The sequence below is a fragment of the Bradyrhizobium sp. 132 genome, from assembly GCF_023074185.1.
GTDB lineage: Bacteria > Pseudomonadota > Alphaproteobacteria > Rhizobiales > Xanthobacteraceae > Bradyrhizobium.
This window is the reverse complement of sequence record NZ_JADPKY010000106.1, coordinates 1-56,776: the sequence shown is the minus strand read 5'-3', so window position 1 is coordinate 56,776 and position 56,776 is coordinate 1. Positions and strand designations below refer to the sequence as shown.

Annotated in this window: 52 protein-coding genes and 1 pseudogene (1 of these 53 cut by a window edge); 15 read left to right on the top strand and 38 right to left on the bottom strand. The window is 61.5% G+C overall.

Annotation, left to right across the window (positions count from 1 at the left end; genetic code table 11):
• The 5 genes in view from IVA74_RS21835 to IVA74_RS21815 are tightly spaced (at most 31 nt apart) and all read right to left on the bottom strand, a layout consistent with a single transcriptional unit that may run on beyond the window.
• Nucleotides 1–1,056, bottom strand: the 5' portion of a protein-coding gene (locus tag IVA74_RS21835; RefSeq protein WP_247347957.1) for a form I ribulose bisphosphate carboxylase large subunit. The gene continues 405 nt to the left of window position 1, outside the view; 1,056 of the gene's 1,461 nt are visible here — the first part of the coding sequence; the start codon lies at nt 1,054–1,056; its stop codon lies beyond the left edge, outside the window.
• 31 nt (nt 1,057–1,087) lie between these two features.
• On the bottom strand, nt 1,088–2,173 hold the full coding sequence (fba, locus tag IVA74_RS21830) for a class II fructose-bisphosphate aldolase (RefSeq protein ID WP_247347955.1): 1,086 nt from the start codon (nt 2,171–2,173) through the stop codon (nt 1,088–1,090).
• Between the two features lie 14 nt (nt 2,174–2,187).
• Nucleotides 2,188–4,209, bottom strand: coding sequence for a transketolase (gene tkt / locus IVA74_RS21825; RefSeq protein ID WP_247347953.1), 2,022 nt, complete (start codon nt 4,207–4,209; stop codon nt 2,188–2,190).
• Between the two features lie 16 nt (nt 4,210–4,225).
• Nucleotides 4,226–5,101 (bottom strand): phosphoribulokinase, encoded by an 876-nt coding sequence (locus IVA74_RS21820; protein ID WP_247347952.1) that lies wholly within the window; start codon nt 5,099–5,101, stop codon nt 4,226–4,228.
• Nucleotides 5,102–5,113: 12 nt separating this feature from the next.
• Nucleotides 5,114–6,151: a class 1 fructose-bisphosphatase gene (locus IVA74_RS21815; protein ID WP_247347950.1), complete on the bottom strand. Its 1,038-nt coding sequence runs from the start codon at nt 6,149–6,151 to the stop codon at nt 5,114–5,116.
• 119 nt (nt 6,152–6,270) lie between these two features.
• Between IVA74_RS21815 and IVA74_RS21810 the strand changes: the two genes are divergently transcribed.
• The gene (locus IVA74_RS21810; protein WP_247347948.1) at nt 6,271–7,242 is read left to right on the top strand and encodes a LysR family transcriptional regulator; all 972 of its coding nucleotides are present in this window, start codon (nt 6,271–6,273) and stop codon (nt 7,240–7,242) included.
• A gap of 248 nt (nt 7,243–7,490) precedes the next feature.
• Here IVA74_RS21810 and IVA74_RS21805 read toward each other — a convergent pair whose 3' ends face one another.
• From IVA74_RS21805 to IVA74_RS21790, 4 genes are all read right to left on the bottom strand, one after another.
• Complete coding sequence (locus IVA74_RS21805) at nt 7,491–7,700, bottom strand: hypothetical protein (protein ID WP_247347946.1); 210 nt, start codon at nt 7,698–7,700, stop codon at nt 7,491–7,493.
• Nucleotides 7,701–7,838: 138 nt separating this feature from the next.
• Nucleotides 7,839–8,258, bottom strand: coding sequence for a DUF4118 domain-containing protein (locus IVA74_RS21800; protein WP_346730966.1), 420 nt, complete (start codon nt 8,256–8,258; stop codon nt 7,839–7,841).
• A gap of 151 nt (nt 8,259–8,409) precedes the next feature.
• Nucleotides 8,410–9,603: an MFS transporter gene (locus IVA74_RS21795; protein ID WP_247347943.1), complete on the bottom strand. Its 1,194-nt coding sequence runs from the start codon at nt 9,601–9,603 to the stop codon at nt 8,410–8,412.
• Between the two features lie 52 nt (nt 9,604–9,655).
• Nucleotides 9,656–10,210, bottom strand: coding sequence for a TetR/AcrR family transcriptional regulator (locus IVA74_RS21790; protein WP_247347941.1), 555 nt, complete (start codon nt 10,208–10,210; stop codon nt 9,656–9,658).
• 1,243 nt (nt 10,211–11,453) lie between these two features.
• On the opposite strand from IVA74_RS21790, the gene IVA74_RS21785 reads away from it, so the two are divergent.
• Both IVA74_RS21785 and IVA74_RS21780 read left to right on the top strand, forming a co-directional pair.
• Nucleotides 11,454–11,678, top strand: a complete 225-nt coding sequence (locus IVA74_RS21785; protein ID WP_247347940.1) for a hypothetical protein — start codon at nt 11,454–11,456, stop codon at nt 11,676–11,678.
• 221 nt (nt 11,679–11,899) lie between these two features.
• Nucleotides 11,900–12,226, top strand: coding sequence for a hypothetical protein (locus IVA74_RS21780; RefSeq protein WP_247347937.1), 327 nt, complete (start codon nt 11,900–11,902; stop codon nt 12,224–12,226).
• A 21-nt stretch (nt 12,227–12,247) separates the two neighbouring features.
• On the opposite strand, the gene IVA74_RS21775 is transcribed toward IVA74_RS21780, so the two are convergent.
• Nucleotides 12,248–12,988, bottom strand: a complete 741-nt coding sequence (locus tag IVA74_RS21775) for a tripartite tricarboxylate transporter substrate-binding protein (protein WP_247347935.1) — start codon at nt 12,986–12,988, stop codon at nt 12,248–12,250.
• 255 nt (nt 12,989–13,243) lie between these two features.
• On the opposite strand from IVA74_RS21775, the gene IVA74_RS21770 reads away from it, so the two are divergent.
• On the top strand, nt 13,244–13,642 hold the full coding sequence (locus IVA74_RS21770) for a hypothetical protein (RefSeq protein WP_247347933.1): 399 nt from the start codon (nt 13,244–13,246) through the stop codon (nt 13,640–13,642).
• 868 nt (nt 13,643–14,510) lie between these two features.
• Here the strand turns inward: IVA74_RS21770 and IVA74_RS41005 are convergent.
• The 5 genes from IVA74_RS41005 to IVA74_RS21750 form a co-directional block, all read right to left on the bottom strand.
• Nucleotides 14,511–14,639: a hypothetical protein gene (locus IVA74_RS41005; protein WP_256467653.1), complete on the bottom strand. Its 129-nt coding sequence runs from the start codon at nt 14,637–14,639 to the stop codon at nt 14,511–14,513.
• A 115-nt stretch (nt 14,640–14,754) separates the two neighbouring features.
• Nucleotides 14,755–16,104, bottom strand: a complete 1,350-nt coding sequence (fahA, locus tag IVA74_RS21765; protein WP_247341851.1) for a fumarylacetoacetase — start codon at nt 16,102–16,104, stop codon at nt 14,755–14,757.
• On the bottom strand, nt 16,101–17,792 hold the full coding sequence (gene actP / locus IVA74_RS21760; RefSeq protein ID WP_346348225.1) for a cation/acetate symporter ActP: 1,692 nt from the start codon (nt 17,790–17,792) through the stop codon (nt 16,101–16,103). Before actP ends, fahA begins: the two co-directional genes overlap by 4 nt.
• Nucleotides 17,793–18,148: 356 nt before the next feature.
• On the bottom strand, nt 18,149–19,441 hold the full coding sequence (locus IVA74_RS21755) for a CaiB/BaiF CoA-transferase family protein (RefSeq protein ID WP_247341842.1): 1,293 nt from the start codon (nt 19,439–19,441) through the stop codon (nt 18,149–18,151).
• Nucleotides 19,442–19,452: 11 nt separating this feature from the next.
• Complete coding sequence (locus IVA74_RS21750) at nt 19,453–20,229, bottom strand: enoyl-CoA hydratase/isomerase family protein (protein WP_247341838.1); 777 nt, start codon at nt 20,227–20,229, stop codon at nt 19,453–19,455.
• 138 nt (nt 20,230–20,367) lie between these two features.
• Here IVA74_RS21750 and IVA74_RS21745 point away from each other — a divergent pair, with 138 nt between their 5' ends.
• Entirely contained in the window at nt 20,368–21,039 is a 672-nt protein-coding gene (locus tag IVA74_RS21745) for a GntR family transcriptional regulator (protein WP_247341835.1), read from the top strand.
• Nucleotides 21,040–21,084: 45 nt separating this feature from the next.
• Here the strand turns inward: IVA74_RS21745 and IVA74_RS21740 are convergent, their stop codons facing one another.
• Both IVA74_RS21740 and IVA74_RS21735 read right to left on the bottom strand, forming a co-directional pair.
• Nucleotides 21,085–22,647 carry a fatty acid--CoA ligase gene (locus IVA74_RS21740; RefSeq protein ID WP_247347920.1) on the bottom strand — a complete coding sequence of 521 codons (1,563 nt, stop codon included), beginning with the start codon at nt 22,645–22,647 and terminating at the stop codon, nt 21,085–21,087.
• A gap of 163 nt (nt 22,648–22,810) precedes the next feature.
• Nucleotides 22,811–23,758, bottom strand: a complete 948-nt coding sequence (locus IVA74_RS21735) for a LysR family transcriptional regulator (RefSeq protein WP_247341829.1) — start codon at nt 23,756–23,758, stop codon at nt 22,811–22,813.
• Nucleotides 23,759–23,955: 197 nt separating this feature from the next.
• On the opposite strand from IVA74_RS21735, the gene IVA74_RS21730 reads away from it, so the two are divergent.
• On the top strand, nt 23,956–24,414 hold the full coding sequence (locus IVA74_RS21730; RefSeq protein ID WP_247347918.1) for a MaoC family dehydratase: 459 nt from the start codon (nt 23,956–23,958) through the stop codon (nt 24,412–24,414).
• A 57-nt stretch (nt 24,415–24,471) separates the two neighbouring features.
• On the opposite strand, the gene IVA74_RS21725 is transcribed toward IVA74_RS21730, so the two are convergent.
• The 8 genes from IVA74_RS21725 to IVA74_RS21690 all read right to left on the bottom strand — a co-directional run bounded on the left by IVA74_RS21725 (nt 24,472) and on the right by IVA74_RS21690 (nt 33,321).
• Nucleotides 24,472–25,263 (bottom strand): SDR family oxidoreductase, encoded by a 792-nt coding sequence (locus IVA74_RS21725; RefSeq protein WP_247341823.1) that lies wholly within the window; start codon nt 25,261–25,263, stop codon nt 24,472–24,474.
• Nucleotides 25,264–25,314: 51 nt separating this feature from the next.
• Nucleotides 25,315–26,106: a crotonase/enoyl-CoA hydratase family protein gene (locus IVA74_RS21720; RefSeq protein WP_247341820.1), complete on the bottom strand. Its 792-nt coding sequence runs from the start codon at nt 26,104–26,106 to the stop codon at nt 25,315–25,317.
• A gap of 191 nt (nt 26,107–26,297) precedes the next feature.
• A complete protein-coding gene (locus IVA74_RS21715; RefSeq protein ID WP_247347917.1) occupies nt 26,298–27,398 on the bottom strand; it encodes an NADH:flavin oxidoreductase in 1,101 nt (366 codons plus the stop codon).
• Nucleotides 27,399–27,465: 67 nt separating this feature from the next.
• Complete coding sequence (locus IVA74_RS21710; RefSeq protein ID WP_247347916.1) at nt 27,466–28,659, bottom strand: ABC transporter substrate-binding protein; 1,194 nt, start codon at nt 28,657–28,659, stop codon at nt 27,466–27,468.
• Nucleotides 28,660–28,742: 83 nt separating this feature from the next.
• Nucleotides 28,743–30,338 (bottom strand): AMP-binding protein, encoded by a 1,596-nt coding sequence (locus IVA74_RS21705; protein WP_247347915.1) that lies wholly within the window; start codon nt 30,336–30,338, stop codon nt 28,743–28,745.
• 231 nt (nt 30,339–30,569) lie between these two features.
• Complete coding sequence (locus IVA74_RS21700) at nt 30,570–31,349, bottom strand: SDR family oxidoreductase (RefSeq protein ID WP_247347914.1); 780 nt, start codon at nt 31,347–31,349, stop codon at nt 30,570–30,572.
• 68 nt (nt 31,350–31,417) lie between these two features.
• Complete coding sequence (locus IVA74_RS21695; RefSeq protein ID WP_247341806.1) at nt 31,418–32,422, bottom strand: NADP-dependent oxidoreductase; 1,005 nt, start codon at nt 32,420–32,422, stop codon at nt 31,418–31,420.
• Nucleotides 32,423–32,457: 35 nt separating this feature from the next.
• Nucleotides 32,458–33,321, bottom strand: coding sequence for an alpha/beta hydrolase (locus IVA74_RS21690; protein ID WP_247347913.1), 864 nt, complete (start codon nt 33,319–33,321; stop codon nt 32,458–32,460).
• Between the two features lie 269 nt (nt 33,322–33,590).
• On the opposite strand from IVA74_RS21690, the gene IVA74_RS21685 reads away from it, so the two are divergent.
• Together IVA74_RS21685 and IVA74_RS21680 are read left to right on the top strand one after the other, a co-directional pair.
• Complete coding sequence (locus IVA74_RS21685) at nt 33,591–34,022, top strand: helix-turn-helix domain-containing protein (protein WP_247341799.1); 432 nt, start codon at nt 33,591–33,593, stop codon at nt 34,020–34,022.
• Between the two features lie 98 nt (nt 34,023–34,120).
• Nucleotides 34,121–35,069 (top strand): IS630 family transposase gene (locus IVA74_RS21680; protein ID WP_247341796.1). Its coding sequence is split into 2 segments (ribosomal slippage): nt 34,121–34,609 and nt 34,611–35,069, totalling 948 coding nucleotides; the frame shifts between segments, so codons are not numbered across the junction.
• Between the two features lie 81 nt (nt 35,070–35,150).
• Here the strand turns inward: IVA74_RS21680 and IVA74_RS21675 are convergent.
• The 4 genes from IVA74_RS21675 to IVA74_RS21660 form a co-directional block, all read right to left on the bottom strand.
• Complete coding sequence (locus IVA74_RS21675; RefSeq protein ID WP_247341793.1) at nt 35,151–35,972, bottom strand: enoyl-CoA hydratase-related protein; 822 nt, start codon at nt 35,970–35,972, stop codon at nt 35,151–35,153.
• 70 nt (nt 35,973–36,042) lie between these two features.
• Nucleotides 36,043–36,747: an SDR family NAD(P)-dependent oxidoreductase gene (locus IVA74_RS21670; RefSeq protein ID WP_247341791.1), complete on the bottom strand. Its 705-nt coding sequence runs from the start codon at nt 36,745–36,747 to the stop codon at nt 36,043–36,045.
• 17 nt (nt 36,748–36,764) lie between these two features.
• Nucleotides 36,765–39,086, bottom strand: coding sequence for a molybdopterin-dependent oxidoreductase (locus IVA74_RS21665; protein WP_247347912.1), 2,322 nt, complete (start codon nt 39,084–39,086; stop codon nt 36,765–36,767).
• Nucleotides 39,087–39,100: 14 nt separating this feature from the next.
• Nucleotides 39,101–39,724 carry a TetR/AcrR family transcriptional regulator gene (locus tag IVA74_RS21660; protein WP_247341785.1) on the bottom strand — a complete coding sequence of 208 codons (624 nt, stop codon included), beginning with the start codon at nt 39,722–39,724 and terminating at the stop codon, nt 39,101–39,103.
• 162 nt (nt 39,725–39,886) lie between these two features.
• Here IVA74_RS21660 and IVA74_RS21655 point away from each other — a divergent pair, with 162 nt between their 5' ends.
• Both IVA74_RS21655 and IVA74_RS21650 read left to right on the top strand, forming a co-directional pair.
• A complete protein-coding gene (locus tag IVA74_RS21655) occupies nt 39,887–41,077 on the top strand; it encodes an acetyl-CoA C-acyltransferase (RefSeq protein ID WP_247347911.1) in 1,191 nt (396 codons plus the stop codon).
• Nucleotides 41,078–41,172: 95 nt separating this feature from the next.
• On the top strand, nt 41,173–42,375 hold the full coding sequence (locus IVA74_RS21650; RefSeq protein WP_247347910.1) for a multidrug effflux MFS transporter: 1,203 nt from the start codon (nt 41,173–41,175) through the stop codon (nt 42,373–42,375).
• Between the two features lie 127 nt (nt 42,376–42,502).
• Here the strand turns inward: IVA74_RS21650 and IVA74_RS21645 are convergent, their stop codons facing one another.
• From IVA74_RS21645 to IVA74_RS21615, 7 genes are all read right to left on the bottom strand, one after another.
• Nucleotides 42,503–43,156, bottom strand: coding sequence for a flavin reductase family protein (locus IVA74_RS21645; protein WP_018322613.1), 654 nt, complete (start codon nt 43,154–43,156; stop codon nt 42,503–42,505).
• Nucleotides 43,157–43,283: 127 nt separating this feature from the next.
• Entirely contained in the window at nt 43,284–44,297 is a 1,014-nt protein-coding gene (locus IVA74_RS21640) for a nitronate monooxygenase family protein (protein ID WP_247341777.1), read from the bottom strand.
• Between the two features lie 22 nt (nt 44,298–44,319).
• Nucleotides 44,320–45,507 (bottom strand): acetyl-CoA C-acyltransferase, encoded by a 1,188-nt coding sequence (locus IVA74_RS21635; RefSeq protein WP_247341774.1) that lies wholly within the window; start codon nt 45,505–45,507, stop codon nt 44,320–44,322.
• A gap of 14 nt (nt 45,508–45,521) precedes the next feature.
• On the bottom strand, nt 45,522–46,652 hold the full coding sequence (locus IVA74_RS21630; protein WP_247341771.1) for an acyl-CoA dehydrogenase family protein: 1,131 nt from the start codon (nt 46,650–46,652) through the stop codon (nt 45,522–45,524).
• A 23-nt stretch (nt 46,653–46,675) separates the two neighbouring features.
• On the bottom strand, nt 46,676–47,857 hold the full coding sequence (locus IVA74_RS21625; protein WP_247347906.1) for an acyl-CoA dehydrogenase family protein: 1,182 nt from the start codon (nt 47,855–47,857) through the stop codon (nt 46,676–46,678).
• A gap of 13 nt (nt 47,858–47,870) precedes the next feature.
• Nucleotides 47,871–48,608, bottom strand: a complete 738-nt coding sequence (locus IVA74_RS21620) for an SDR family oxidoreductase (RefSeq protein ID WP_247341765.1) — start codon at nt 48,606–48,608, stop codon at nt 47,871–47,873.
• Nucleotides 48,609–48,625: 17 nt separating this feature from the next.
• A complete protein-coding gene (locus IVA74_RS21615) occupies nt 48,626–50,230 on the bottom strand; it encodes an AMP-binding protein (protein WP_247347905.1) in 1,605 nt (534 codons plus the stop codon).
• Nucleotides 50,231–50,466: 236 nt separating this feature from the next.
• On the opposite strand from IVA74_RS21615, the gene IVA74_RS21610 reads away from it, so the two are divergent.
• Both IVA74_RS21610 and IVA74_RS21605 read left to right on the top strand, forming a co-directional pair.
• Nucleotides 50,467–51,210, top strand: a complete 744-nt coding sequence (locus tag IVA74_RS21610) for an SDR family NAD(P)-dependent oxidoreductase (RefSeq protein ID WP_247341757.1) — start codon at nt 50,467–50,469, stop codon at nt 51,208–51,210.
• 1 nt (nt 51,211) lies between these two features.
• Nucleotides 51,212–51,889, top strand: a complete 678-nt coding sequence (locus tag IVA74_RS21605) for a glutathione S-transferase family protein (protein ID WP_247341754.1) — start codon at nt 51,212–51,214, stop codon at nt 51,887–51,889.
• Nucleotides 51,890–51,913: 24 nt separating this feature from the next.
• Here the strand turns inward: IVA74_RS21605 and IVA74_RS21600 are convergent, their stop codons facing one another.
• Both IVA74_RS21600 and IVA74_RS21595 read right to left on the bottom strand, forming a co-directional pair.
• Nucleotides 51,914–53,113 carry a CoA transferase gene (locus tag IVA74_RS21600; RefSeq protein WP_247347904.1) on the bottom strand — a complete coding sequence of 400 codons (1,200 nt, stop codon included), beginning with the start codon at nt 53,111–53,113 and terminating at the stop codon, nt 51,914–51,916.
• 100 nt (nt 53,114–53,213) lie between these two features.
• Nucleotides 53,214–53,846 (bottom strand): 2-hydroxychromene-2-carboxylate isomerase, encoded by a 633-nt coding sequence (locus IVA74_RS21595; protein WP_247341747.1) that lies wholly within the window; start codon nt 53,844–53,846, stop codon nt 53,214–53,216.
• A gap of 242 nt (nt 53,847–54,088) precedes the next feature.
• Between IVA74_RS21595 and IVA74_RS21590 the strand changes: the two genes are divergently transcribed.
• The 3 genes and pseudogenes from IVA74_RS21590 to IVA74_RS21585 all read left to right on the top strand — a co-directional run.
• Nucleotides 54,089–54,604, top strand: coding sequence for a helix-turn-helix domain-containing protein (locus IVA74_RS21590; protein ID WP_194406779.1), 516 nt, complete (start codon nt 54,089–54,091; stop codon nt 54,602–54,604).
• Nucleotides 54,605–55,384: 780 nt separating this feature from the next.
• On the top strand, nt 55,385–55,516 hold the full coding sequence (locus tag IVA74_RS41000) for a hypothetical protein (protein ID WP_256469204.1): 132 nt from the start codon (nt 55,385–55,387) through the stop codon (nt 55,514–55,516).
• A gap of 1,167 nt (nt 55,517–56,683) precedes the next feature.
• Nucleotides 56,684–56,776, top strand: a pseudogene (locus IVA74_RS21585) (NYN domain-containing protein); the annotation flags it as partial.

Below are 56,776 nucleotides of genomic sequence, written 5' to 3'. Positions count from 1 at the left end.
TTCGCGGCAGACATCGTAATAGCCACGTGTGGTGTTGGGATCGCCTTCGAGCTTGCCGACCACGGTGCCGGCATGGATGTGGTCGACGCCGGCAAGGCGCATCCACTTGGCGATGACGCGGAACGACACGCCGTGGCTCTTCTGCCGCGTATAGGTCGAGTGACCGGCGCGGTGCAGATGCAGGATCATGTCATTGCGCCGCGCCCATTTCGCCATGGACTGGATCGCGGTGTAGCCGATCACGAGATCGATCATGACGATGCACGACCCGAGCTCCTTCGCGAACTCGGCGCGCTCGTACATGTCCTCCATCGTTCCCGCCGTGATGTTCAGATAGGTGCCCTTCGCCTCACCGGAGGCCGCCTGCGCCCGGTTCACCGCTTCCATGCAGTAGAGGAAACGGTCGCGCCAGTGCATGAAGGGCTGCGAGTTGATGTTCTCGTCATCCTTGGTGAAGTCGAGCCCGCCCTTCAGCGCCTCATAGACGACGCGGCCGTAATTGCGACCGGAAAGCCCGAGCTTCGGCTTCACCGTGGCGCCTAGCAGCGGCCTGCCGAACTTGTCGAGCCGCTCGCGCTCGACCACGATGCCGGTGGCCGGTCCCTGGAACGTCTTCACATAAGCGACCGGGAAACGCATGTCCTCCAGCCGCAACGCCTTCAGCGGCTTGAAGCCGAACACATTGCCGATGATCGAGGCCGAGAGGTTGGCGATCGAGCCCGGCTCGAACAGGTCGAGGTCATAGGCGATGTAGGCGAAATACGAGCCCGGCGTGCCCGGCACCGGATCGACGCGGTAACATTTTGCGCGATACTTTTCGGCGGCGGTCAGGCGATCGGTCCACACCACTGTCCAGGTCGCGGTCGAGGATTCACCGGCGACTGCGGCCGAAGCCTCGATCGGGTCGACGCCCTCCTGCGGCGTGACGCGGAACAGCGCGATGACATCGGTGTCCTTCGGCACATAGTCGGGCTCCCAATAGCCCATGCGCTTGTATTCCATCACGCCAGAGCGATATCTTTCCTTGCCGCGGACGGTTCCTGCGTGTGCATTCATGGCTCTCTCCTGCTCTTCTCTCTTTGAATGATTAGGCCGCGACGGGCTCGCGGGCGTCGACACTCGGATCGAGTTCGCCGGCGCGGTAGCGCCGCGCCATCTCGCTCAAGGGAATGACCTTGATCTGGCTCGCGTGTCCCGCGGTGCCGAACTGCTCGAAGCGCTCGCGGCAGAGCTCGCGCATCGCGCCCATCGCGGGCTTGAGGAATTTGCGTGGATCGAACTCGGATCGTGTTTGCGCGGCGACTTTGCGGAACACCGCGGTCATCGCCAACCGGCAGTCGGTGTCGATATTGACCTTGCGCACGCCGCTCTTGATGCCGCGGACGATCTCCTCGACCGGCACGCCCCAGGTCTGCGGCATCTCGCCGCCGAACTCGTTGAACATGTCCTGGAGCGGCTGCGGCACCGAGGAAGAGCCGTGCATCACGAGATGCGTGTTCGGCAGCCGGCGATGAATCTCCTCGACCACCCGCATCGCCAGGATGTCGCGGTCCGGCTTGCGGCTGAATTTGTAGGCGCCGTGCGAGGTGCCCATCGCGATCGCGAGCGCATCGACCTTGGTGGCGCGGACGAAGTCGACCGCCTGGTCGGGATCGGTCAACAGCTGGTCGTGGCTGACTTTGCCCTCGACGCCGTGACCATCCTCCTGCTCGCCACCGCCTTGCTCGAGCGAGCCGAGCACGCCGAGCTCGCCTTCGACGGAGGCACCGACCCAATGGGCGAGATCGACGACGCGGCGAGTGATCGCGACGTTGTAGTCGTAATCGGCCGCGGTCTTGGCGTCGGCCTCGAGCGAGCCGTCCATCATCACCGAGGTGAAACCATGGGCGATCGCGGATGCACAGGTCGCCTCGTCGTTGCCATGGTCCTGGTGCATGCAGAGCGGGATGTCTGGATAGGTTCGCTCCAGCGCGTCGATCATGTGCGAGAGCATGATGTCGCCGGCATAGCTGCGCGCGCCGCGCGAAGCCTGGATGATGACGGGCGCATCGACCTCGGCCGCCGCCTGCATGATCGCGATGCCCTGCTCCATGTTGTTGATGTTGAACGCCGGTACCGCGTAGCCGTGACTGGCGGCGTGATCGAGCAGCTGACGAAGGGTGATACGGGCCACGACAATTCCTCCTGTTATTGCTTGCCGGCACGGGCAATCGCCCGCCGGGCCGCTTCCGCAACGCTTTGCGGCGTGATGCCGAACTCGCGGTAGAGCACCGGGGCCGGCGCCGAAGCACCGAAGCCGCGCATGCCGACGAATTCGCCGTCAGTGCCGATCCATCGATGCCAATCGCCGGCGACTGCCGCCTCGATGCCCACCCGTGGCACAGTGCCGAGCACGGCAGCGCGGTAGTCCTCCGGCTGCTCCTCGAACAACGCGAAGCAGGGAGCGGAGACCACGGCCGCGCGGACGTGCTCGGTGGCCAGCAGGCGAGCCGCTTCCAGCGCGATGGACACTTCCGACCCTGTTGCGATGAGCGTCACGTCGCGGCCGCCGTCGGGCGAAACGATGAGATAGGCGCCCCGTGCGACGCGGTTTCTACCGCGGACATCGCTGCGGAAGGTCGGCAGCGCCTGACGCGACAGGCACAGCACAGAGGGGCGATTTTCGGATCCGAGCGCGCAATCCCACGCTTCCAGCGTCTCCACCGCGTCGGCCGGTCGGAACACGAGCAAGTTCGGAATGACGCGGAGCGCTGTGAGATGCTCGACCGGTTGGTGCGTGGGGCCGTCCTCACCCAGGCCGATGGAGTCGTGGGTCATCACATGAATGACGCGGATCCGCATCAAGGCCGCAAGGCGGATCGCCGGACGGCTGTAGTCGGAGAAGGCGAGGAAGGTGCCGCCATAGGGAATGAAGCCGCCGTGCAGCGCGAGGCCGTTCATTGCGGCCGCCATGGCATGCTCGCGAATGCCGTAATGGATGTAATCGCCGGCGAACGCATCGCGCTTCACCGGAGCCTGCGCCTTGGCATGCGTCAGGTTCGAATGCGTCAGGTCTGCGGAGCCGCCGACCAGCCCGGGGATCGTCCCGGCGATGCCGTCAAGCACTTGTTGCGAAGCCTGCCGCGTCGCGAGCTTGGGACGCTCGGTGGCAAAGCGTTCGCGTAATTTCGCCAAGGCCTGGGCATAGGCGTTCGGCAGGGCAACCGCCTTGCCCTCGACAAACAGGTCGCGCTGCTCGGGCGTCGCGCGTTCATAGCGATCGAGCCAGGCAAGACGCTCGACCTGCCCGCGCTGCCCGATCATCCGCCATGCTTTCATGATCGTGACAGGCACCACGAACGGTTGATAGTCCCAGCCGAGCGTTCGCCGTGCTGCCGCCGTCTGTTCAGCACCGAGCGGAGCGCCATGCGCCTTCTCAGTGCCCTGACGATCCGGCGCGCCATAGCCGATGATGGTGCGGCAGGCGATCAGCGAAGGCTTTGCGCTCTCACGCTCCTCCGCAATCGCCTGCGCAACTGCTTCGGGATCGTGCCCCTCAACACGGCGCACCGACCAGCCGGAGGCGGCGAAGCGCGCGAGCTGGTCGTCGGAGGTCGCGAGCGAGGTCGGGCCGTCAATGGATATGCCGTTGTCGTCGAACAGCACGATCAGGCGCGCAAGCTGGAGATGGCCCGCGAGCGAGATCGCCTCCTGGCTAATGCCTTCCATCAGACAGCCGTCGCCGACGATCACATAAGTGAAATGATCGACAAGGCCTTCGCCGTGCCGCGCATTGCCCATTCGCTCGGCGAGTGCCATGCCGACCGCGGTCGCAATCCCCTGGCCCAGCGGACCAGTCGTCGTCTCGACCCCCGGCGTGTGGCCATATTCGGGATGGCCCGGCGTCTTGGAGCCCCATTGCCGGAACGCCTTGATGTCGTCGAGGCTGACATTGCCGCCGGTGAGATGGAGCAGTGCATAGAGCAGCATCGAGCCATGGCCCGCCGACAGCACGAAGCGATCGCGGTCCGGCCAATTGGGGTGAGCCGAGTCGAATTTCAGGAATCGCGAGAACAGCACGGTCGCGACATCGGCCATGCCCATGGGCAGGCCGGGATGGCCGGACTGCGAGGTCTCGATGGCGTCGACCGCAAGGAAGCGAACCGCGTTGGCGAGATCGTTGTGCGCGACCGCCGAGAGGTCGGCTTCGGCGTGGACGGAGATGTTCATCGGATACTCCCCTTGTTCACTTCAGGTTTCGCTTGCGCTCGATGAGCTGCATGATCAGCGGCGTCAGGATCAGCTGCATCGCGAGGTCGAGCTTCGCGCCGGGGCACACGATCGAATTGGCGCGAGACATCCAGCTTTGCGGCAGCATCGAGAGCAGATAGGGGAAGTCGATGCCGCGCGGGTTCTTGAAGCGGATCACGACCATCGATTCGTCCGGCGTCGGGATCCAGCGCGCGATGAACGGATTGGAGGTGTCCACCGTCGGCACGCGCTGGAAGTTGATGTCGGTCTCGGAAAATTGCGGGCAGATATAGTGGATGTAGTCAGGCATCCGCCGCAGAACGGTGTCGGTGACGGCCTCGGTCGAATAGCCTCGCGCACTACGGTCGCGGTGCAGCTTCTGGATCCATTCGAGATTGATGACGGGCACGACACCGATCTTGAGGTCGGCATAACGCGCGACATTGACCTTGTCGGTGACGACGGCGCCATGCAGGCCCTCGTAGAACAGCAGATCGGAGCTCTCCGGCAGCCGTTTCCATTCGGTGAAGGTGCCTGGTGCGGCGCCATGCAGCGCGGATTCCTCGGCGTCGTGGACATAGTGCCGCGTCGTCGCCGTGCCGGTCTCGCCATAGTCGCGGAACGCCCGCTCCAGCTCCTCGAACAGATTGGTCTCGGGACTGAAATGGCTGAAATGCCTGTTGCCGCGATCGGCCTCCTTCGCCATCTGCGTGCGCATCTCCGCGCGATCGTAGCGATGGAAGGCGTCGCCTTCGATGTAGGCGGCGTTGACCTTATCGCGGAAGAATATCTGTTCGAAGGTCTTCTTGACCGAGGTTGTGCCGGCGCCGGAGGAGCCGGTGATGGAGATGATCGGATGCTTCCTGGACATGGGATGCCTCGCTCACAGTCGGAAGAAGCCGCGCCGCGCGAACAGCGGTGCGGAGACGCTGGCGACCAGCAACGGATCGCAATGCAGTTCCTCGACGCGCTGCACCTCGTTGCTCGAGCCCATGATCAGCGGCACGCGCTGGTGCAGGCTCTGTGCTGAGAGCTCGAGGATGCGCTCGCGCCCGGTCGAAGCAGAGCCGCCGGCCTGCTCGATGATGTAAGCCATCGGGTGCGCCTCGTAGACGAGGCGCAGGCGGCCGTCGCCATAGCCGGGCCGTGCATCGGAGGGATAGAGGAACACGCCGCCGCGGGTGAGGATACGGTAGGCCTCGGCGACCAGCGAACCGATCCAGCGCATGTTGAAATTGTGGTTGGCCGGCCCTTCCACACCGGCGAGGCATTCGTCGACGAAGGCGCGCACCGGCTGTTCCCAATGCCGGCGGTTCGAGGCGTTGATCGCGAACTCCTCGCACGTCTCGGAAATCTGCACGGCGCTGCGCGCGAGACGGAAGCAACCGGACTTGCGGTCGAGCGTGAAGATCTCGACGCCGTCGCCGAGTGTCAGCACCAGCGAGGTCTGCGGACCGTAGGTGACGAACCCCGCCGCAAGCTGCGCCGAACCGCGCTGATGGAAGGCGAGCGCGAGATCGTCGGGCGCGGGCAGGATCGAGAAGATCGTGCCGACGGTCATGTTGACGTCGATATTGGAGGAGCCGTCGAGCGGATCGATCGCGACGCAGATCTTGGCCTCGCGATCGCCGATCTGCGGTTCGCGCATCTCTTCCGACGCCAGTGCCGCGATCGGCAGCTTGCCGAGGCAGCGGCGCAGGATCGCGTCGGCCTGGACGTCGAGATCGCGCTGGACATCACCGTCGCTGTTGCGGCCGGTGGTCAGGCCCGAGGCGTCTGCAAGGTCTCCGGTCGCGATGAGATCGGCGATCTCGATCGCGGCCGCGGCAATGGCATCGACTGCGGCCGCCACGGCCAGCGCATGGGGTGCGGTCTCGGAGTACCGTTGAAGGTGGTCGTCCAGCCTGAGTTGCCCTGTCATCTGCGTCCATCCCTTTGCTGGTGCCGCATCCAGTCCCTCCCCGCTGGAGGTTGGTGCAGTCAGTCCCAACAATGAGGAGATTGACAGGGGCGGCTTAATAAGGAAAATTTCTATTCATAATGAGCGCCAAAGAATTATCTTATAATGCCCATTCGGCAGCGCAGCTCCGGCATCTGACGATCCGGCAGCTCCGCTCGCTTGCGGCGCTCTCTGCCAAGGGCAGCGTGACGGCAGCCTCGAGCCAGCTCGGACTGACCCAGCCGGCGGTGACCCAGCAGCTGCGCCAGCTTCAGGATCTCGCCGGCCTGCCGCTGGTGCAGCGGACCGGCGAAGGCATGCTGCTGACGGAGGCGGGCATGGAGGTGCTGACGCTCGCCGAGCGCGTCGACGCCGCGATCGCCGACTGCCAGGGCGCGCTCGACCTGCTTGCGGGGCGAACCGGCGGCACCGTCCATCTGGGCGCTGTCTCGACCGCCAAATATTTCGTGCCGCATGCGATCGCGGCGTTCTCGAAGCGGTATCCGAAGATCGAGATCAAGCTCACCGTCGGCAACCGCGAGGAGATCCGCGAGGCCATGCACGGCTACGACCTCGACTTCGCGGTGATGGGTCGGCCACCGGCCGACGTCAGCGTCGACGTGCGTCAGCTCGGGCGCAATCCGCATATCATCGTCGCGCGCAAGGGACACTGGCTGGAGAAGGATTCCGGCCTCAACCTGACGGACCTCGTGCACGAGACCTTCCTCACCCGCGAGCCCGGCTCGGGCACGCGGACGCTGATGGAAGGCATGTTCCAGAGGTCGGATCTCGAGCCGGTCATCGGCATGGAGATGAGCAGCAACGAGACCATCAAGCAGGCCGTCATCGCCGGGCTCGGCATCGCCTTCATCTCGGCGCACACCGTGGCGCACGAGCTCACCGAGGGCCGGCTCATCGTGCTCGACGTCGCGGGCCTGCCGATCGTGCGGCAATGGTACGTGATCCGCCGCAGCGACAAGGTGCTGTTGCCGCCGGCGCAGGCGATGTTCGATTTTCTGGGCTCGGAGGGGTCGAACTATCTGCCCGACGTGCCCGAACTCGGCGCGCGATAGCCCGCCGAAATTCAGCCCATCAGCTTCATTGCGTCCGTCGCGGCCAGAATGATGATGATCTGGAGCAGGCGCTCGGTCGTGAAGATGCGGTTGAAGGTGGTCATCGCTTGCCCCGGAATATCTCTGTGCGGACGTTGCTAGCATATGCCGGCATCGAGATAACTCCGTAATCGCCACGAGTCCTGTCGCCACCAGTCCTGTCGGCGCGCCAACAGACGTCAGCGCCGGAACTTCCAGGACGTTAACGATCAGGCCGCGAGCTGCGTAGCGTAGTCCATCCGCGCGGCGAAATAGGTTTCCAGCTCCGTCAGCGCCCGCGCTTCCCAATCCCTCGCCTGCTCGAGCAGCGACCAGCTCTGGCCCGGGCGGAATGCAGCGGTCTGGCGATAGAGCGATGCGATCCCGCGGTAGCGGCGCACGTTCTCCAAGATGGCGTGACCGGTTATTTGGCCGTTCATGTCCGAAAACTCCGTCGTCATTCCCGGGGGAGAAATTGCCGCCAAATCTTTTTCGAAAAGTTAGCGCCGCGCGGCAAGCGTCCGAATGGTTTCCGGACTGTTGCGCGCGCGCAACGCCCGCGGCCGTGCAATGCCGACCTATTGCGAATTCGTTGCCGCGCTCTCGCCCCGCGGCTTCAACCCGCCGCGGCTGATGATCGCCATCGTCTCGCGGCAGAGGTCGGCAAGGCCGATCACCAGCACTGCGAGCAGGCAGAACAGATTGATGGAATCGGCATGCGCGCCGGTCAGCGAATTGAACTTGAAGAAGGGCGGCATGAACGCCCACCACACCACCGGAACGGTGAGCAGCGCGGCGAATCCCGCCGCCGGCGCGCCGGCGACAATGCCGAGCACGAACAGGCTGGGCAGGAACGCCGCGAAATAGAGTTTTGCGCCGAGCGCGACACAGATGCCCTGGAGCGCAGCCGACATTGCGACAACGACGAATCCAAGCAGAAACGCCTGCCACGACCATGGCCGTACTCGCGGTACGCCAAACAGCCCCGCACTCCTCATCAGCCTCCCCCTGCCGCCCGTTAACCAGGCCCGCTTGCGACCAAAGTACTACAGCGGCAGGGAAACCGCGAGGTGGAAATTGCCATCCAGGTTGCTTGCAGGCGGCTTTGGTAAACGGCCCGCATCGCACCATTTATGGCCACGCCGGCGGCTACTCGGTGGCCGCATAGGCCAGGCCCGCGACGGGAAGCGCGAGGCCAATGGCCGATGCCAGCGTCCAGCCGCCTTGCGCAAAGGCCCAGGCGCCAAGTGCCGAGCCTGCGGCAGCCGCGCTGAAGAACGTTGCCATATAGAGGCCGTTGAGGCGGCTGCGATGCTCATGCCCCAGCACGAAGATGGCGCGGAAGCCGAGCACGACGTTGCCCTGCACGCCGAAATCGATCGCGATGGCGGCGACGACAAGGCAGGCCAGATTGAGCGTCGAACCGGCCGCGCCGATCTGCGTGATCAGGAAGCCCACGGCAACCAGCAGCATCGCCACCAGGGTTGCGACGCGGCTATGGCCGCGATCGGCAAGCCGTCCCGCGATCGGGGCCGCGAACACGCCGGCGACACCGGCGAGCGCGAACAGCGCAATGCCACGCTGGGTGAAGCCGAACTCGTTTGCGAGCAGCAGCGGCGTCACGGTCCAGAACAGGCTGAAGGCACCGAACAGGCTGGCCTGGTAGAGCGCGCGGCGCCGCAGCAGCGGCGTGGTCCGCACCAGATGCGGCATCGACAGCAGCAATTCGCCATAGTGCATGCGCGCGACCGGTTTGCGCTTCGGCAGCGTCATCCAGAGCACGGCTGCGAGCACGATCATCAGCGCGGCGGACAGGAAGAACACCGCGTGCCACGACAGCACTGCCGTGACGAAGCTCGACACCGGGCGCGCCAGCATGATGCCCAGCATCAGGCCGGTCGAGACGTTGCCGACGACGCGGCCGCGGATGGCTTCCGGCGCCAGATGCGCCGCATAGGGAATGATGATCTGCACCGCGACCGAGCCGAGCCCGATGAACAATGCGGCGATCAGGAACGGTAGCGCGTGGGACGCGAACCCCGCGGCGAGCAGCGCTGCGGCGCCGAGCGTGATGACGGAGCAGATCAGGGTGCGGTTCTCGACGAGATCGCCGAGCGGCACGATGAAGAGAAGCCCCACGCCGTAGCCGATCTGCGTCATGGTGACGATCAGCCCCGCCGCTTCATGCGACAGGCCGAGCGCGGCGCTGATCGGGGCGATCAGCGGCTGGGCGTAATAGATATTGGCGGCGACCATGCCACAGGCCGCGGCAAGCACGAAGGTCAGGCGTTGCGACACCGCATCCGGCGCGGGCGCGATCTCGATCGTGGCATTCATCGTCATTCAGGCGGTCTCCAGATATAGGAAACGTTCGTTTCCCAATATGACAAAAAATTCAGGCGAGCAGTTTCATCGCGACGGCGACGAGGCGCTTGCCGTCGAGCGAAAGGCGCGCCTTGCCGACGACGCGCAGGCCCTGCGTGATGCAGATCATCAGCCGCGCGGTGTCGTCGGCGGCGACATGGCGGGGAATCGAGCCGTCGGCCTGCCCCTCGCGAATGAGGCCGGCGATGAAGTTTTCGTTGGTCTCGAGCCGCGCGCTGACGAGGGCGGCGACCACCGGGTCGACCGCCGACAATTCGACCGCGCTGCCGACCACGAGGCAGCCGCGCCGCCCCTCGCTGCCCTGGGAATGCTCCACATACGAGAGCAACATGTTGCGCAGCCGCTCGCGGCCATTGGCGCCTTGCGCCGCGGCGCTGCGCGTCTGCTCCTGACGCAGCGCCGCGTAGCGCTCGAAGGCGGCGAGAAACACCGCATGCTTGTCGCGAAACGCCTTGTAGACGCTCCCCGTCGCCAGCCGCATCGCCGCGGTGAGATCGCCGATCGAGGTCGCATGATAACCGCGCTCGCAAAACACGCGCACAGCGCGGTCAAGCGCAGTGTCCATGTCGAACTCCCGGGGACGGCCGGGCGGGCGAGCAACGGGTTCGGATTTGCGGACTCCTTTTTGCATTGCGGGATAATAGGGAATGATTGTTCCCGAATAAAGACACTTGGTTGTGATGGGGGTAGGTTGGCTTGTGACGGGGAGCAACTGCGCCGCTCGCTCCCGTGTCCCGGACGCGCTGCAACGCGCAGCGTTGCTGCGCAGAGCCGGGACCCAGAAGGCGACACGGTACAATGCGGCGACGTGGGCCCCGGCTCTGCAGCGCACCGCAAGGGCGCTGCGCTGCGTCCGGGGCACGAGAGCGGAGTTTGCCGCACTCTCTCCGCATCGTCATTGCGAGCGCAGCGAAGCAATCCAGAATCCCTCCGCTGAACGACTCTGGATTGCTTCGCTGCGCTCGCAATGACGGAGTATGAGGCGGCAGCGCCACTCTTCCAGCTCGCATCTTGATTGCAGACACGCCTTCTCATCCTCGCGGCGCATTTCGCCCGAGCTTTGCTTGGTCGCTTCACCCTCTTGTCCAAGAGGGTGCAGGGAAGGCCGGGTGCCGGCTGGCACCCGCGGTCCACTGCGCGAAGATGTAGCGCAAAAGAACCGCACAGCAGCATACAGGTGTAGCCAATCACTCGGCCTTCCCTGCGCAGTGGCTTTACGGCTTATGCCGTGCTCTCCCGGGAGCCGAGTTCGTTTTGGCCTCCCTCACCCCAGCGAAAGTCGCGGGCACCGCGCCGGTTGACGCAAATGCCGCATCCGCCAAGGCTTGACCGTAGCAACGACGGCCAGGACCACACGGTTTTGCCGTACGCACGGTTCGCTGCTCGCCGCATTATCTCCCGGCGTTGTCGACGTTACCGGAAGAATGCTGGCGAGACGAACCTGACAGCGCCGCTCGTCGGCACGAAGCCTCGGGCTCACGGAGAGCAATCCGCCCTGCCCGCACTTTCGCGCCCGACGCTGCCGCGTCCACCGCAAGCCCGGCTCGCGAAACGTGACGACACAAGATCGCCCCTCTTGGTCGAGCCGGGATGGGCGACACATACGCCAAAACCGAATTTCGGTAAAGCGGAATATTTTCGCGCAGGCGGATTGACAGGAAGCGACACAGGCGCCGTCGCTGCTGAAATCCCGGAACTTCCGTGGCTAATCTGCAACGGTTCCCCGCGATCTAAAGCCGGCCCAGACAAATTCCCATTCCGGCCACGAACCGCTCTCACAACGCCGTGAGATTAGCAGGGGAACTACGATGCGTGCACAACGCGTTTGGAAAGTGAACGGGGCCGCCAGCGCCGGGCAGCTCCAATCGAGACTGGACGATCTCAACAAGCGTCTCGGTCATCTCGAAAACCAGCATCCGGATAGCTGGAAGGTCGAAGAGCTGAAATCGAGCGCACTCAGCCTGTCGCGCGAGATCGACGACATCCGCTGCGCCGAGGCGACCGCGGCGCTGAGCGAGCTGCTGCGGAAATAGCGGGAGTTCGCGATTGGCCCGTCGCGCAAGGAACCAACGCCGCCTCCCCGCCATTGCCATACCGAGCATGGAGCAAGATCATGACCAGGCACCTGACGCGAACCCATCTCGCACGCGGCGTGGCCGGCGCGGTATCCACGCTGGTCCTGTGCGCGACGGCGGCATTCACCATCGCGCGCCACTTCGCGATGTGAGGAATTTGGCGCTGTGAGGGTTTTCGCATGACGTCCGATCCCGAAGAATCGGTAAGGCTGCAAGGCTACGGAGAGATGACGTTGCGCACGGCCATCACGACGATGATGCTGCTTGCGCCGCGCGAGCGAGCGGACGCCGCGATCTTCCGCGTCCGTGACGGCGTGCGACTGGCCTCGAGCGAGATCGCCCAACTCGCGTCGAATTGGGGGATCGAGCCGACCGGTGATATGCGATCGCCGAGACTCGCCCCGGATCAGCACTGGCCGGAGATCGTCCGCGGCATGGTGCGCGATGCGCCGCTGCCGGCGCTGATGGTAGCGTTCATGCTCGGTGTGCTGGTGGCGAGGCGGTAGGCTTGGCTACAGCAGGATAGATCACTTCTGCTCGTTCGCTCGCATGTCCTCCGCATAAGGACGCAAAGCGTCGGACATAGTGTCGAGGCGTTTTTGCCACTCGGCACCAGGCATGAAGGCGATCACCGGCTCGTCGCCGGGTGAGCTCGTCACGAACTCAGGATTACGCAGGCCTTCGGCAATCCCCGCTTCCAGCTTCTTGACGATGTCGTCCGGAACCCCCTTCGGGACCGCGAAGCCGCGTTCCGCCGTCGTCATGACCGGAAAGCCCACCTCCTCTGCCGTCGGAACTTCGGGCAGCGTTGGAAAGCGCTTCTTCGACAGCATCGCGATGACGCGTAGTTGCCCCTTGTTGGTACCATGCAATTCGGGAATTTCACTGAGACTGACCATCCCCACTTCCAGATGCCCGCCCAACAGATCGGTCCTCTGTGCGGCCGTTCCTCGGTAGGAGATTTCGTTGGGCTCCACCTTCGCGGCCGCTGCGAGCATGCGAATGGCCAAATGACCGTTCGCGCGCGCGATCGAAGCAAACGCGATCTCTCCGCCGGCGCCGGGCTTGTTCAAGACGACAAACTTCGCCTTACCGCCCAGCGCACGCTCCACGAAGGGAAGAAGTTTGCGAGCCATGACATCGGTACCGCCTCCGGGTGCAAAGCCAACGACGACTTCGATTGGCTTGTCGTCCGGCCACGCGGCCCATGCCGACCCGCAGCCAGCGAAGCCGAAAGCGGCAACGAGCGCGACGATCTTTTTATACATGATTTCCAGCCCTGTTCTTGTTATTGGCCGATCGCGCCGCCGAACGCGCGATCGACTGTGGGTTCATCTAGCCGTCGGCGTGACCGGCTGGCAACTGATTCTCTCCAGTTAAGGATCGATGGGCCGCCGCGATCCGCGCGGACGCGCGACATTGATGGGTTTCGCTTTCTCTACCTATGCTGCTCGACGTGTCAGGTGCACCGTCATTGAAATCCCGGTAGCTTGCGCAACAAATTTGCGCACGGGATATCCTTGATGGCGAAAGCAGCGATTGGCGATCTGGAAGGCGGCATAGCGTTGTGCGCCTGGTTCGAGAGTGTCCCCTCATTCCACGATGCGACGTTGCGGGAGCTGGAGCTTCGCCAGGGCGCGCCAAGCCGGCTGGTCGCCCACGCGTTCCAGATGACGTCCGAGGTCGATGCACACGGCTATTTCGTGCTGACGAAGCATGTGGACGTCACGTTTAGCATTTTCGAGCTGATCGAGGTCCAGCTGTTCGATTTTACAGAAGCCGGTATCATCTTCGCGCTCAGCATCGAGATCGATCCCGACGGTACGACGTTGAGCTTCGAGTCCAGCTATGGCGTGCACGGCCGGATCAAGGCCAAGCGGATCGTCGTCTCGTTCCGGCCCCACCCGACCGGTTCGTCCTGAACCCGGCAAGCCATGCCACGCACACAGACGGCCCTGCCGACCCAAATCGGCCGTGGACCCGCCCTGAAAATCGTTGCAGAAAGGCGCTCCCGAGGCGCTGGCGGCCGGTCCGCCAAGCCCTTAGGAACAAGCCTCTAGGAAAACGTCAACTTTTGGAAGAATGGTCGGAGTGGCAGGATTCGAACCTGCGACCCCTGCGTCCCGAACGCAGTGAACAATTTCTAAGTTGTTGATTTTTATAGCTATGGCAGACATTTCCGTCCCGTTTTGTTCACGGTCGTTTCACCCAATTCGTTGCGATTTCGTTGCGACCTTCGTAGACGAGAACGAGAGCTGCTGAGGACCTTGGGATCGGATACGCGGCGGGATTGGTTAGATCCTTCGTCGCCGACGGCGGGGCCATTTCCAAATGCCCGTTCCAAATGAACAACGGAAGCCGGGCGCAGTATCTTAGATTTCACTGGCAATCTTTGGTTTGGACCAACGTCAGAATGGCGGAATCAAAATCAGTCTGATTGTTCAACGATTTCAAGCCGCATTTGGAAAAATGTGCGAATTCGCCCCTAGTGAGAATCAATTGCTTAGCAGGCTTTTCCAAATGGGAAAGCGGCCAGCGCGGATCACAACCGGGCAGCCAACCCGCGACCTAGACCCTTGGTAGTTCGTCAAAAGCCGCCGTTGAAGCAGCGGCTTGACAGCTCCTAAACGAGTGCGGCGAGAGACCAAAATCGGGACCCGCTGTCGCGCTGGCAAATTCAACGTTCGCGCACAATCTTAGGGAGCGCCGCAGCTTCCATCACGCAGGCTCCCACACACGATCGCCGAGTTTGCTTGACCCCACGACTACATCAACCGCGTCGTGAGAGGGTCAAAAGATAAACGCCACAAGGCGGCCCAACACGGCGACCGACAAAGCTGCGAGAAGGACGATAAGTTGCCCAAACTGGACCTCTTCCATGTCGATGTCCGGCATCGTGATCATGGCGTATGCGATCATGTGGCAATTCTCCATGGTAGTTCCTCCCCTAGCTATTGTTCTGCCGTCTTCCGGGCAGTACCACCCGTTCGTCGCGGATCGCTCGAGGGGCGACTCTTCGCTTAACGCGCGCGGATCAGGCCGCCCTGCTTTCAAGCTCCGTCTGATGAGATGCCGCAATCGTTCCGACGCACACTCCGAAGCCGATGGATGCAAAGCCCTCACGAGTGCAGCGCCCCTCAAATCGGATCTCGTCACCGTCGTGTAGAAAGCCGCGACGCTCTCCGTTGGGAAGCGTAATGGGGCGGGTTCCGGCAGAAGTGAATTCGAGCATGCTGCTCAATTCAGCGTCGGTAGGTCCGGAGATCGTGCCGGTGCCGATCAGGTCCCCCGGTAGAAGGTTGCATCCATTGATCGTGTGGTGCGCAACCATCTGCGCCGGTGTCCAATATAGATATTTGGCGTTCGAGCTGAGAATTTCGACAGGAACGTCCCTTGCGGCCCGCATCTTTTCGGTCGTGAGAAAAACCTTCAGGCTTATGTCCAGCCCGCCACTTTTCTGATCGTCCTCGTCGAGCAGGTATTTCAACGGCTGGGGGTCCCCGTGAGGACGAACCATCGCCGGAATGCGGAACGGAGCCAACGCGTCAGTAGTGACAACCCACGGCGAGACGGACGTTGCGAAACTCTTGCTGAGGAATGGTCCGAGTGGATACATCTCCCAGCGCTGGACGTCCCTCGCCGACCAGTCGTTGAGAAGTGAATAGCCGACGATCTGTTCGCTTGCGCGCGCAACCGGGATCGGACTTCCGAGCTCGTTGCCGCCACTGAGATAGAACCCCATCTCCAGTTCGAAATCGAGTCGTTCGCACGGACCGAAGCCAGGACTGCCCCCGTCAACCGACGGCGTCCGCTGTCCCATGGGTCTGCGGACAATTCCCTGCCCGATTTGCACCGAAGACGCCCGCCCGTGATAGGCAATCGGCACCCATTTGTAGTTGGCGGGCAGCGGATTTTCAGGCGTGAGGAGTGCGCCGGCCGCCTTCGCGTGATGTATGCCGGCATAAAAATCCGTGTAGTTCGGCACCGCAGTCGGACGATACATCGTGCAAGCGCTCAATGGGACCAGCAGGTCCGACGCACGGCGGCGCGCAGCCTCACCGCTTGAACCCGCGTCAAGCGCGGCACTGACTGCCTTTCGTAAGTTGTGCAACGCGCGAGGTCCCAACGCAAACAGCGAGTTGAGCGAGGAGTCGGCGACGGTCCACTCGGGAATTTCTGCCGGCAGGAGACCGGCGCTGTGCGCCGCATGAAGATCGAGGATCTGGTCGCCGATCCCAATCCCCGCGGATCGCTTTCCGTCCTTGCCACGGCTGAAGACACCGAGCGGCAGGTTCTGGATGGGGAAGTCGCCGGAGGGGTCATTGGCGGCCGCCACAAAACTGCGGCGCGCCGGATCGTGGGTCTCGTCGATCATGGCGTTCATCCTGCAGCTCCCGCCAGCGCGTTATTGCCCTCAGAGGGTCCGATGCCGATCTCGGATTGCACAAACTGAGCATCAAACGCCCGCCGCTCGGCCGCGGCGCGGGCCGTTCGGTCACTCAGCGAACCGAGCCAAATCACCAGAAATGCCAGGGGCATCGAGAAGAGCGCCGGATTGTCGTAGGGAAATAACGGCGCCGCGAAATGGAATACCGCGACCCAGACTGTCTTGCTCAGCACGACGAAAAGGAGAGAGCTGAACAGGCCGACCAGGCCACCGGCAACGGCGCCGCGCGTGGTGGTACCGCGCCAAAAGATCGCCATCGCCAGCACTGGAAAATTGCAGCTTGCCGCGACCGAAAGCGCTAACCCCGCCATGAACGCGACATTCTGGTTCTCGAAAGTGATGGCAAGGCCCACCGCGACGATGCCGGTCGCCACCGCGGCAATCTTCGCAACCATCACCTCACGTGCCTCTGGCGCGTTACCCTTCGCAATCACCTGCCCATAAATATCGTGGCTCACCGCCGAGGCGCCGGCGAGTGTCAATCCGGCGACCACGGCGAGAATGGTGGCAAACGCGACGGCCGAGATAAACCCAAGCAGGATTGGTCCGCCGAGAGCGCCCGCCAGGTGCACCGCCGCCATATTGGGACCGCCGATCAGATCGGTAATCTTGTTGAACTGGCCGCCCGCGCCGACGTTGAAGAAACTCGCATCCGGCATAAGGACCACCACCGCAGCAAAGCCGAACAGCGGGATGACTAGGCAGAAGTAAGCTACACAGGTCGTCGCATAGAAAACCGACTTCCTTGCGCCTGCGGAATCGCTGACGGTGAAGAACCGCATCAGGATATGCGGCAATCCCGCGGTACCGAACACCAGCGCGAGTCCAAGCGAGATCGCGGAAACCGGCTCAGCGAACAGCCCGCCTGGAGAGAGAACTGAGGCCCCCTTGGGGTGCACCCGGCTCGCCTCGGCGAATAGGCGTCCAAGACTGAAATCGAAGCGCCACAGCACCACCAGCGCCATCAAGGTGCCGCCGATCAGCAGCAGCAGCGCTTTGGTGATCTGAACCCAGGTGGTTGCCTGCATGCCGCCGACAGCCACATAGACGATCATCAGAAGTCCGACGCCGGCGACTGCGAACAGATAGTTCACCCCGAACAGAAGCTGAATGACCTTGCCGGCACCGATCATCTGCGCGATCAGGTAAAACAGCACGACGACGAGACTGCCGGTGGCGGCGACCAGACGGACCGAGGTCCGATCGAGGCGAAACGACGCTGCGTCGGCGAACGTGTAACTGCCGAGGTTGCGCAAGCGCTCCGACATCATGAACAGCACGATCGGCCAACCCGTCAAGAAGCCCAACGCATAGACGAGGCCATCAAAGCCGGTCGCATAGATCAGCGCCGAGATACCGAGGAAAGCCGCGGCCGAAAGAAAATCCCCCGCAATCGCCAGGCCGTTCTGGAGCGGCGTGATCTCATGTCCCGCGGTATAGAAGTCCGCCTTCGATTTGGTTCTGCCAGCCGATCGATAGGTGATGAGGAGCGTGACGGCGACGATCAACAGGAACATGCCTATGGCAACCCAGTTCAGATCGCGGCCCGCTACAACAGCGGTCGCCTGCGCATGGGCCGAAAAGGACACCGTCGCCGCAATGGCGGCCAGCAGAATGCGCATGATCATCGGCCACACTCCCGGCGAACGAGCTGTGTCAGGCCGTCGAAGTAGGTGTTGGAACGGCGTACATAGTAACCGGTCAGGGCAACGACCAGGGCGATCATGCCAAGCGCGATCACCATGCCCAACGGAACGGCTCCGCCTGCCATGCTCTTCCCGAGCGCTGACGACGCCGCCGAAATCAGCCCGATGAAGCCGAAGAACATCAACAACGTGACGATCGAGAGCCCCCACCGCAACCTTGCCCGTGCGGCGGTCAGTTCCCGAAAAGACGGATTAGACAGGATTTTTCGCGTTTGTTCCGACGACAACGACATGATTTCCCTCCCCCATTTCTTGATCAGTTGGTTTCGACGCAGCTAGGACGCCTGCTTCAGGACATCGTCACTATCGGGCGGCGCGGATGCTTCTATCGACGGCGAGGGTCGCGGCGGAATGTTCGTCAACAGCACGCCCGAATTGGTAAGGGCTGCGATCTCCTGGTCGGAGTAGCCGTATTCCTTCATCACTTCGACGTTGTGTTCACCGCGAAAGGCGGCTTCGCGCGCAGCGGCCAGCGGCGTCTTCGAGAAGTGCCAGGGCTTGCCGGGGATCCTGACCGCCTTGCCGCGGCGGTCGGTAACCTCTTCTATCGCGCCCCACCATTTGACCCAGTCCGAACCGGCGAAGTCCTTGACCGAGCGAACCACGCCGAACGCCAGCTTCACTTCGTCGAGCTGTGCATCGAGTTCGCCGGCCGTGGCAAAGGAAAGAATCCACTGCTGGATGATCTGGTAAAGGGCGTTGAGATTCTTCCGGCGCGCCGCCGGCGTGGCGAATCTGGGATCTGAAGCGAGATCGGGGCGACGCATCGCCGCGATGTAGTTCGGAAACGTCAGGCTGCTGACGACACTGGTCGCGATTGTGATGACGTCACCGTAGCTTGTCTTGAAGAACGGCGAGTCAGCAGGTCCGAGCGCCGCCGGTTCGGCGCCGAGATCCACGCCGGAGAGATCGGCATGCACCCGTTCATTGACGGCAAGCATGGTGGCGGCCATCGCAATATCGACATATTGGCCCTCGCCTGTCTGGTCGCGGTGATGCAGTGCTGCCAGAATGCCGATGATCGCTTCGAGGCCCGTATAAATGTCGGCATGCGAGTAGGCATCATGCCTCTTGACCGTGAGATCCTCGCCGAGATGGTCGATCATCCCGCCGACAAAGCCGGATTCGGCATGGACGGTCGGCGCGTAGGCGCTGCGGTGTGACAGCGCGCTGCCCTGGCCGTAGCCGCTGATTGAGGCGTAGATTACTTTCGGGTTGCGCGCGGCGACGGATTCATAATCGAGGCCGAAGAATTTCAATGTGCCGGCGCGAAAATTCTCGACGATAATGTCGGCGCTATCGCACATCTTGCGCACGACTTCTCTTCCTTCGGGGAAGTTCAGGTCGATGCTGATGTTCCGTTTCCCGACGTTCTGTTGGATATAGTAGTAGGACATGCTCGCGGTTTCGTCGCCAGGCAGGGCGTACCGTGAGATGTCTCCGCGCGGCGGCTCGATCTTGATCACGTCGGCGCCGAGGTCCGACAGGGCCCTGGTGCAGTGGGGACCAGCAAGGACGCGCGAGAAGTCGACGACCTTGATTCCGGCAAGGGGTGTACGATTTGTCATGACAACGTCCCTCAGCGGCCCGAGAAAATGGCGTGACCAGGCCCGGACTCGCGGAAGGCCTTCAGGCCGACGACGAGATCGTTGCTCTGGAAGATCGGACGCTGCGCGTCAGACATTGCGCGGTCGGCTTTCACGACGCTGTCTTCCATATATTCCCGGACCAGTCGTTTGGTGGCGCCATGCGCCACTGTCGGGCCCACCGCAAGCTCGAGCGCGAGGATCCGCGTCGTTTCTTCAAGCTGGGCTTCGGGCACGACGCGATTGACGATATTCCAGCGCTCCAGCGTCGCCGCATCATAGCGACGTCCGAACAGAGCCATCTCCTTGGCGCGCGCCACGCCGGCGCGCGATGCCACACGTTGTATGGCGCCCATCAGCGGATGCAGGCCCAGCGTCACCTCGACCATGCCGGCCTTCGCGGAGTCCGCGGCAACGATGATGTCGCAGGCCAGCGCCAGCTCGAATCCGCCACCGAGGGCCAATCCGTGCATGCTCGCGATGATCGGCACAGGAACCTGTTCGAGCGCATCCAGGCAGGCGCACACATCGATTTCGGGCATCCGTTCGCCGCGATTGTCGAATAGTTCTATTTCAGCACCGGCGGAGAAGTGTCGCAATCCGCTCCGCAGGATGATGGCACGCGCGCCTCCCTTATGAGCCTGTTCGACTGCATCCAGCAGCGCGGTCAGCAGCGGCTTGGCCACGAGATTGTAGGGAGCGAAAGTCATCGTCAGGGTAACGAGATCGCCCTCCCGACTGACGGTAACCAACTCGTTTGGTGTGGTCATTGAATTCCTCCGGATTTTTTTGAGTCAGTCGTTCGGTTCGATAATGGAACGGTATCTGAAAAACTCATACGGTCAACATAAAAAAGATATTATTGGATTCATCTTGTATTCCTCCGAATCCTTGTGAAAATGCCAGGGATGCCTCAGGACGCGACCAGCCTTACCGTTTCAGCCTATGCTCGACTTCGCTCGGACATCTTGGCCGGCCGCTTGCCGGCCGACGGAAAGCTGAAAATTCAAGATCTGGCTCAATATCTTGGGGTCAGCCCGAGCGTTGTACGGGAGGCCCTGTCGCGTCTCTCTGCCGAGGCGCTGGTCATTGCGGAGCCCCAGCGAGGTTTCCGGGTGGCGCCCATCAATGCCGCCGATGTTTCGGATCTGACGGCCGTCAGAATCGACATCGAACTGAAATGCATGCACCGCGCGATGAAACTCGGCGGCCTCAAATGGGAGGCTGCTATTGTCGCAGCCGATCATGAACTCTCGCATACGCCCCACGACATTCACGACCTGGGCGACGACTGGATGATCGCGCACGCGAAATTCCATGCCACCCTGGTGGCGGCCTGCGATAGTCCCTGGCTGCTGCGAATCCGCGAACAACTCTTCGTCCAGGGCGAACGCTATCGCCGCATCAATGTGCGAATGTCGCGCGCCGATCGTGATCTGCGCGCCGAACATTCGGCACTGGCCCAAGCCATTCTTGGCCGGCATGTGAAACTCGCCACCGATTTGATGACGGAACATCTGCGCTTGACCGAGGTGCTGACGCTTCAGTCGCTCAAGTCGCAGGACGCAGCGGTCGCCTAGCAAAAGCGTCTCCCGGCCCGATACGTTCAATTCGGCCAACCACGCTCAATTGACCATCCGCTCGTATCCTTCCCAATAGCGCTCTCGCAGCAGCCGCTTGAGGATTTTCCCGGACGGATTGCGGGGAAGTTCGTGCACGAATTCGATCGACTTCGGGATCTTGAACCCCGCCAGCCTTCCTCGCGCGAAATGCAGTATGCCCGCCGGGTCCGCCGTACGATCCGGTTTCAACACGACGAGGGCCTTGACCGCTTCACCCCACCGGTCGTCAGGCACGCCGATGACGGCGACGTCGGCGATATCCGCGTGTCCATACAAGGCACTTTCGATCTCGGCGGGGTAGACGTTCTCTCCGCCGGAAACGATCATGTCTTTCAAACGATCATGAATGTACAAATAGCCGTTTTCATCGAGGAATCCGGCATCGCCGGTATGCAGCCATCCGTTCCTGAGAGTCCTCGCGGTGTCCTCTGCCCGATTCCAGTATCCCTTCATATTTTGCGATGAGCGGCACACGACTTCACCCACCTCTCGGGCTGGTAGCGGTTTGCCCGACGCGTCGATGACCATCAGTTCAATGCCTTCGACCGGACGGCCGCATGACCTCAGGATATCCCTATTGTTCGAGGAATGGTCTGCAGCATCCAGAACCGTGATGACGCCGGTCGTTTCGGTCAGGCCGTAGACCTGGAAGAACCCCGTATGCCTGAACACCCGGAGCGACTTCCTGAGAAGCTCGAGCGGTATCGGGGAGGCTCCGTAAAGAATCTGTCTCAGTGAGGAGAGATCGATTTTTTCAACGTTACGTTCGGCCAGCATCGCCAATAGCATTGCCGGAACGAGGAACGTGACCGTAGCTCGTTCGCGCTGTATCGTTTCAAGCGCCACCGATGGAACGAACTCGCGAAGCACGATCGTCTTGAGGCCGGCGACCAGACCGAATACGCCGGTACCGACCCCTGCGATGTGGAACAACGGCATTGCGAGCAGCATGACATCGTCGGACGACCACGCCTTCCAGTCGTCAAGCGCGTGTAGTGGAAAATTGGCGTGAGAAAGCTGCACGCCCTTCGGATAGCCGGTCGTGCCGCTGGTGTAGAGCTGCAAGCAAACGTCATTGGGGCTGACTGGCAGGCTCGCCTCGGTCGTCGGGTGGGCATCGCGCCACTTGAGGTAACGAGAGTCCAACACAATGATTTGGTAAACAGTTTCCAGCTGATCCTGGATTTCAGTGGTAAGTTTCTCGAACGATTCCCCGACGAAGAGAATCTCGGTTTTGGCATCGTTGACCGCGAAAACGATCTCGGGAGGTGCCAGCCTTGCATTGATGGGAACCAGGACGGCGCGGGCCTTGGCTGCCCCGAGAAGCACTTGAAAAAAGATATCCGAATTCTTGTCGAGTATCGCAATTCGGCTGCCCGGTCGCACACCCCCAGCCATGAGGCCATTGGCGACTTGATTGGATAATTCCTCCAAAACCCGATAGCTTGTCTCGCGCCCCTCGAAGCTCACGGCGACGGCGTCGGGCGTGATGGCCGCGTAACGTCGCGGAATTTCCGCGATCGTCTGGATCGGCGTTGACAGCAAGGCCCCTTCCGATTTGGACATCCATCCCTCCCGTTATGATTTTTGAGATGGAGGATGACCGGCCCGGCGCCCGGCAAGTATCTAAATTCTGAACTACCGCTATTCAGCGCAGAATGACCACGGCCTCTTCGCGTGTCTTACCGCGATATTTCCAGATGCGGCGAAGGCAGCATGTGAGACGGCCTCAGGCCTTGCGCTTGGTCACTCTCGCATTTCGAGGGTTGCCCGCGAGCCATTCCCTGGAAGCGGTGAATTCTGCTTCCAGGAATCGCCTGACTTCACGAGTCAATTTTCTCAGGTCGCTCTCGCGCCGGCGCAGCAGCCATACGTTCATCGTAACTGTCTCTTGCGGCAAGACCTGAACCAGTCCCTCGGCTTGCGCGAATGGTACAGCAAGAAGCGCAAGCCCGAGACCGCAACCGGCGGCGGCGAAATGGTTGGCAATTGGGTTGACCCGAACAACGCTGCGGATGCCCGCCGCTTCCGAGAAATACTCCAACAAATCCCTCTGATTGGGCCGAACGTTGCGGAAGGAGACAAAATCGGCAGTATGGCCGATGATGTCGTGATCCCTCAGCTCTGACAATGACCGAGGCGCGGGGCGTCCGGCAAGGTACCGCTCGGAGGCAAAAATCCCCATCGGCACGTCCGCGACCCGCTTTCCAATGAGATCGTTCTCGCCGGGATCTCCCATCCTGATGACGTAGTCCAGATCGCTCGTTGCCAAGCTCTGCTGGTTCACCGTGGAGATGATTTCCAGGTAGATTCGACTATCGCGCCGTCGCAGCTCCGCAACCCGCGGGAGAAGCCAGTGCTTGGTCATGCCTTCGGTCGCCGATATCCTGACCACTGACGATCGTTGCCCGACGCGCGAACGCAGATCGCGATGAAACGACTCGAATGCGAGCATCATATCGCCGGCCGAGCGTTGCAGGTCCTCGCCTTCCCGCGTCAGCTTCACCCCGGACGAGGCGCGAAAGAACAGGGGAGCGGCCACGTAGCGCTCCAGCTCCTTCAGACGCCTGCTCAATGTCGGTTGGCTCATTCCCAGTTCGTGTGCGGCACGGTTGACGCTTCCAGTTCTCGCCACCACGGAAAACAAGCGAAACAAATCCCAGCTTGCCTCGGTCATGCTCTCGTCCTTTGCGCAAGCGCTTTTGGTTCCTGATCGCCGAGTGCGAACGACGTCGCAGGACCCGGAAACACAAGCGAAAAAGCCATCAAAGCCTGGCCGCTATTCAATATTGCGTTCCCCGTTCAACAAACTCGACATGGCCTTCCTCGCAGTTTGGGGAAATATGCCAAACGGTCGAAACAACGGACACAGCGATGGCACAGATTAAGCTCGAGGCGATCAGGGATTTCGTGGGCCAGAATCTCGGAACATCCGACTGGGTCACCATCGACCAGCCCATGATCGACCAGTTCGCGGCCTGTACTGGGGACAGGCAGTGGATCCACGTGGATGCGGACCGCGCGAGCAAGGAAAGTCCTGTAGGCGGCACCATTGCCCACGGCTTCCTGAGCCTGTCATTGATTGCGCCACTTGGCATGGACCTGGGGCTCGCTCCGGTCGACGCATCTGCCGTCTTCAACTATGGTCTGGACAAAGTCAGGTTCCTGACACCCGTAAGATCGGGTAACCGCGTTCGCCTTCAGCTTTCCATGACAAGTGTCGAACCGAAGGACAACGGGCGTATGCTGATCAAGGGCAACGCGGTACTTGAGATCGATAATAGTCAAACGCCGGCTCTGGTCGCCGAGACGCTGACGCTGGTGGTCCCTTAGCCCTCCACCGCCGCGAACGGTGTCACTACAAAACCGCAGGCCGCCAGACCAAGACGTTCAGGAAGACGATAGCACCGAAGTCAGACCACCATCGACGGCAAGGATCTGTCCGGTAATGTGCTTGCCGGCGTCGCTGGCGAACAGAACCGCGGCACCTTTCAGATCGTCCTCATCACCGATGCGGCGCAGCGGCGCGCCAGCGGCGAGCTTTTCGACCCCGACCGCTTCGATCGTTCCCTTTGTCATCTTCGATGGGAAAAAGCCAGGCGCCAGAGCATTGGCCGTAATTCCGTAACGCCCCCAGCTCCCCGCCAACGCCCGCGTGAAGTTGACGACAGCGCCTTTGCTTGTGTTGTAGGCGACCGTCTGCATATCCCCGGAACTTCCGAACAGGCCCGCGATCGAAGCAAGGTTGACGATGCGGCCATATTTGTTCGGTATCATCGAACCCTTGGCGATCTGTTGGCTGAGCAGGAACAGCGAGCGGATGTTCAAGTTCATCACCTTGTCCCAGGCTTCGATCGGGTGATCTTCCGTCGGCGCGCCCCAGGTGGCGCCCGCGTTGTTCACCAGAATGTCCACCCGTCCGAGCTTCTTGATCGTTTCGTCGGCGAGGCGCTTGACGTCTTCGTCCCTGGAATTATCCGCTGCGATCCATTCCGCCTTGATGCCGAGCCCGGCAAGGTGCGCCTGGGCCTTTTCCAGGTCTGGCGCCTTGCGAGAGGAGATCACGATCCGTGCTCCTTGCTCACCCAGCGCCTCGGCGATCTGCAACCCAAGGCCACGGGAGCCTCCCGTAACAAGAGCATTCCTGCCGGTGAGATCGAATGCCTTCTTGATGCTTCCCATGGTCAAATCCTCTGGTCCGGAGCGAAGTTCTACCAAGCGGTCGTGGGATCTCTATTTCCCGCGGAATACTGCCGAGCGGCGCTCCACGAATGACTGGATGCCTTCTTTCATGTCTTCGCTGCTGAAGACGCGATCCTTGATCTTGGGAATGTAATCGATCGCGGCTCTCTCGCCGGCCTCGATGTATTTCAACGCGGCCTCCTTCGTCACCTGAATGCCGATCGGCGCGTTCTTGGCGATCAGATTCGCAATCTCCATCGCGCGCGCAATCTGCTGGCCGGGAGCGACGACTTCCTGAACAAACCCGATCTTGTAAGCCCGCGCGGCATCGAACTCGTCGCATAGGAACAGGTGATACATCGCGTCTCCCCAGCCCGCCCGTGTCAGATATCGGAAATGGGCACCACCAAGAGGCGCGATCCCGCGCTTGGATTCCATCTGACAGAACCGTGCGTCGTCGGCCGCCACGACGATGTCGCCAGCGAGCATCATTTCGATGCCAATCGTGAAGCAGATCCCCTGCACTGCCGTCACGATCGGCTTGCGACACCGGCTCTTCAACGCGAACGCATCGATGTTGTCGGGCTTGATCTCGGTATTCTCGGCCTTGGGTCCGAAGAATTTCGGCATATCCAGCCCGGCCGTGAAATCCGGGCCCTCGGCGCAAAGTACCCCGACCCAGTAGTCGTCGGTGCGGTCGAGAAGCGTCATCGCATCCGACATCTGCGCCATCATCTGCGGACTGAACGAATTCTTCTTCGCAACGTTGTCGATGATGATCTTGAACACATGCCCGTGCACCTCGGTGCGGATTTGGCCGACCTGGGTTTTCGTGTCGTTCATTGCCAGTCTCCGAATTGCTTCCAGGCGACTGCGCAAGGACACGCAGGCTCCTCCCGTCGTCGACTGCCGCGCAGCCGATCATTCGTTGCCAGCCAGCTTGGACCGATCGCCGCAGCACCGGCTACCCAACATTTTCGATAGCCGTTATTCATTAGCGACGAACCCTGCCCCGACACCCTTCATCGCTCGGATTAGCTCAGCGCTGCGAATGCAGTTCGTTCGAAAGCCATCAATTCCTCTGTCCGGCCGTCGCGTATCTTCAGTAGCCACTGCGGATCCTGAAGCAGCGCCCGACCCACCGCGACAAGATCGAACTCCTCGCGATCGAGGCGGCGGATTAACTCGTCGAGGGACGCCGGACGCGAGCTTTCTCCGCTGTATGCAGCGATGAATTCGCCGGTCAGACCGACTGACCCGACCGAAATCGTCGGTACACCCGTGACCTTCTTCGCCCATCCGGCGAAGTTCAAGTCGGAACCATCGAACTCCGGCTCCCAGAAGCGCCGTTGCGAGCAATGCAGAACATCTACTCCGGCGTCGACCAGAGGTTTGAGCCAGGCTTCCAACGCGCGAGGCGTCTCGGCCAGCTTCACTTCATAGTCCTGCTGCTTCCACTGGCTGATGCGGAGCAGTATCGGAAAGTCCGGTCCGACCGATCTGCGAACCGCGTGGATGATATTAGCGGCAAACCGCGCCCGACCCGGCAGGTCCTTGCCACCATAAGCATCCTCGCGGCGATTGGTGCCCGCCCAGAAGAATTGATCGATCAGATAGCCGTGCGCGCCATGCAATTCGACGGCGTCGAATCCCAGGCGCTTCGCCGCAAGCGCTGCATCGGCGAAGGCGCGAATGGCGTCGGCGATGTCCGCTTCGCTCATCGGCTCGCCAAATTTCTTCTCCGGTCGCGACAGACCGGACGGACTGTCGTAAGCACCCGGAGGAGACCAATCCTGGGCGCGGGTGCGAACGGCTCCGACGTGCCATAGCTGCGGTGCCATCAGGCCACCGGCGGCATGCACCTCGTCGACCACACGCCGCCACCCCGCCAACTCCTTCTCACCGTGAAAACGGGGAACATTCGGATCGTTCAGGGATGCCGGACGATCCACGCCCGTGCCCTCCGAGATAATGAGGCCGACCGCTCCTTCGGCACGCCGACGGTAATACTGCGCGACGTCGCCGGTCGGGATTCCGCCCGGAGAGAATGAGCGCGTCATCGGCGCCATCACGACCCGGTTCGGCAAGGTCAGCCCTTTCAGCTTGAAAGGCCGGAAAAGAACGTCGCTGGACATCCGTGCTCCATGATTCAGTTGATCGCGTGGCTCAAATCACCTGCGCAGCGTGTTCAGACGATACAATTCATTTCCCGTCGGCGCTGAGTACACTACCAAATTGCTCCCACGTGGTCCCATTCCAGCGCTGCAGCTGCAGCTGCGTATACGCCATACTGCTTTCGGGGCCCGTGTTGATGATGACACCTGGTATAACAGTGGGAAGCGACAACCCGCGGATGCTGCGCGATTGCCTGACGATATTCTCCCGCGAGAGATCGTTGCCACATTGCTTGAGTACCTGCTCCAGGATCTGTCCCTGCTGGGTCCCGAACAGATAATTGTTGTCTCCGATATCTGCGCCCGGCAGGTATTTGGCAAAGAACTCGCGGTACCATTTGATGCCGGGATCGTCGGCCCACTTCTTATCATTCGGATCCTTCGTGATTGTCGCGGCGACTATGCCTACGGCCTTTTCCGGTCCTGCGGGGACGATGGTCGAAGACACCGAGCTCGAAACAAAGTTGATCAGGAACAGCGGCTTCCAAGCTATCTCATCGGCCTTCTTGATGGCCTGCGCTGCGAATTTTGGCGTGCCGGCCACCAAAAACGCCGATGCGCCAGACGATTTCAGCGAAACGACATGGGAATCAATGGTCGGCTCCGTCACTTCGTAGGACGACGCGACGACTTTCTTGTCGAAATCGTCCTTCAAATAGCCCTTGAATGCATTGACGAAGTCCTTACCCAGATCGTCGTTCTGATACAGGATGGCAATCTTCGCGTCCGGCCGGGTCTGGGTGATGTATTTCGCGTAGATTCGTCCCTCGGTGTCGTAGCTCGGCAATCCCGTCGTGGTCATGGGGAATTCAGCGAAGTTCGTGAATTTTGTGACTCCGCTCACAACAAACAGATGCGGGACTTTCTTCGCGTTGACGTACTTGATAGTAGCGCTGATGCCGGGCGTCCCCAGCGGGCCGAACAGGAACGCCACCTCGTCACTTTCCACGAGTTTCCTGGTCTGCTCCACCGTCTTGGGGGGACTGTAGGCATCGTCGTAGGTGACGAGGTTTATCTTCCGCCCGTTGATGCCGCCGCGCTCGTTGATCGAATTGACGTAGGCGATCATGCCCTTTCCGGTATTGCTGAGCGGCGAAGCGGGGCCGCTGAAAGGGAACGTCGCTCCTATCTTTATCTCGGATTCAGTGACGCCCGGCGTCTGCGCATGCGCCCCGGCTATGGATGCCGCGAGCGCGGCTACAATCATGACGCTTCTCAACATTGTCATCTCCCTTCGGCGACAAGTCCGTCGCTCACGTTCTTTCTTAAACCGGCATATTGCCGTTCAAATCATCCTGACGCCCGTCAGCCAGCGGCGGCCGCACGCGACGCCTTCGGGGCGGCCTGTTCGTTCGCCATCTCTCGCAGCTTGTGTTTCAGTATCTTGCCGGTGGAGGCCGAGGGCAGAGCGTCGAGCACGATCAATTCGGTTGGACGCTTGTAGGACGTGAGCAATTGGGCCGTATACGCCTTTAGGTCTTCCGCGCTGATGCTCGCACCGGGGAGAAGCTGAACGAACGCGACGACCTCCTCGTTGCCCTCGACCTTTCGTCCGACGACGGCCGACTGAACGACCTGGTCGTGCGCGTTCAGGACCGCTTCCACCTCGGCGGGATAAACGTTGAAGCCGGAGCGGATGATGAGCTCCTTGGTGCGGCCGGCAATGTAGAGATGCCCCTTGCCGTTCACCCGCGCGAGATCTCCCGTGTTGAACCATCCCTGCTCATCGATCGCCGCCGCTGTCAGGTCGGGCGCACGATAGTAGCCGAGCATGATGTTCGGACCTCGTACGTGCAATTCGCCCACCTCACCGGTCGCCACCTTTTTTCCTTGTCCGTCCACGATCCGGTGCTCGACGCCGGGAAGAAAAGGGCCGACCGACTCGTCCGAGGCAGGCTGTTCCGAACGGACACCCGACAGGCCGGGCGAACATTCGGTTATGCCGTAGTTGTTCAACAGCGGGATTCCAAACTCGTCCTCGATCCGCTTCTTGAGATCGAGGTCTAGCGGAGCGCCAGCCACCGCCATGATCCGCAGGCTGCCCCGCTCGAGCCGTTGGATGCCCTTGACCGCCTTGTGCTCAAGCAGCCGCTGATATGTGGCAGGCACGCCGAATAGGCTCGTAATCCCTTGCTCGGCGATGGCATGAGCCAGCGCAGCGGGATCGGCCTTGGCCACGACGTGCAACGTGCCGCCGTGCATCAGCGTCGAAATCAGTAGGATCGCATACCCGACGATGTGCGACATCGGCAGCACGCCGTAAATGCGGTCGCCTGGACTGCTTCGTCGAAGGATTCCCGACGTCCTTGCGGTGAAGAGCAGATTGCGGTGGCTCAGCATGACGCCCTTCGGCGCACCGGTCGTGCCCGAGGTGTATAAAAGGCCTGCGACCTGGCGGGCGCCATCCTTCTCGACGGGCTCTGCTTTCGCATCCGCATTGAGAGGACCGACACCGATTCCACCAAATGGTCCGACGGCGCCGATTTTCGCTCCGACGCGAGTGGCATGATCGGCCGCTTCCTTCGACAGAGCCGAGTTGAACAGAACGCGTCTGGCGCCGCTGTGCGTCCCAATCAGGTCGATCTCTCGGGGCGAAAGGCGGGGATTGACCGGAATACCCCAGGCATCGAGCTTGCTCGCTGCGAAGAGCATCACGCCGAGGGCCACGCTGTTCTCACTGGCAATCATCACGCGATCACCGGGCCTGATGCCCAACCCGGCGAGATTCTTTGCAGCAGCGTCGACAGCATCCGAGAACTGCCGGTAGCTCCAGGAACGCCCGCCTTCCACGAAGGCCGGATGATCCGGAATATCCCGCACGAACGGCGCGTAAACCTCGTGCACTCTGGACGGCAGGCCGTCCAGCAGTTCGGCTGCGGTAAGCTCGTCCACGCTCCTCATGCCATCCTCCCTCGCGCCTTGTTTTCGGCAGCGTGCGCGGCCTCCTTCAACCGGGAGGTCCGCACCCTTCATTCATATCGGCCCGCGGAGTAAACCGTTCTAAAATAGAACTGTCAAGACGAGCAGACGTCAATGTGCCAGAGAATGGCGGAATTCTTGGTGCAGAAATCGAATTCCAATTTAGAATTGGCGATCTCCGCGCACTTGTTCGGAGGGATCAGCTGAGCGTAATTACCATTTCTCGACCCACGGCCGCAGCACGACTTCAAAAGCCCAGGTCGACCGATGCTGGCGGTGCAGCTGCAGATAGGTTTCCGCAATATGGACAGGGTCGGCCATGTTGTCTTCCACGGTCGTCCCCGCCAGACGGTGCGCGCGGGTCCCGTCTTCCTGAGTCCAACCGATCGCGGCATCGATCGGCACATTCGCCACATGGATTCCCTGCGGCATCAATTCTCTCGCCATGCTTTGCGCGAGTCCGGATTTGGCATGGCACGCCATCGCAAATGCACCACTCGATGGAAAACCCTTGAGCGCCGCGCTGGCGTTCGTAAAGATTAACGTTCCTCTCGTACCATTGACGTCGGGTTCGTTTCCGAGCATGAGCCGAGCTGCCTGTTGACCTACCAGAAACGCGCTGAATGCCGAGTTTCGGAATGTTTCGAGCGCCATTATCGGGTCGGCTTCGAGAATGTCCTTGCGGAAAATGCCGGGAACGCGGCCATCGATGTTATGCACGACAAGCCTCGGCGCTCCGATCTCTCGAGCGACATTCGCGAACAGCTGTGCCACGGCCTCCGGTTCGCTTGCATCGCAGGCGTAGCGACGTACGCCGTGCACCTTTTCGAGAGTCTCAAGGACGGCTTTTTCCGGATTCCTGGCTGCGACGGCGACACGCATTCCGTTTTCCGCGAACAGCCTGGCGCAACTCGAACTGATGCCCGGGCCACCGCCGACAATAAGTGCGACGTCCTGCTGGAAAGGCTGTGTATCGCGGTTGGATTCAGTCATGTCGTTTCCTCATGCACTTGGTGCCGGCCGGCGTATGGCGTCGCAACGCAGGCGGCACCGTTACGGAACTATTGTTTCACCGCGATCACGACCTTGCCCTTTGCGCGCCCGGTCTCGACATAGGCGAGCGCGTCGCCGGTTTTTTCGAACGGGAAAACCTTGTCCACGACCGGACGGATCACGCCGGATTCGATCAGGGACGTGATTTCGCGTAGCTGCTGTCCCTGCGCTCGCATGAACAGGAATGAGAAGCGCACACCAAGTTTTCTGGCTTTCTTCCGCACACCATGGCTCAGCAAACGCAGCACCAGTTTCAGGAAGATGTTCATCCCCTGCTCCCTCGCGAATTCGGGGTCGGGCGGCCCGGAGATTGAGATGAGCAGGCCGCCCGGCTTGAGCACGCGCAGAGATTTTTCAAGCGTCTTGGCGTCCTGGCTGTGCAGGACCAGATCGTAGCCCGACAAGACTTTCTCGAAATCCTGGGTCTTGTAGTCGATGACCAAGTCCGCGCCGAGGCTCTTGACCAGCTCGACATTCTTCGCGCTCGTCGTCGTCGCGACGACCGCACCGAGATGCTTGGCGAGTTGGATCGCGAAACTCCCCACCCCGCCGGAGCCCGCCTGGATGAAGACCTTCTGGCCGGGCCTCAGCTGGCCCACCTCGACTAGCGCCTGCCAGGCGGTCAGCCCCACCAGCGGGATGGAAGCGGCCTCTTCCATGCTGATGTTCGAGGGCTTCGGCGCCACGTCGGCTTCGTTCATGGCAATGAATTCGGCGAATGTTCCGATCCGATGATCGCGCGGCCGCGCATAGACCTCGTCGCCTGCCTTGAATCGCCTGACATTGCGGCCAACCCTGACGACCGTCCCGGCAACATCGTGGCCCAGAATGAAGGGCGGACGATACGGCAGGATGAGCTTGAATTCTCCATTCCTGAGCTTGGAGTCCAGGACGTTCACAGCAGTTGCGCGAACCCGAACCAGGACATCATCGTCCCGCAACTCCGGTTCTGGCATGGTTGCCGAGCGCAGAGCCCCTTTCTTCTTATATTTGTCGACGACGAATGCCTTCATGATGTCATCTCCAATTTGAAAATATGGTCGCGGCGTCAGGCGTCGAGGAACGACAGCGCCTTCGGCACGAAATCGGCGTGGTACTGGAAAATCCCGCCGTGCCCGGCATCTTCGTAGATGACCAGTTGGGCGCCCGGAACACGCCGTGCCATGTCGGTGCTGTTTGCGGTCGGCACCATGATGTCGTTATCGCCATTCGCGATCAGGACCGGGATGCGGAGGCTGCCGAGATCCTGAGGCGCCTGCTGGCCCCAGCTCTTGATCGCCTTGAGCTGCCGCAACAAGGCCACTGGCGTGGCTCCTTTGTCCCGATTTGACTTACGCTCCTTCAGCCTTTCCAGAAAGGCCTTTGCGGCCCGGCGGCCATTGGCTGTGGAGGTGAAGAACAGATAGAATTTCGGGTCTCGCAAAGTCAGCAAGCCCTTGATCATCAGCGGCCAGGACACCGGCCCGACCTTCTCGATACCTTTGCCGCCTGCCGGGCCCGTGCCGGTCAGAATCAGCTTTCGCACGAGACCAGGGGCCTTCAGTGCGATATCCTGGGCTACGAAGCCGCCGAGGGAAAAGCCGAGCAGATCGACTTTTTCAAAACCCAGCGCGGCGATCAGAGCAATCGTATCTTCTGCCATTTCGCCAACGCTAACAGGCGCTTTCCCGCCTGAAGCGCCGATGCCGCGGAAGTCGATCGCGATCACGCGATGCCTGGTGGCGAGCCCGTCGACGATCGGTGGATCGAAATTGTCGAGAACCGCGCCCCAATGGTTGAGAAGGATCAATGGCACGCCAGTGCGTGGACCGATATCGCGATAGGCAAAAGTTGTTCCTGCAGCACTGATCGAAAGATTCGGCGCATCGACATAGCGCACGACCGATCCTGGGTGGCTGACATAAGTTGACATCACTTACTCCATAGTTCGGCTGACACCGGAATCCCTGAGATCAGAGGGATATCGGATGACGCGGTTCTTCCTGTGCGCACGAAGAGGTGCACGTGTTGATAGGCCGCTATGTTGGCCTTGGCCCGACGCCAGCCCAATGCTGGCGGAAGCACCCGGCATCAGCGCAATTCCGCGTCCTCGGCTCCGGTCTTCCCAATTTGGTGTGGAACACCGACGAATGATCTGTTACTATCAATTTAGTATCAAGTCACTACTAAAATGAGACTTACATGAAAAAACCTTCGGCCCAGCCTTGCCTGATCGCCCGAAGCCTGGCGCTGGTCGGAGACGCATGGAGCATGCTGATCATGCGCGACGCCCATGCGGGACTGACCCGCTTCGACGATTTTCGCAGGAGTCTCGGTATCGCGCCGACGATGCTGACGGGGCGCCTTTCGGCGCTGGTTGACGAGGGAGTGCTGGAGAAGCGCCGTTATTCAGACCGTCCGCCACGGGACGAATATGTGCTGACGGAAGCCGGGCGCGACTTCTTGCCGGTCCTATTCGCGATTGGTGCGTGGGGACGCAAGCATCGCAGCGGAGGCAAGGTGACCCGGTTCTTTGATGCCGAAAACGGAACGGAGATCGATCCCCTCACCATCGACCGCGCGACCGGCGCTCCGATCGGAACGCGTCCCATTCGTATCGCCGCAGTCGAATGAGCAATTAGAGCGTTTCATTGCTTAATTGAATCGGAGGGGATTCCGGTTTCTGGCGGTTTGTGATTCAAGATGCTGACTGGATTGGAGGCCAGCATCGCATGACCCGACCTCTTTCCCTGGATCTTCGCGAGCGAGTGGTGGCGTCGGTTTTGGCAGGCGAGAGCTGCCGGTCTATGGCAGAACGGTTTGGCGTTGCGGTCTCGTCAGTTGTGAAGTGGTCACAGCGGCAGCGGGCGACCGGCTCGGTTGTGCCTGGCAAGATGGGCGGACACCGCAAGCCTGTACTTGATCCGCACCGCGCCTTCATCGTCGAGCGAATCACTCAGACGCCCCACCTGACGTTACATGGCCTGAAGGCGGAACTGGCGGCCCGTGGGGTCAAGGTCTCGCACAACGCGGTCTGGCTGTTCCTGCGCCGGGAAGGGCTGCGGTTCAAAAAAACACTGTTCGCTCTTGAGCAGGCTCGGGCCGACGTCTCTCGTAGGCGTCAGCGTTGGCAATCCTGGCAGGCCGGGCTCGATCCGGGCCGGCTCGTCTTCATCGATGAGACCTGGATCAAAACCAATATGGCCCCTTTGCGGGGCTGGGGGTGCCAAAGGGGCACGCCTGCGTGGCTTCGCACCGCACGGTTACTGGCGTACCCTCACGTTCCTCGGCGCGCTCCGCCACGACCAACTCACGGCACCCTGCGTCTTCGACGGGCCGATCAACGGCGAATGCTTCCGCGCCTATGTTGAGCACCTTCTCCTGCCAACCCTGCGCGAGGGCGATATCGTCATTCTCGACAATCTTGGAAGCGACAAGTCGAAAGCTGTCAGGCAGATGATCCAGGCCGCTGGCGCCAGGCTCTGGTACCTGCCGCCATACTCCCCCGACCTCAACCCGATCGAACAGGCCTTCGCCAAGATCAAGCATTGGATGCGGCAAGCTCAGAAGCGCACCATCGAGGACACTTGGCGACACATCGGTCACCTCGTCCACGACATCCAGCCTCGTGAATGCGCCAACTACTTCGCTAACGCCGGTTATGCTTCAGTCAAAAAGTGAAACGCTCTAGCTTGGCAGCTCCAGCTTGTGCGGTTGCGGGTACGGCCCGCTAGGCCTTCGAAGTCATGACCTGAAAGAGTTTTACCTGTAAGTCGGCGGACGCTTCTCAATAAAAGCCCGGACAGCTTCGGCGTGCTGCGCAGTGCCCGCCGCGAGGACCATCCTCTCGGCCTCTTGATCTAGTGACGTCAAGAAGTCGGCCGACAGCGCAAGGTCGAGATTATCCTTCATGGAGGCATAGGCGCTCGCCGGGCCATTCGCCAATGCTCTCGCCATTTCGAATGCTTCGCTTTGCAGTTCGGAATCAGACACCACGCGATTGATAAGGCCCAATGCTTCGCAGCGCCGTGCACTGATCCGTTCAGACAGAAACATCAGTTCGCGAGCACGTGCCGTCCCGGCAAGCCGGGTCAACAACCACGAAATGCCGTAATCGCCGGTGAGCGCAATCCTGGCATAGCCTGTCGTCATGATCGTGGATTCGGCCGCGATACGAAGGTCGCAAGCGAGTGCGATCGCAAGCCCGGCGCCAGCCGCCGGTCCCGGCAAAGCTGCGATGGTGGGCTTCCGCACCGAAACAAGTACGCCGGTCAGGGTTCGCTGACGTTCCCGCAATCGCGCAACCTTGTCGCTGAATGACATCGCCGGCGCGGCAGCGTTGCCGCCCATTCCCTTAACATCGCCGCCCGAACAGAAGGCAGTGCCTGCACCGGTAATCAGGAGGGCTCCGACCTCAGGATCATCTCCATTCTGTTTGATCATCCGGCGCAACGCCGGCGTAAGATGATCGGACAACGAATTTCGGGCTCCGGGCCGGTTCAAGGTAATCACCGCGACGCGATCCCGGATCGCGCACAGCAGTTCGTCCGTCCCCGCATCAACCGCGATGGATCCATCAGTCATGTTCCTGACCTTTCAAGTCCCGCGGAGAGCTCTCCAAAGTGACCCAGCGCGCCGTGCCCGTGTTCGAGCGTTACCAATTTTCGTTGAATGGCCGCAGTTCCGTGAGAAACGACCAGGCCGAGCGATCCTGACCGTAGAGATGCAATAATTCGTCGGCGATCGCCGCCGGCTTGATGAAGAACTCATCCGGTTTGTCGCTCATCCGCGCGCGCATCCGGGGCGTATCGATAACGGCGTCGATGAGAACGTAGGAGACGTGGACGCCGAGAGGTCCTACTTCACGTGCGATCGACTCGGCCAGAATGCGCTGCGCCGCCTTCGTCGGCGCGAAGCCGGCGAAATTGGCTTTGCCTCGGATCGAAGAGGTGTTGCCGGTCACCAGGATTGCGCCCTTGCCCCGAGCGATCATGTCAGGCGCCACTTCTCGCGACAGGTACAACAGACCCATCACGTTGACTTCGAAGTTGCCCTTCAGCATCTTCGGATCGATCTCGCGAAAACTCCCCCAACCCCCTCCGACCGCGTTGTGGATGAGAATGTCCGCCGCGCCAAAGCGGCGCTTTACGTCAGCGACTGCGGTCCGCACCTGAGCCTCCTCGGAGACGTCGCAGGTCACCGCGTGCACGTCCGGAAGCTCTTGCGCAAGTCGATTGGTGAGCTCCGCTGAGCGGGCAAGCGCGATGATACGAAACCCGCCAGCAGAGAAGCGCTTGACGATGGCAGCTCCCGTGCCTGGCCCTACTCCGGTCACGATTGCGATTGGTTTCTCGGTCATTCGACGCTCCCTTCGAGCTATTGTCCGGCCGCTCTCTTATGAATTCGCTCGGATTGCGACTGATAGGCGGCAGCTTCGTGCCCGGACACCAGGGTCAAACGCACCGGGACGTTCTTGTGGTAGGGCGTGCCCGCAATGGGATCACGGTTGCCGCTCTCGGTGAGCAGATTGATGCGCGGTCCGTTGATCAGGCGCTCTCCGTCTGATGTCGGGTATGCCTGACCGTAGCCGTGCGGCAGCGCCAACTGGCCGTTCCGCATGGCGTCATCGACCTTGCAGCGGACGACGAGCCGCCCGACCGCCGACTCGACCGCGATCCAGTCACCATCCTTCGCGCCCAACTCGCTCAGATCGCTCGAATTGATCAACAGGGCGCCGTCCGGGTCGTCGCGACGCCACGCGGGATCGCGAAATATCTGGTTGGCATTGAACATGCGGCGACCACCGGCCGCCAGCATGAACGGAAACTCCTTTGGCGCGCCCGCAGCCTGCGGATCGAGACGCGCCAGCCATTCCATCATCTGCGGGACGACCAGCCGAACCTTGCGATCCGAATGGCTGATCAGTGACCAGACCTCGTCATACTTGTGCCGGGTGACCGCCGTGCCCTGCCGGGTCGCCACAATGGTGTTGAACAGAAGGTCTCCGAGCTGCTGGTCCGTCACCTGGTCGGATGCGCCGATCGCCCGCCGTACCGCTTGCGGCGACCGCTTCGCGCAAGCCAATGCCGCGCTCCACAACGGAGCCGCGGCCGCCGTGTCATCCGGAAGCGTCTGCCCTAGCGTATGGTAGAGCACCAGGGCAGGCACCGCCGCCGGGTTTTCCGCGATGAAGGCACGAAAGGCCGCGGCGAATTCAGGTCGCGAGCGCTGTGCTATTTCGCGTAGCGGCGCGAGCACATTGTCACCCGGCAGAAGCCCCAGGGCGACGGCAAGCCGCGTGTAGATCTCGGGCTCTGGCAACGTGCCGGCGAGCGGCGGCAAGACGCCAGCGCGCACGTGAAAATAGTTTGTCGGGAATTCGTAGTTAAAGAGAGTGAATTCCGTCTTCTCGTATTGTGTGGACGCCGGGAGAACGTAATGCGCGAGCCTAGCGGTTTCGGTCATCGCAACGTCCACGACGACGCATAGTTCGAGCGATTTCAGCGCGCGTTCCACCGCCTCCGTGTTTGCGGCGGTGTTGGCGGGATTGGAGCTGTCGATCCAGGCGCAGCGCAACCGGTCTGGATGGTCCTTGAGAACCGCTTCGGGGAAAATGTTGGGCGGCAACAAGCCGCCAATGATGGCGTCGCCGGTTGGCGCGAATGTCTGGTTCGGAGAATTTCCCCATAGCGGCTGAAGCCAGCTATGCAATTGGTTGGTACCTTCACGGCCGAAATTGCCGGAAAGCATGATCAAGAGCTTCTCGAGATAGGAGTTGAGAGTCGAGTTGACGCCTTGCTGGATGCCGAGTTCAACCCGAACCACCATGGCCTTCGCGGCCGCGATCATCGCGGCGCAGCGCTCCAGCTGCGCGATCGAGATATCGGCGGCGTCGGCCCATTCTTGAACGGGGATATTCAATAGCGCTTGCCTCACTTCCGCGAAGCCGATCGTATGCGCCTCAATGAACGCGTGGTCGATCCGGTCGGACCGGACGAGCGTGGCCAGCAGCGCGCCAAGAAGAAACGTATCCGCACCGGGACGAACCGCAAGATGCAGATCCGCCATCTCTGCGGTTTCGGTTCGCCGGGGGTCGATGACGACCAGCTTGCGTGCGGGATCCTTGCGTATCTGATTGAGATGGTCGCGCGCATTGGGGAAGCCGTGCGCGATCCAGGGATTTGCCCCGATGACAAGCAAGAGATCGCAATGATGGACGTCCTCTGAGGTGTGGCAGGTTTGGCTGCCGAACATGTGGCCATTGACCCAGAAGTCGCCGGTTTTTTCCTGCGAAAGAGCGTTGAAGACGCCGCGCGAGCCCAGCGCACGCAACAAACCACTGGCGTAGGCGCCGCCAGCGTGGTTGCCCTGCCCGCCGCCGCCATAAAGGGCAATACTCTTGCCGCCATACCTGTCGACGACGTCTCGAAGCCGCTCCGCGATTTCTGCGATCGCGACGTCCCACTCGATCTCATCAAAGCCGCCATCGGCGCGACGACGCAGCGGGGTCGTGAGCCGATCCCTGTGATGCGCATAGTAGGGAATGCGCGCCGCCTTGTTGCACAGATAGCCTTGCGACTTCGGGTTTGAACGGTCGCCTCGTACCTTCTCGAGACGCCCCTCATTCACCCAGACCTCGATGCCGCAGTTTACGTAACACAGGTTGCAGGCTGTCTTGAGCCACTTGCCGGCCGTCATGGGCACCTCCCAGATTATGGTTTGTCGCAGCTCATCGCCTTTGCTGTTCTGCGCTGTCGCTTGTGAGTCCGGCCGCAGACAGTCATCCGTCCGGCGTCGAGAATATCGTCGGAAAGCTTCCCGGCGCCGACAGCACGCGATAGCACGATCGATCCAACCATCGTCGCAATGGCGCTCGTCGCGATTTGGCGTGCCTGTTGAGGACCCTCGGCGGGAAGCACTTCGACCAGGATGTCGATCATCTTCTCCAGCTTGGAAGCAAGCGCCCGTTGCTCCCTCGGGCTCGATCGAGCGACATCAGCGGCCAGGGCTGGAAGCGCGCAGCCTTGTCTGGGATTGTCGCGGTGGCGGGAACTGAGATAATCGGCGATCAACGTCTCGAAACGATCCTCGTTTGCCTTCCGGTTCGCCAGTTTTTTCCACCGCTCGGCCGTTTGATCCATCGCAAACGCAATTGCCTCGCCAACAAGCGCGGCACGCGACTCGAAATGGTTATAGAACCCGCCGTGCGTAAGACCGGCGAGCTTCATCAATTCGACAACACTAAGCCCTTCGGCACCGTTTTGACGCAAGCCGTAGGAGGCACTTTCAACGATCCGGCTGTGGGTCTGGCGCCTATGGTCTCCTACGTAACGCATCTCCCCTCCGTGCAAGCTGCTCGGTGACCGGCTGTACGACCGTTCCCATCCACCAGCGCTTCTGGACCGCGCTTTTGAAGCGACGGCAATATTTCATTGCAATGCCGGCCATGTTATATGATTATCGTCATATAACAACAGCGATCAACAGGAGAATTCGCCATGGCTTCCGATCCCGTCGTCATCCTCTCCGCAGCCCGGACGCCGCTCGGCCGCTTCATGGGCGAGCTCTCGCCACTCAGTGCCCACAAGCTCGGCTCCCATGTGATCGGATCTGCGCTCGAACGAGCCAAACTGGCGCCCGAGCGGATCGACGAGGTGTTCATGGGCAACGTGTTGCCGGCCGGACAGGGCCAGGCGCCGGCACGCCAGGCCGCGCGCGGCGCCAAATTGCCCGATGCCACCGGCGCCACCACGATCAACAAGGTCTGCGGCTCCGGCATGAAGGCCACCATGCTGGCTCACGATATCATCAATGCGGGCTCCGCCGAGATCGTTCTGTCTGGCGGCATGGAGAGTATGAGCAATGCGCCCTATTTGCTGGCCAAGGCGCGGGGCGGCTATCGCGCTGGCCACGACCGCATCATCGACCACATGTTGATGGACGGGCTGGAAGATGCCTACGAGACCGGACGCTCGATGGGCGACTTTGGCGAGGCCACGGCGGAGGCCTATCAATTCACCCGCAAGGACCAGGACGAGTATGCGATCGAGACCTTGACCCGCGCCCGCAAGGCGGTTGAGGGCGGCGCGTTCAAGGCTGAGATAGCTCCGATCACGCTGACCGAGAAAGCCGGGCCCCGGATCATCTCCAATGACGAACATCCGCTCAAGGTAGATCCCGCCAAAATCCCCGGGCTGAAAGCCGCGTTCCGCGCCAACGGCACCATCACGCCCGCCGCCTCATCCGCCAATGCTGACGGCGCTGCGGCGCTCGTCTTGGCGAAACGCTCGCTCGCCGATCGCGACGGCCTCCCGGTGCTCGCCGAGATCAAGGGCCATGCCACCCACAGCCAGGAGCCACAATGGTTCACCACGGCCCCGATCCCCGCTATTCGCAAGCTGTTGGACAAGGTCGGCTGGAGCGTTGGCGACGTAGATCTGTTCGAGATCAATGAGGCATTTGCCGTCGTGGCGATGGCGGCACAGAAGGATCTCGGCATCCCCAGAGAGAAGCTGAACGTCAATGGCGGCGCCTGCGCGCTAGGTCATCCCATCGGCGCCACCGGCGCGCGGCTGATCGTGACGCTATTGCACGCGCTCGAAACGCGGAACCTCAAGCGCGGGGTCGCGTCACTCTGCATCGGCGGCGGCGAAGCCACGGCCATCGCGATCGAGCGCGTCGTCCGCTGATATTGCGGCTAGGCGACAAAAACGGAATCGGCAAGCGGCGCGAACCGCGTCACTCGCCGCCTTGATCTACCTATCCCTGTCACGCGAAAGATCCCATGGCTGACCTGATCAACACCGCGCCTCGGGACATTCCCACCTCCAGCGCCCTGCCTATCGCGGTCCTTTCCGTCCTGGCCGCGATGGGAACGCTCGCGACTAACATCTTGCTGCCGTCTCTGCCGCAGATTGCGATCTCATTGAATGTCACGACTGCAGAGGTCACGTCCGCCATCACCGTGTTTCTTGCAGTGTTCGGGTTAGGCCAGCTCCTGGTCGGACCGCTTTCGGATCGCTACGGAAGACGTTGGCCGGTCCTGATCGGATTTGCTGTGTTTTTCGTCGGCAGCGTTTGGTGCGGTCTGGCAACCGACCTGCCCAATCTCCTCATCGGCCGCGTCGTGCAGGCAACAGGTGCTTGCGCGACGTCAGTGCTGTCTCGCGCTATCGCCCGCGACATGTTCAGTGGCGCCGCACTGGCGCGCGCGATGGCGCTCATCATGATCGTGATGTCCGCTGCTCCCGGATTCTCGCCGCTGCTTGGCGGCGCCCTCGACCACAGCCTGGGCTGGCGCGCCGAATTCGCGCTGGTCGCAGCCTTTGCCGCCGTCAGCGCCGTTGCCTACGCCATCGTTCTTGGCGAAACCCACAATTCGATCCGCACGCCGTTCAATCCAGTTGTCGTCGGCAGGACCTATGCCGGTCTGATTCGAGACCGTCGCTTCGCTACCCCCGCGGCCGCCTCGAGCCTCACTATGGGCGGCTTGTTCTCGATGTTTTCCGCTGCGCCGCGCCTATTCATCGAAGCGTTGCACTTCACGCCGATCCAGCTCGGGCTCTTCTTTGCCGGCACCGTCTTCATCGTATTCGCCGCGGGTATGCTTGCCACAAGATTGGCACCACGCTACGGGCTCGATGGTCCGATCCGGGCAGGTTTGTGCGCGACGACCGCCAGCAGCCTTGCGATCCTGCTCATCTCGCTGATCAGTCCGACTTTCTTGCCGTTCTTAGCCGCAATGAGCATATATCTCCTCGGCATGGGCATTGTCGGTCCATTGGCCACGGCGCGCGCGTTGTCTCCATTCGGCGAGAAAGCCGGCGCGGCCTCGGCGCTGCTGGGTTTCTTGCAGATGATGATCGCGGCAATCGGCGTATGGCTTGCTGCCACAGTGTCACATGAAGCAATGTTTGCGCTGGGCGTCGTGATGAGCGCGTTCTCCCTGCTGGCTCTTGGCCTGTACGCGCGGGGCCCGGGGGCTTGATGGGCGTATGACTCCGCACGCGCTTCCGTTCAGTCACTCATCGGCTTTGCGAAGTCGGGCTTAGGCCTGTCGGGCAAAACGCGGCAAGGCATGGTCGGCCCCACAATTGAGCCTGTTTCCAGCTCAATCAGGTCCCGTGGAACTCCGGCTTGCTGCTGCCCGCTGGGCGCTTCATCTCGAACATGTTCTCGGTCCTGACCTCGAGATAATCTCCACCCCGGCCGGCGCGCAGAATGGGACGCGCAAGTGCCGTGTTGTAGACGCCGTCCTCGATCAACGTTTTGTCGATGTAGACCGCGACGACCTCACCAAGCACGAACCATCCTTCGACCTTTTCTCCGCGTGCGTTGGCCAGCTGAGAGACCTCGACGACTTTGCATTCCATGGCGGCCCTGCTCTCGCCCACCCGCGGCACAGCAACGTGGCGTCCGGGTATCGGTGTCAAACCGGCTGCTTCGAACTCGCTCACGCCGTGATCGAGTGGCGTCGCTGTCACGTTCATGCGCTCGCCGAGATCCATGGTGACCAGATTCCAGACAAATTCGCGCGTCTCGCTGACGTTCTTGACGGTGTCTTTCCACGAGATCGAGGAAAATCCGATGATCGGAGGATCGTAGAGGAACGCGTTGAAAAAGCTGTAGGGGGCCAAGTTCAATCGACCGGCTGCATTGCGCGATGAGATCCACCCAATCGGACGCGGCGCGATTATCGCATTGAACGGATTATGCCGGAGCCCGTGGCCTTTCGAAGGCTCGTAGTAGTGGAAGTCGGCCTGGTCCATAAATGCCCCCGAAGCTGCCGAAGGCCGTCGATCTGACCCGTTGAGCTTCAACAAAGATCGACGCACGCATGACCATGCGTGCGCATAGCCTCCGTCAGAACGTCCGGAAGCGGTATGTCCTCCCGGGCTAAGCCATCGCCCGAGCCGCAGCCGGCCGCTGTCCGGCGCCGTCGAGGAAACCAGTCAGGCGCTGCCGGATGAGTCTTTCCGCATCCGCCATGATGCGGTCGATCAGTTCCTTCACGGACGGAATGTCGTGAATGAGCCCGACGACCATGCCGCAGCTCCATGCGCCCGCATCCATGTCGCCGTCGATCATCACCTTGGGATAGACGCCCGCCACCTGGTCATGGATGTCCTCGATCTTGAGGCTCTTGCCCTTCTCGCGCTCGATCTCGAGCAGTTGCTCGACGCCCTTGTTGTTCAGGACCCGCTCTGTATTCCGGAGCGCACGCATCACGAGCCTGGTGTCGAGTTCCGTCGCCGCGACCAGCGCCTTCTTGACGTTCTCGTGCACCGGCGCTTCCTTGGTGGCGATGAAGCGCGTGCCCATGTTCATGCCCGCAGCGCCCATCGCCAGGGCGGCAACCAGGCTGCGCGCATCCGCCATGCCGCCCGAGGCAACGAACGGGATCTTCAGTTCCTCCGCGGCGCGCGGCAACAGGATCATGTTCGGCATGTCATCCTCGCCGGGATGGCCCCCGCACTCGAAGCCGTCGACGCTGACGGCATCGCAACCGATCTGCTCGGCCTTCAGTGAATGCCGGACGGAGGTGCATTTGTGGATCACCTTGATGCCGCCCGCCTTCAGGGCCGGCATGTACTGTTCGGGGCTGCGCCCGGCGGTTTCGACGATCTTGACGCCGCCCTCTCTGATGGCCGCGATGTACTCCGGATAGGGCGGCGCGCTGAAGGTCGGCAGGAATGTCAGATTCACGCCGAACGGCTTGTCCGTCATGTCGCGGCAGCGAGCGATCTCCTTGGCCAGCAGCTCCGGCGTTCTCTGCGTCAGGCCCGTAATCAAGCCGAGCCCGCCCGCGTTGGAGACGGCAGCCGCCATTTCGGCGAAGCCGACATAGTGCATTCCGCCCTGGATGATCGGGTGCTCGATGCCGAACAGTTCGGTAATTGCTGTCTTCACGAATGATCTCCCGCGTTGCCGCTCAGTGGATGATTTCGAACAGGCCGGCTGCGCCCATGCCGCCACCGATGCACATGGTCACCACGCCGTACTTCGCCTTGCGCCGCCGGCCCTCGATCAGGAGATGGCCGGTGAGCCGCGACCCGGTCATGCCGTAGGGATGACCGATCGCGATCGAGCCGCCGTTGACGTTGAGCTTGTCCGGATCGATTCCGAGCTTGTCGCGGCAATAGATCACCTGCACCGCATAGGCCTCGTTCAGCTCCCAGAGGTCGATGTCGTCGATCTTGAGGTTATGGCGCTTGAGCAGGCGCGGGATCGCGGCGACCGGGCCGACACCCATCTCGTCCGGCTCGACGCCGGCAGCGACGAAGCCACGAAAAATGCCAAGCGGCTTGAGACCCTTTCTGGCCGCAATCTTGTCGCTCATGATCACGCAGGCCGAGGCACCGTCCGAGAGCTGGCTGGCATTTCCTGCGCTGATTGTCTTGCCCTCGAACACCGGCTTGATCTTGGCGAGGCCTTCGGCGGTGGTTTCCGGACGCGGGCCTTCGTCCTTGGTGAGCGTCACCTGCTCGTAGGTGACCTCCTTGGTGTCCTTGTTGAACAGCGCCATCCTGGTCGTGAACGGCACGATCTCGTCGTTGAAGCGGCCGGCCTGTAACGCAGCGCCGACGCGGCGTTGGCACTCGAGGCTGTATTCGTCCTGCTTGTCGCGGCCGATCTTGTAGCGCTCGGCAACGACCTCGGCGGTATCGAGCATCGACATGTACATTTCGGGCTTCATTGCCATCAGCTCGTCGTCCACCGCGTGGAACTTGTTCATGTGCTCGTTCTGCACGAGGCTGATCGACTCGATGCCTCCGCCGATCGCGACCTCGACCCCGTCGAGCATCACCGAGCGCGCGGCGACCGCGATGGCCTGCAGGCCGGACGCGCATTGCCGGTCGATCGTTGTGCCGGCCACCGTGATGGGCAGGCCGGCGCGGATCGCGCCCTTGCGCGCCACGTTCATCACCATGGTGCCTTGCTGCATCGCGCAGCCCATGACCACGTCTTCTACTTCTCCGGGCGCGATGCCGGCGCGCTTCACGGCTTCGGCCATCACGTGCCCGGCCGTGGTGGGGCCGTCCGTGTTGTTGAGCGCGCCGCGATACGCTTTTCCGACGGCCGTTCGGGCGGTGGAAACGATGACTGCTTCAGTGGTCATGCCTGCCTCGCTGCTTATGCGGCCGCGTCCAGCTGCGCGTAACGCAGCACATGGAACGCGGGATCGCCGAACTGGATGTTGATGGAGGAGATTCGCTTGAAATAGTGCCCGACGTTGAGCTCGTCGGTCATTCCCATGCCGCCGTGAAGCTGCACCGCCTGGTCGGCGACGAACTTGCCGGCATAGCCGATCTTCGATTTGGCACCCGAGGCGAGCCGCGACAGGCCGGCATCGCCAGCGCTGAGACTGAGGCTCAGATGCTGCATCAGGGAAAGCGCCTCCTGATGTGCGATGAACATGTCGACCATTCGGTGCTGCAGCACCTGGAAGGAACCGATGGTGGTGCCGAACTGCTTGCGCGTCTTCGAATACTCCAGCGTCGCCGAATTCAGCTCGCCGATGGCGCCGACTGCTTCCGCGCAGAGCGCGCCGATGGCACGGTCACGGCAGGCTTCCAGCGCGGCAAGACCCTCGCCTTCTGCGCCCAGCAATTGCCCGCGGACCTCGTGCAGGCCGAGCTCGGCAGCCCGGCGGCCGTCGATGGTCTTGAAGCTCCGGAGATCGACGCCGGTCGCGCGCCGATCGACCACGAACAGGCTGACGCCGCCGCGGTCACGATCGTCGCCGGAGGTCCGCGCAGAGACGATCAGATAGTCGGCCCAAGGTGCGGCGATCACCATGGTCTTCGCGCCGGTCAGGATGTGGTCGCTCCCCTCGCGCCGCGCCCGCGTCGTGACATTGGCAAGATCGAAGCGCGATGCCTTCTCCGTCCAGGCCAGCGTCCAGATTTTCGAGCCGTCGATGATTTCAGGGATGAAGCTTTGCTGCTGCTCCGGCGTGCCCACGTGCTCGATCAATCCGCCGGCCAGCACCACCGTCTCGACGAACGGCTCGACCACGAGGTGACGGCCGAACTCATGCATCACGATCATGGTCGACAGCGGACCGCCGCCGAGACCGCCGGCGCCCTCGGAGAACGGTGCAGCGAGAAGGCCGAGCTCGGCGAAAGCGTCCCATTGCTTTCGGCTGAAGCCCTCCTCGCTTGCCACGATCTTGCGCCGCGCCTCGAAGTCGTACTGGTCGCGCAACAGGCGCTGGACGCTGGATCGCAGCAATTCCTGCTCTTCCGTGAACTGAATATCCATCCGATCCTCCCGATCCGCCGTGACTAGAGCCCGAGCACGGCTTTGGCGATGATGTTGCGCTGGATCTCGTTGGATCCGCCGTAGATGCTGAGCTTGCGCGCGTTCAGGTATTTCTCCGACGCGGTATGGCCGTAGTCGGCGCCGGGCATGAAGCGGTTGGCGCTGACCGGATGCTCGCGGATGGCAAGGCCGTAATTGCCGATCGCGCGATGGGTGAGTTCGGTGATGGCCTGGAAGATTTCAGTGCCGCGGATCTTGAAAAGCGAGGCGGCCGGGCCAGGATCTATGCCGCGCGCCATCTGGGCGACGACGCGCAGCTCCGTCGCCTCCAGCGCCAGCACGTCGAGCTCGATGCGGGCAATGTCCCGCAGAAATTCGAGATGCGCGGGATCCTCGGCCGGTATTTCGGCCTTCACGATCTGTTTCAGCTTGTTGATGTAGCGGGTGGACCGGCCGATGCCGGCCATGCTGGTGCGCTCGTTGCCGAGCAGGAACTTGGCGTAGGTCCAGCCCTTGTTCTCCTCGCCGATCAAATTCTCGGCGGGCACGCGGACGTTCTCGAGGAAGACGTCATTGACCTCGTGGCTGCCATCGATCGTGATGATCGGCCGCACGGTGACGCCGGGCGACTTCATGTCGATCAGCAGGAAGGAGATCCCGGATTGCGGCTTCGCGCTCGGATCGGTCCGCACGAGGCAGAAGATCCAGTCGGCATGCTGCGCCAGCGTGGTCCAGGTCTTGTGACCATTGACGATGTAGTGGTCGCCGTTGCGCACGGCCTTGGTTCTGACGGTTGCGAGGTCCGAGCCGGAGCCAGGCTCCGAATAGCCCTGGCACCACCAATCCTCGCCGGAGAGAATCCGCGGCAGAAATTTCTGCTTCTGCGCCTCGTTGCCGAAGGTGTAGATAACCGGCCCGACCATGGTGACGCTGAATGCGAGCGGCGGCAGCGTGCCGGCGCGAGAGGTCTCCTGCTCGAAGATGAAGCGCTGCGTGACGGACCAGCCCGGGCCGCCATACTCCTTGGGCCAGAGCGGGGCGATCCAACCCTTCTTGTGGAGGATCCGGTGCCACAGCAGCGACTGCTCCTTGGTCAGGTCGGTCTCCGGATTGGGAACGCGCATTTCCGGCGGATAGTTCTCCGCAATGAAACTGCGCACCTCGTCACGAAACGCGGCATCCTCGGGCGAAAGCTTGAGCTCCATCGCAGCAGGCCCGCTACCACTTCTCGCCGAAGGGGCGGATCTCGAGCTCGAAGGTCCAGGCGCTTTTCGGCTGCTGGTAGAGCTGCCAATAGGATGCTGCGACGGAGGACGGAGGCATCAAGGCGTCCGGATCATCCAGCGCGGTGGGCCCGAGAGCCTCCAGTCGGCGTTGCCGCACCCACTCAGTATCCACGCCGGAATCGATGATGAGATGCGCGACGTGAATATTTTTCGGGCCAAGCTCGCGGGCCATTGCTTGCGCGACCGCACGAAGGCCAAACTTGGCGCTTGCGAAAGCGGCATACCCGCTGCCGCCTCGGAGCGAGGCGGTCGCCCCGGTAAAGAAGATGTTGCCACCCCCGCGCGGAAGCATGAGGCGGGCCGCCTCGCGACCGGCCAGAAAGCCGGAATAGCAGGCCATTTCCCAGACCTTGCGGAAAACGCGTTCTGTGGTTTCCAGAATTGGGAAATTGACGTTCGCACCGATGTTGAAGATGCAGACTTCCAGCGGCGCATGCTTGTCTGCATCGTTGAGGAAGGAGATGATCTCGTCTTCCTTGCGAGCGTCGAGCGAGCGTGCGTGAATCTCTCCGCCGGCAGCCTCGATATCCCTGACGAGCGGAGCCAATTTTTCGCCGTTACGACGGCCGGCGAAGACCGTGAAGCCTTCTGCGGCGAACTTTTTGGCGATCTCGCCGCCGATGAAGTCTCCGGCGCCGATGACGGCCACGGTCGCGTTTCTCTTTTGCAAGATGTCCTCCCGGTAAGTTAGATGTGTTGCCTGCGGAATTCGGGCGTCTGCACCGCAGGGGTTGCGCCGCCTTCGCGCAAGCTCTCCGCGAGCTTGTGCTTGAGTATCTTGCCGGTCGACGTCGCCGGCAAGGCATCGAGGATGACAATTTCGGACGGCCGCTTGTAAGAAGTAAGCTGAGACCGGACAAAATGCATCAGGGTCTCTGGTGTCGTGCAAGATCCTGGCAGCAACTGCACAAAGGCCACGATCTCCTCATTGCCGTCCGCGGCACGACCGACCACAGCGGATTGCACGACGTCCTTGTGTGAACTGAGGACAGCTTCGACCTCCGCGGGATAGACGTTGAAACCGGAACGAATGATCATTTCCTTGGTGCGGCCGACGATATACAGACAATCGCCGTCGAAACGTGCGAGATCGCCGGTGTTGAACCAGCCCTCGCTGTCAATCACCTTTGCGGTAAGCTCGGGGGCACGATAGTACCCCAACATGACGTTGCGCCCGCGAACATGCAGCTCGCCGACTTCACCTCCTGCCGTCGGAAACCCTTCGATGGTTCGCACCCGCGCCTCCACACCCGGCAGCAGCGTACCAACAGCCTGATCCGAGCGTGGTCTGTCGAAACGTACGCCTGATATTCCCGGCGAGCATTCGGTGATCCCGTAGCCGTTGAGCAACGGAAGCCCGAACTCCTCTTCCACACGCAACTTCAAATTCAAATCCAGCGGCGCGCCGGCGACGGCAATCAAGCGCAACGAACCTCGGGGGAGTTGTTCCACGCCTGATACGCTCTTGTACTCCAGCAGGCGCTGATAGGTGGCAGGCACGCCATTGAGAATGGTGACGCCCTCCTCCGCGATGGCCTTTGCAGTCGCGGCAGGATCGTATTTGCTGACCATCCGCGCCGTGCCGCCAACCATCAGCGTCATCATCAGGAGCGAGATGCCGACGATATGCGAGATCGGCAACACAAGATAGATCTTGTCCTTCTCGTTCATCCTGCGGAAATACGCGGTGGTCTTTGCGCTGATCAGAAGGTTGTCATGCGAGAGCATCACGCCCTTGGGAGTCCCCGTCGTTCCGGACGTGTAGATCAAAACCGCGACTTGCCTCGCTGGATCGGCCTCCACCGGCTGGACCACCGCGCTTTCGTTGAGCGGACCAACACCAATTTCCGACAGCGCGCCAATTCGCCGATTCTCGGCGCCATAGCGAGAGGCGTGAGCAGCGGCCTCGTTCGAAATACCCGACGTGAACAACATCCGCCGGGCGCCGCTGTGATCGCGGATCTGGTCCAGTTCGCGCGCCGACAAGCGCGGGTTGGCGACAATCGCCCAGGCGTCGAGCCGGCTCGCCGCCAGCAGCAAAGCGGCAAGCGCAATACAGTTCTCGCTGACAATGATCATCCGATCGCCGGCCCTGATCCCCAGCGATGAGAGCATGGTGGCGATCTCGCCAACGCGCTGCTCCAGATCTCGATAGCTCCAGGAAGCCCCGTCCTCGACCAGCGCAATCCGGTCAGGCGCTCTGGCAACCGGTCCTGCCGTTACTTGATGGATTCGGCTCGGCAAGCCGACAACAATCTCGTCGACACTGATCGTCTCTGAAAGCTCCAGCACGACTGACCTCCCGACCGACCATGCCGACTTTGCAATGCGGCACACTTGGCTTCGACTTATAGTTCTTTTTTAGAACTCGTCAATCGATAAATCGTCGTCAGCCTTTTCCGGAGTCGAATGGACAATCCATCCGCGAGTATCGTTTTCTGCGCGACTCTTAAGAACCTCCGTTTACAACGCATCATCCGGCAGCTAGTCTATAGTATCAAATAAGAACTTAAAGGGGAGGATCGAGGATGGCAGCGAGCCGCGGTGTAGCGATACTTGTCGGCGCAGGCGATGCCATTGGCGCGGCGGTCGCCCGGCGTTTTGCCCGAGGCGGCTATACGGTTTGCATTTGCAGACGCGATGCGTCCAAATCGCAGGGACTCGTGGCCGAGCTGAGGGCTGCGGGGCATGACGTTCACGCATTCAGCGTGGATGCGCGTCAGGAACCAGAAGTCCAAGGCATATTCACGCGGGTCGAGAAAGAGCACGGGCCTGTCGAGGTTTGCCTCTACAATGCCGGCTCGAACGTCAACAAGCCTCTGCTCGAGACCACGGAGAAGTTGTTCTTCAAAGCTTGGGAACTCGCCTGCTATGGTGGTTTCCTGGTTGGACGTGAGGCGGCTCGCGTGATGCTGTCGCGCGGACGCGGCACCATCTTCTTTACGGGTGCGACGGCAAGCGTGCGTGGCGGCCCGGGATTTGCAGCATTTTCATCAGCGAAGTTCGGCCTTCGTGCAGTGGCACAGGCGATGGCGCGCGAGCTTGGACCGAAGAACATTCACGTCGTGCATCTCCTGATCGACGCTGGCGTGGATAGCGAGGCGATTCACCAACGCATGAAGGCAGCGAAGGGGATCGAAGCAAGCGACATTCCGCCCGATAGCCTGACCAAGACGTCTTCCATTGCCGAGGCGTATTGGTTCACCCACCAGCAAAGCAAAGATGGCTGGACCCACGAGCTCGATCTCCGTCCGTCCGTGGAGAAATGGTAACATGAATGCGACACCAGACCTGACCCTGTGGGGCGTTGGAACGAGTCGCACCATTCGTCCGCATTGGGCCATGCACGAACTGGGCTTAGCCTACAAGACAAGGCCCATTGGCCCGCGAACCGGCGAAACCAAGACCGCGGAATACTCGAAGCTCAATCCGCGCCAGAAGATCCCGCTGCTTCAGGATGGCGACTTCTGCATCGGCGAGAGCGCGGCGATCGTTGCCTACCTGTCGCGAATGTATTCCACGACGGAACGCTCGCTGATTCCGGAAGCCGCCCGCGAGTATGCGGCGTGGCTGGAATGGTGCTTCTTTATCGTCGCGGAGCTGGATTCCACCAGCCTTTACGTGATGCGTCGCCATCGGGCCGATGCGCTCGGCCCGATCTACGGCGTCGCGCCCGAGGTCGTCGCCCAGGCCGGAGAGTATTTCCGCCAGCAGTTGCGCCATGTCGAAGTCGCGCTCGCAGACGGCCGGCAGTTCCTGATGGGCGACCGGTTTACCAGCGCTGACATCCTGCTCACGACCTGCCTGGAGTGGGCCATCGCCTATGGCGTCGGCATTTGCGACAACGCTCAGCCCTATCTCGAGCGCATCAGGAAACGGGAAGCTTTCCAGCGCGCCGTCGCGGCGAATGCCCCGCTGGCACCGATCACGCCGGCGCCGGCGAAGACCTAGAGTACGGCCTCGTGCGCTTCGCCGTCAGACGGCGACGCGCACGCTGCGCTCTGCGACCATCTTGTCGATGGCGGCGTCGTCATAGCCCAGTTCGTGCAACACGTCGCGCGAGTGCTCACCGACCCTGGGAGCGGGCCCACCGATCGCGGCCTCATTGATCGCAAAGCGGGCTGCGGGTTTAGGTTGCCGCACCCGCCCGACCTTCGGTTGATCGAACTCCGCGATGATTTCGCGCGCGACCACCTGTTCGTTGTGGATGATTTCGCCGCGCCGCAGGATCGGCGAACAGGGGACGTCGGCGGCATCCAGACGCTCCAGCCATTCTGCGGTGGTGTGCTGGCTGATATATTCGGCCATCTTGTTGATGCGTGCCGTGGCGTTGACCGAGCGCGCCGATGGCGTCGCAAACCGGGGATCCTTGGCAAGCTCGGGATCGCCGGAGGCCTGGCAAAACCCCTGCCATTCGGAATCGGAAATGGTGCCGGCGGTGATGTAGCCGTCGCTGGTCTTGAACACGAGATCGGGCCGATCGTTGGGATCGGCAGCAGCAGCCTCGGCACCCACCACCGTGTATTGCATCATGCCTTCGGGCCACAAATACGAGATCATCGCATCAAGCATCGCAACCTGAATGTGATCACCCTGCCCGGTCTTCTCGCGGGCATAGAGCGCGGCCGCCACCGCCTGCGCGGTGAACACCGCGGTGGTCTTGTCACAGACGATGGTGCGGATCATCTGCGGGCGGTTCGTGACCGGCTGCGACTGGATGTCGGCAAAGCCCGACAGGCCCTGAATGATCGGGTCGTAAACGCGCTTCTTCACATAGGGTCCGGTGTCGCCAACACCGCTGATCGAGACATAGATCAGGCGTGGATGCCGCTGGCGCAGCTCATCGCCGCCGAGACCGAGGCGCTCCATGGTGCCGGGCCGGAAATTCTGCACCAGCACATCCGCCTTCGCGACCAATTTGGCCAGAACCTCACGGCCGGCCGCGCTTTTGACATCAATCGACAGCGAGCGCTTGCCACGGTTTGAAGAAATGAATAGCGCGGAGAATTCGCCATCCTTATCAATGGTGGCGCGGCTGCGCCGGGTAATGTCGCCGCCGATCGGCTCGATTTTCAGGACGTCCGCGCCCTGATCCGCCAGGAACATGGTCGCGAAAGGACCCGACACTACGCCTGTCAAATCGAGGACACGAACGCCGTTGAGGGGGCCGGGCATGACATTCTCCCTAAATTGGTTTTGTTATAAGGCCGACTGAGCTTTCGTCATGCAGGCGCGCGGACGTCTGCTCGGCTCTGCAAGGCTCCAGGTCCTGGCCTTAGGCCGTCTTCGAAACGGGCTGGCCAATCTGCTCGACGATCGACTCCTCCACATCGCGGAGCTGGTCCTTGCCGAAGAACATCTCATTTCCAACGAAGAAAGTCGGCGAGCCGAATGCGCCGCGGTTGACGGCGTCGGTGGTCCGATCGATCAGCCCTTTCTTGACGTCATCCTGCTGCGCACGCGCAAGCAACCGATCAATATCGACGCCTGAGGAGATGAACGCTGCTCGGAAGGTTTCGAGATCATCCATCTTCTTCGGCTCCTCCCACATGTGGTGGTACGCCGCGCGGAAGTAGGGTTCGAACACGCCTTCGAGCTGCGCCGCGACGGCGCCGCGCATCAACATCAGCGTATTGACCGGAAAGAACGGATTGGACCGGAACTTCGTTGCGTTATGACGGCGAATGAAGCGCTGTGTCTCCAGCGCCTGATACTCCGGCTTGTTCTTGATGCCACGAAGGGATTCGAACGGGGACATGTTGCCCGTCGCCTTGAAGATGCCGCCGAGCAGGACCGGGACATATTCGAATTTCACGCCGGTGCGCCGTTCGATTCCCGGCAGGGCCAGTTCCGCGAGGTAAGCATTCGGACTGCCGAAATCGAACAGGAATTCAACTTTGAGAGACATGTCAGCTCCTCCCGCAGAGCGCGATGTTGGTCAGATTTGGGTGATCGTCCAGGCCGAACGCAGGCTGTCACCCACTTGTATAGTTCTAAAATTGAACTGTCAAATCTGCTCTGAAATCACGAGGTTTGGGCGACCGACGGGGGTATTGTATCCACTTTAGTACCTATCTAGAATGGTGTGAGCGGCGCATGCCCCTCCCCCCTGATTCGAGCGGAACAGGCACCGGCCGACCGGAGAGCAGAATGAAATGGGATGAACTTGAGGAAGAGCCGTGTTCGATGGCTCGCACCATCGGTGTGATTGGTGACCGCTGGACTCTTCTAATTCTCCGCGAATGCTTCCTGCGCACGCGCCGCTTCGAGGGTTTTCAGTCAGCGCTTGGAATCACACGGCATTTGCTCGCCGAGCGGTTGAAGAAGCTGGTCCGGCAGGGCGTCCTGCGCCGCATTCCGTATCAGGAGTCGCCTAAACGCCACGAGTATATCCTGACGCAAAAGGGCCTCGACCTCTATCCGATCATGATGGCGCTCGTACATTGGGGCGACACCCACATGGTCGACGAACGCGGACGTCCCCTGCTGCATGAGCACCGCAAGTGCGGAAAGATGTTCGACCCCGTGATGGTGTGCTCGGAATGCGGCGAGCCGCTTTCAGCCAAGGAAGTTCATGTCCACCCTGGTCCAGGTGCGCGCCCGGCTCCAGAGAGGGTCTTGCTTGACAAAAAAGCAAAGCCGAAGCCCCGCAGGAAAGCGGCGTAACGGCGACGCGCCGCGTTTCCCCCGCAACGGCCGCAGCACTGCGGCGGCTAACTCTGCGCCATCGGCTGGGTGAACTACAGTTTGACGCCCCCCGGTGCAGAAGCGCATCAGTTCGACTGACTATCCGATCGGCTCGCCATGACCCTCTGTTCTACGGCAGCGCGTAAGACGCCCAGCCCGAGCAGCCTCTGCGCAGGACGTCGCTTGGTTCGATTCTGGACCGAGCATTAGAAGCTCAATTTCCAAACGCGCCAAAAAATTCGGCAGGAATGGAGCTGCTTACGCAACGAACTCAACGGCTTGTAAGCTGGCTGGCGACCCAGTGCTGATCGCACCTGTCTCTAGGTCATTTCCCGGCAAACAGGGAATTTTGCGGGGAATTTGATCGTTTCGGCTTCGCAACTGCCGCTGGCGAAAGAAAAACCGGCCTGTTTGCAGGGCGTTATCGCGAATACCCTATGCCACGTATCAGCGAAATTTGAGCAGATATCAGCGAACTTCCGGGGATGAGCAGCGAATTTGTATCCTGCGACGCCGGAGACAGCGAGCACCACGCCTGCCTGGTTATTCTGCCTGGTTATTCTGAAAAGAGAGACTCGGGCGCCGGCAAAAAAGAAGGCTCTCCGGGCAGCTCGATTATCTGCTTCCAAGTCGAGGTCGTGACACCGAACAGAACGCAGCCTGACTGGCTTGTGCTATCGCCAAAGGCCGGGCCCCAGTTTTGGTTTGCTGTTAAGCCGAGAGAACTCACCTCGTCATGGCGGCGGCGGGATCAGCCGGGTGGAATGGCGCATCAGCGGCGTCACGGCCGGCGTGGACACACAGGTGCCCGCGCCGACAGGCCAGCCGACACGGCTCAGCCGCGGCCCGCTGCTCGATGCCGGCGACAACGCGATCGAGGTCGTGGCCTAAACGCCGCGAACCTGCTCGCGTCGCTCCCCGCGCGATTGTACGTCGCCTCGCAACTGGTCGCACCGCCAGGCGCCCCGACCCAGCCGCCGCTGGGCGACCAGCCGCCGGTTCGACCAGGCCGTGGCTGTTTCGTCTTGGTGGCCGGCGTTAACGACTATGCCGATCCCCGCATCCAGCTGTCCTACGCGGCATCGGATGCAAAGGACGTCGCACGCGCCTTCCGGGGCCAGCGGCAAGACAGACCCGCGTCCTGCAGGACGACGTCACGCCGGTGGCGGCGGCAAAGCCCAAATACGAACTGTCGCAGACCGCGCAGCTCCAGGTTTAGCCGAACGCGGGCGGAACCGTCGTGCGAAGCCTCTCCACAAAGACGGTGGTCACGGTGATCGAGAGCAAAAATGGGTGAGTCGCTGATTGCAACCGATCGCAAGCCGCTCGGCTACATCGCCACGAGGGACCTCGCTCCATCCAGTAGAAGCGTCAGTTGAAGGCATCACTCCGATCGGAGCACGCGACGCGGTGTAAGCAAGCGCCGAACTTTGATCCCTATCGCCTTCCAACATTGACCCCACACGTGATGAGCAATGGCCCAAGAAATTAGGCAGTGTTGGCCGGGGTGAACCTTCAGCCCCGATCGGGGTCAAACCGTGCGGCGAATAACACGCAGAATGGCTGCAAGGATTCGGTCGGGCGTTCGGCTCCAGTATTTCGGCTTTCAAGTCGACGATTAGGCCGGCGGGGAAATTCGATTCCGATACGGAGCGGTCAACAGCAATTGGAAAACCGCCCTTGCTGCCATGTACTGCGCAGCAGGCCTGCTCCGCTCGCTTCCAGAATCCCTGACCGGTCTATAACGGACCATCGCCAGGCGCGGCCGCGCCTATAAATGGAAAGATCAAAGAGAGGAAAATCGCCAGCGATCATGGCGGGAACACCCTCAAACAGGCACATGGAAATAGACAGGATACATTACAAATCTGACAGAACAACTTTCGGCTAATGTCAGAGTTCCAAGGCTGCGTGCTTCTCGAAAATAGTTGAAGCTTAAAGCTTGGCGCTACTCGACGATCTCCGGTAGCGATTTATATAGAATGCGACCGATAATCGGCGTCACGGATCCGGGATGCTTGCAGGACCCGAACTTGCCCCACCGAAAGCGTGAACTGAATGTCACCTTCCTCTACCGACAAGATCGCGCTCTTCATCGACGGAGCCAATCTCTACGCGACGGCGAAAACTCTCGGCTTCGATATCGATTAC

Excerpts from the sequence above, each read along its gene's own strand:
- IVA74_RS21675 (WP_247341793.1), bottom strand. The coding sequence starts at position 35,972 with ATGACTGATGGATCCATCGCGGTTGATGCGGGGACGGACGAACTGCTG.
- IVA74_RS21625 (WP_247347906.1), bottom strand. The coding sequence starts at position 47,857 with ATGGAGCTCAAGCTTTCGCCCGAGGATGCCGCGTTTCGTGACGAGGTG.
- IVA74_RS21795 (WP_247347943.1), bottom strand. The coding sequence starts at position 9,603 with ATGACGATGAATGCCACGATCGAGATCGCGCCCGCGCCGGATGCGGTG.
- IVA74_RS21665 (WP_247347912.1), bottom strand. The coding sequence starts at position 39,086 with ATGACGGCCGGCAAGTGGCTCAAGACAGCCTGCAACCTGTGTTACGTA.
- IVA74_RS21710 (WP_247347916.1), bottom strand. The coding sequence starts at position 28,659 with ATGTTGAGAAGCGTCATGATTGTAGCCGCGCTCGCGGCATCCATAGCC.
- IVA74_RS21690 (WP_247347913.1), bottom strand. The coding sequence starts at position 33,321 with ATGTCAACTTATGTCAGCCACCCAGGATCGGTCGTGCGCTATGTCGAT.
- IVA74_RS21630 (WP_247341771.1), bottom strand. The coding sequence starts at position 46,652 with ATGGATATTCAGTTCACGGAAGAGCAGGAATTGCTGCGATCCAGCGTC.
- IVA74_RS21600 (WP_247347904.1), bottom strand. The coding sequence starts at position 53,113 with ATGCCCGGCCCCCTCAACGGCGTTCGTGTCCTCGATTTGACAGGCGTA.
- tkt (WP_247347953.1), bottom strand. The coding sequence starts at position 4,209 with ATGAACATCTCCGTCCACGCCGAAGCCGACCTCTCGGCGGTCGCGCAC.
- IVA74_RS21730 (WP_247347918.1), top strand. The coding sequence starts at position 23,956 with ATGGCACAGATTAAGCTCGAGGCGATCAGGGATTTCGTGGGCCAGAAT.
- IVA74_RS21750 (WP_247341838.1), bottom strand. The coding sequence starts at position 20,229 with ATGACCACACCAAACGAGTTGGTTACCGTCAGTCGGGAGGGCGATCTC.
- IVA74_RS21610 (WP_247341757.1), top strand. The coding sequence starts at position 50,467 with ATGGCAGCGAGCCGCGGTGTAGCGATACTTGTCGGCGCAGGCGATGCC.
- fahA (WP_247341851.1), bottom strand. The coding sequence starts at position 16,104 with ATGAACGCCATGATCGACGAGACCCACGATCCGGCGCGCCGCAGTTTT.
- IVA74_RS21635 (WP_247341774.1), bottom strand. The coding sequence starts at position 45,507 with ATGACCACTGAAGCAGTCATCGTTTCCACCGCCCGAACGGCCGTCGGA.
- IVA74_RS21715 (WP_247347917.1), bottom strand. The coding sequence starts at position 27,398 with ATGTCCAGCGACGTTCTTTTCCGGCCTTTCAAGCTGAAAGGGCTGACC.
- IVA74_RS21590 (WP_194406779.1), top strand. The coding sequence starts at position 54,089 with ATGAAATGGGATGAACTTGAGGAAGAGCCGTGTTCGATGGCTCGCACC.
- IVA74_RS21790 (WP_247347941.1), bottom strand. The coding sequence starts at position 10,210 with ATGGACACTGCGCTTGACCGCGCTGTGCGCGTGTTTTGCGAGCGCGGT.
- IVA74_RS21705 (WP_247347915.1), bottom strand. The coding sequence starts at position 30,338 with ATGAGGAGCGTGGACGAGCTTACCGCAGCCGAACTGCTGGACGGCCTG.
- IVA74_RS21810 (WP_247347948.1), top strand. The coding sequence starts at position 6,271 with ATGAGCGCCAAAGAATTATCTTATAATGCCCATTCGGCAGCGCAGCTC.
- IVA74_RS21780 (WP_247347937.1), top strand. The coding sequence starts at position 11,900 with ATGACGTCCGATCCCGAAGAATCGGTAAGGCTGCAAGGCTACGGAGAG.
- IVA74_RS21645 (WP_018322613.1), bottom strand. The coding sequence starts at position 43,156 with ATGGACCAGGCCGACTTCCACTACTACGAGCCTTCGAAAGGCCACGGG.
- IVA74_RS21800 (WP_346730966.1), bottom strand. The coding sequence starts at position 8,258 with ATGAGGAGTGCGGGGCTGTTTGGCGTACCGCGAGTACGGCCATGGTCG.
- IVA74_RS21775 (WP_247347935.1), bottom strand. The coding sequence starts at position 12,988 with ATGTATAAAAAGATCGTCGCGCTCGTTGCCGCTTTCGGCTTCGCTGGC.
- IVA74_RS21735 (WP_247341829.1), bottom strand. The coding sequence starts at position 23,758 with ATGACCGAGGCAAGCTGGGATTTGTTTCGCTTGTTTTCCGTGGTGGCG.
- IVA74_RS21595 (WP_247341747.1), bottom strand. The coding sequence starts at position 53,846 with ATGTCTCTCAAAGTTGAATTCCTGTTCGATTTCGGCAGTCCGAATGCT.
- IVA74_RS21770 (WP_247347933.1), top strand. The coding sequence starts at position 13,244 with ATGGCGAAAGCAGCGATTGGCGATCTGGAAGGCGGCATAGCGTTGTGC.
- IVA74_RS21720 (WP_247341820.1), bottom strand. The coding sequence starts at position 26,106 with ATGAACGACACGAAAACCCAGGTCGGCCAAATCCGCACCGAGGTGCAC.
- IVA74_RS21660 (WP_247341785.1), bottom strand. The coding sequence starts at position 39,724 with ATGCGTTACGTAGGAGACCATAGGCGCCAGACCCACAGCCGGATCGTT.
- IVA74_RS41005 (WP_256467653.1), bottom strand. The coding sequence starts at position 14,639 with ATGATCGCATACGCCATGATCACGATGCCGGACATCGACATGGAAGAG.
- IVA74_RS21755 (WP_247341842.1), bottom strand. The coding sequence starts at position 19,441 with ATGACAAATCGTACACCCCTTGCCGGAATCAAGGTCGTCGACTTCTCG.
- IVA74_RS21700 (WP_247347914.1), bottom strand. The coding sequence starts at position 31,349 with ATGACTGAATCCAACCGCGATACACAGCCTTTCCAGCAGGACGTCGCA.
- IVA74_RS21670 (WP_247341791.1), bottom strand. The coding sequence starts at position 36,747 with ATGACCGAGAAACCAATCGCAATCGTGACCGGAGTAGGGCCAGGCACG.
- IVA74_RS21685 (WP_247341799.1), top strand. The coding sequence starts at position 33,591 with ATGAAAAAACCTTCGGCCCAGCCTTGCCTGATCGCCCGAAGCCTGGCG.
- IVA74_RS21820 (WP_247347952.1), bottom strand. The coding sequence starts at position 5,101 with ATGTCCAGGAAGCATCCGATCATCTCCATCACCGGCTCCTCCGGCGCC.
- IVA74_RS21655 (WP_247347911.1), top strand. The coding sequence starts at position 39,887 with ATGGCTTCCGATCCCGTCGTCATCCTCTCCGCAGCCCGGACGCCGCTC.
- IVA74_RS21695 (WP_247341806.1), bottom strand. The coding sequence starts at position 32,422 with ATGAAGGCATTCGTCGTCGACAAATATAAGAAGAAAGGGGCTCTGCGC.
- IVA74_RS21650 (WP_247347910.1), top strand. The coding sequence starts at position 41,173 with ATGGCTGACCTGATCAACACCGCGCCTCGGGACATTCCCACCTCCAGC.
- IVA74_RS21605 (WP_247341754.1), top strand. The coding sequence starts at position 51,212 with ATGAATGCGACACCAGACCTGACCCTGTGGGGCGTTGGAACGAGTCGC.
- IVA74_RS21805 (WP_247347946.1), bottom strand. The coding sequence starts at position 7,700 with ATGAACGGCCAAATAACCGGTCACGCCATCTTGGAGAACGTGCGCCGC.
- IVA74_RS21745 (WP_247341835.1), top strand. The coding sequence starts at position 20,368 with ATGCCTCAGGACGCGACCAGCCTTACCGTTTCAGCCTATGCTCGACTT.
- IVA74_RS21785 (WP_247347940.1), top strand. The coding sequence starts at position 11,454 with ATGCGTGCACAACGCGTTTGGAAAGTGAACGGGGCCGCCAGCGCCGGG.
- IVA74_RS21740 (WP_247347920.1), bottom strand. The coding sequence starts at position 22,647 with ATGTCCAAATCGGAAGGGGCCTTGCTGTCAACGCCGATCCAGACGATC.
- IVA74_RS21725 (WP_247341823.1), bottom strand. The coding sequence starts at position 25,263 with ATGGGAAGCATCAAGAAGGCATTCGATCTCACCGGCAGGAATGCTCTT.
- IVA74_RS21815 (WP_247347950.1), bottom strand. The coding sequence starts at position 6,151 with ATGACAGGGCAACTCAGGCTGGACGACCACCTTCAACGGTACTCCGAG.